Source organism: Accumulibacter sp. (assembly GCF_023806625.1).
Classification (GTDB): domain Bacteria; phylum Pseudomonadota; class Gammaproteobacteria; order Burkholderiales; family Rhodocyclaceae; genus Accumulibacter.
Genome location: NZ_JAMTDX010000093.1, coordinates 1 through 57377, shown reverse-complemented (window position 1 = coordinate 57377; position 57377 = coordinate 1). Strand labels below are relative to the sequence as shown.

The window sequence follows — 57377 nt, the reverse complement described above, 5'->3', positions numbered from 1 at the left end:
GAACGGCGCAGCAAGTATCTGCACTTCGTCAGCCGTTTTCGCGCACCGTGCATCTCGTCACACTGGGAGTTCATTCTGCGCCCGCTGGTCCTCCATCATTCCGACGAATCGGGTCCGGTCCGCTACCGCCAGATCGAATATCACCGCATGCCCTTGCTCGCCTATCTGGCGATGGACGATCCACACTCATTGACGCGTGGCGACTTTGCCCGGCTGGTTCTGGTGACCGGCCCCGGAAAGAAGGGTTCGCTGCCCTACTCCGACGAGCACCTTCAAGGCTTCGAGAGCCGTTACTGCTTCGATCGCTTCTGGCACCCGCAGGCCGAGCAGCCGGGAACCCGCCTGATGTCCTGCGGCCATGCCTTCGTGATGGTCGGCAGCGCGCACGACAGTTATTTCTGCGACCTCGAGAAGGGCTTGCTCGGCCAGTTCCGCCATCAGTTCTTCCTGCTCGCGCTGATTCCGCACTTCCACAAGGCCGCGCTGCTGATGCTCTCCGACCGCCTGGTCACGGCACTCAATCGCCTCGAAATCGGCAGCGCCGAGTCGGTCAAGCAGTTCAAGCGGGCGATCCGCCAGATCCTCGAAGTCTTCCTGCGCTTCAGCCATCGCTACTGGTTCCACGAGATTTCCGACCAGACCCAGGCCAGAGCGCTGTTCAGCATGACCCGCGACCACCTCGGTACCGAGCGCCTCTACTCCGAACTGCGCGAGGAGATCCAGGACATGAGCCAGTACCTCGACAGCGACAGCCTGCGCCGGCAAGCCAATACCGTCGTCCGGCTGACCGTGGTGACCACCGCCGGTCTGGTCGCGACGATCACCACTGGTTTTCTCGGGATGAACCTGATCGACGCGGCGAGCGCGCCGCTGTCCGAGCGGATCGTCTTGTTCACCCTCGTCGCGATTCCCTCTCTGTTGCTCACCGGTTTCGCGGTCGCCAAATCCAAGCCGCTTTCCGACTTTCTCGAGGCGCTCTCCGACGAGCGACTGTCGAACCGGGACAAGCTCGCGGCACTCGTTCCGGTGTGGCGGAAGAAGCGGCCGAAAGGAGCTGCCGGCCAAAGCACCCGTGATGGCTGACCAGCCCGCCGGGCCAGCCACCGATCGTCGTCGCCGAGCAAGCACGGGCCGAGACCTGACGAAGGCCACCAGGCCGGGCATCGGCCGATGACAGATCGATGACCCCGCACCTCGACCAGCGTCGAGCGCGCGGCCGATCGTGCCTCTCTCGGGAAGACAACGGAAGCGTGCGCCCGCACATCGGACTCCGGCAACGCTCACCTGGACGCGACGCTCGCGCGAGGCGCGAGGCCACGCAGCTTGCGGCGTTCGTGGTCGCGGGCAAGGCAGGATGTGACCGCGGGCTCCAGGCAGTGTAGATTCTCGCCTGAGCCTTCGCTGCGTTTCGAGGAACTCGAACCCGTGCGCATCCATTCCCTGACGGTCGAGCAGGCGCTGCAGAGCCTGAACAGCTCGTCGCGCGGCCTGCGCGGCGAGGAGGCGGCTCGCCGTCTCGCCGAATTCGGAGCCAACGACCTCGAGGAGATCGAGCGTCCCCACCTGCTCCTGCGCTTCGCCCAGGAATTCACGCACTTCTTCGCGATCATCCTGTGGATCGGCGCCGCGCTGTCGTTCCTTGCCGAGCATTTCGACCCGGGCCAGGGAATGGCGCGCCTCGGGGTAGCGATCGTCGGTGTGATCGTGATCAACGGCGTCTTCTCCTTCTGGCAGGAATACAAGGCCGAGCGCGCGGTCGCGGCGCTGCGTCAGCTGCTGCCCCAAAGGGTGAAGGCGCTGCGCAACGGCGAAGTGGCCGGAATCCTTGCCCGCGAGCTGGTCCCCGGCGACGTCGTCCTGCTCGACGAGGGCGACTTCGTCCCGGCCGACTGCCGGCTAATCGAGGTCCTCGGACTGCGCGTCAATCTGTCGACGGTCACCGGTGAATCGCTGGCCAAGGCGCGCGGTGTCGCGCCGAGCAGCGAGGAGTCACCCCTTCAGGCGCGCAACGTCGTTCTCGCCGGAACGACGGTCGTCTCGGGTCAGGCGCGCGCCGTCGTCTACGCGACCGGCATGCGCACCGAGTTCGGACGCATCGCCCACCTGACGCAGACGGCCGGTGAGACCGCTTCGCCATTGCAACGCGAGATCGCCCGGCTCTCGCGAATCGTCGCCTTTCTGGCAACCGGCACCGGCATCGCGCTGTTCTTCGTCGGGCAGGCGATCGGCCTGCCGACCTGGGAGAATCTGCTCTTCGCGATCGGCATCATCGTCGCCAACGTCCCCGAGGGCCTGCTGCCAACAGTGACGCTCTCGCTGGCCATGGCCACGCAGCGGATGGCCCGACGCAACGCGCTCGTCCGCCACCTCCCAGCGGTCGAGGCGCTGGGTTCGACGACGGTGATCTGCAGCGACAAGACCGGGACACTGACCCAGAACCGGATGTCGGTTCATCGGCTGTGGGTGGCAGATGTGTTTGTCGCCCGCGACGAATTGGCCAGACACCCGGATCTGGCCAGCGCTCACCACCACCTGTTCGTCAACGCGGCGCTGTGCCACAACCTCAAGGAAGTCGAGCAGGAGGGGCAGCGGCAGCTGCACGGCGACCCGATGGAAATGGCTCTCGCCGAAACTGGCCGGCAGATGATCGGAAACGTCGAGCACTTCAGGGTCATCGACGAGATCCCCTTCGACACCGACCGCAAGCGCATGTCGGTGCTTTGCTCGACCCCCGACGGACCGATGCTCTACTGCAAGGGCGCGCTCGAGACGGTTCTCGGCACCTGCTCGTTCCTCGACTCCGCAGCCGGGGTCGTGCCGATCGATCCGGCCGCCTGCGGTCGACTGCTCGCCGCGCAGGACGAAATGGCCGGCGCAGGCCTGCGCGTGCTCGCCTTCGCCCACCGCAGGATGGGCGGCGACGCCCCGGGCGCCGAGGAGCAGATGATTCTCGCCGGACTGATCGGGCTCGAAGATCCGCCGCGGCCGCAGGTCCCGGAGGCGATCGCCCGCTGCTCCGAAGCGGGAATCCGGATCATCATGGTCACCGGCGACCACCCGCGCACCGGGCTGGCCATCGCCCGGCAGATCGGACTGATCCGCAGCGAGCTGCCGGTGGTCATCGTCGGCGAACAGTTGCGCCTGATGTCCCCGACCCAGCTGCAACTGGCCCTCGACGCACCCGAGGTGCTCTTCGCTCGCGTCGCGGCGGAACAGAAGATGCGCATCGTCGAGGCGCTGAAAAACAAGGGCGAGATCGTCGCGGTGACCGGCGACGGCGTCAACGACGCGCCGGCGCTCAAGGCGGCCGACATCGGCATCGCCATGGGCATCGCCGGAACCGACGTGGCCAAGGCGGCCGCCGACCTGATCCTGCTCGACGACAACTTCGCGAGCATCGTCGCGGCAATCGAGGAAGGCCGGGCGGTATTCGAGAACATCCGCAAGTTCCTGACCTACATCCTGGCCTCGAACATCCCTGAGCTCGTTCCCTATCTCGCCTACGTCCTGCTGCGCATTCCCCTGCCGCTGACGATCATTCAGATCCTCGCCGTCGACCTCGGGACCGACATGCTCCCGGCGCTGGCGCTCGGCGCCGAGAAACCCGACCCGGCGGTGATGAAGCGCCCCCCGCGTGCGCGCCACGAACGGCTGCTCTCCTGGGGTCTGCTGGCTCGTGCCTACCTCTTCCTCGGTTTGCTCGAAGCCGCCGGATCGATGGCTGCGTTCTTTGTCGTGCTCGGTGGCGGCGGCTGGGTTTACGGTGAAGCGCTCGATCGCTCCGCCCCGCTGTACCTCGAGGCGACCACCGCCTGCCTGGGGACGATCGTCGTCATGCAGATGATCAATGTGTTCCTATGCCGTCACCTGCAGCGATCTTCGCTGACCGGCGGGGCAGCCGCGAATCGCTTCCTGCTCCTCGGCGTCGCCGCCGAACTGGCAGTGATCCTGCTGATCGTCTACACTCCAGCCGGTAACTGGCTCTTCGGCACGGCGCCGCTGGCTACCGCGAGCTGGGTCTTCGCGTTCGGCTGCGCCGTGCTCATGGGCTCACTCGAGGAGCTGCGCAAGGCGGCCGTACGCACGAATGCCCGGATCTGACCGATGCCCGCCGAGTTGCCCCCACTGATCGCCAGCCTTCTCGATCCGGCACGCTATCCCGATCCCGCGGAACGTGTCGAACTCGTCGAAACGCACGCCTCGTGGCTGCTGCTCGCCGGCGATTACGCGTACAAGGTCAAGAAGCCCCTGACCCTTCCCTTCCTCGACTACGGCACGCTCGACAAGCGGCGCGCGTGTTGCGAAGCCGAGCTCCAGCTGAACCGGCGGTTCGCGGCCGACCTGTATCTCGGCGTCGTGCCGATCACCGGCCAGGCCGACGACCCAAGGATCGGCGGCAGCGGCCCGGCGATCGAGTTCGCAGTGCGCATGCGCCGCTTCGTCGAAGCCGGACGCGCCGACCGGCTCTGCGCCCGCCGTCAACTGCGCCGGGAGCAGGTCTCGCAGCTCGCCCAGACGATCGCCGATTTCCACGAGCAGGCCCGGCAGGCGCCCATCGGCAGCCCGTGGGGCGACCCCGGCCAAGTGCTCGCCCCGGTCAGCGAGAACTTCGACGAACTTCGCGATTTGCTGGCCGAGCCGGACGAGCAGCGTCGCCTGGCGCGCCTCGACGAGTGGACAAACGCCGAATCCGGACGCCTTCAGGCGGTCTTCGCCGAGCGCAAGGCGACCGGTCGAATCCGCGAGTGCCACGGCGACCTCCATCTCGGCAACATCGTCCTCGTCGACGGACGATTCATGCTGTTCGACTGCATCGAGTTCAACGAGGCGCTGCGCTGGATCGACGTGGCCAGCGAAATCGCCTTCACCTACGTTGACCTGCTCGACCATGATCAGCCGGGCTTCGCTTGCTGGCTGCTCAACGAATGGCTGGCCAGCAGCGGCGACTATCCCGCGGCCCGGGTCCTGCGCTTCTACGCGGTCTACCGCGCCCTCGTCCGCGCGAAGGTCGCCGCGATCCGCTCGACCCAGCGCGCGGACGATGCCGCCATCGCCCGCCAATACCTTGCCTTGGCTGAACGACTCGTTGCCCCGCCCTCCCCGCAACTGATCATCACCCATGGCGTTGCCGGTTGCGGCAAGAGCCGCGCCTCGCGCCGGCTGCTGCTCACCGACCAGGCAGCAGCGACGATTCGCCTGCGTTCCGACGTCGAGCGCAAACGTCTGTTTGGCCTGAGCGCCGCCTCGGGAAGCGGGTCGCCGATCAACGGCGGGATCTATGCTCCCGAAGCCAGCGAGCTGACCTACCGGCGCCTGCGCGGGCTCGCCGCCGAACTCCTCGACGCAAAGTGGTCGGTGATCGTAGACGCCGCCTTTCTCGAAAGATCGCGGCGCGACGATTTCCGGGCCCTGGCCAGCGAGACCGGGGTTGCCTTCCGGATCGTCGCCCCGCAGGCGACGCGGGCCCAGCTCAGGGCCCGCGTCCAGGGCCGGCTGGCCCGACGAAGGGACGCCTCGGAGGCGACCCTCGCGGTTCTCGAGCGACAACTGGCGCATGTCGAACGCCTTTCGGCCGATGAGCGCAGCTGCCTGATCGACCCATCCCGCCCGCCCGACGTGCCCAGGGGCGAATGAACCGCACGGCGTCGCACAGCGTCCGCCATCGTCGCCATTGGCCGCTGTCGGGAAATTTTACAGCGGCGACACCAGAGGCATTGCGTTGCCCATTCAATAGTCTGATTTAATGTCTGTCATCGATTCTCGGAGGAGATGGCAGAATTCTTGCTTTGGGAGTCTCGGGGTCCATCCGGTGGCGCGCAACCGACGGCCCTTTTCAGCGCCGCCGCGTGCGGGCTCAGATCGACTTCAGCATCCGCATCTCGCGTACAATGCCGCGGATCGCGTCTCGTCAGCACAGGGGCAGCGCCATGAACATCCTCAACAACTGGAAAATGCTCGAACTCGTCACCCGGGACAATGAGGTTCTGGTGTGCATCGAGGGCCGGGTGTACGGCAACAATCCACGCTTTCCGTCGTCTTCACACATCCGGACATCGCCGGTGACCGGCTACAGCCTGGATTCGAACTCGATGGTCGTGATCACCCGACGTGGCTCGGAGTATCTGCTCGGCAAGCCCGACCCCTCGGAGACCTTCGCCCAGCAACGCCTGATGCGCCGCCTCTCGCGCCTCAATCAGTCGGGCGCAGCCCGCTTCAACGAACTCGAGTCCCAGTTGACCGGCTTCGGCGAGGAACGCGGTCACGAAACCGCCAGACATCACGATTAGGGCAACGCCCAGCCCCCCGAGCCGTGCGCGGTTCGTCACCGAGATCACCAGAAAAAGCGACGGGGGCCGAAGCCCCCGTCGATAGCCATTCTGTTTATCGGAAGGCTATGTCCTCAGCAGGCCTCAAGCGGCCAGTGCGAAACGCTCATCGTTGGCGTTTATTGATTTGCGCGGATTACGTCCGTCGCCTCTCGGGTCGCCTGCTTGCCTTGCTTCACCCTGTCGAAGCCAGTACACCCCCGTAGTGGTGGAGGTGGCGGGAATCGAACCCGCGTCCAGAATGCCTCCGGTTCGCCGGGATTACGACCATGTTCAGTATTATGGGGCCAGAAGCGGACGAGTTCAAGACCCTGCAGACCGCCCGGCTCGGTCAGACCTGCATGTTCATCACGTCGTGATAGGCCGAGACCAACTTGTTGCGGACCTGGATCATCTCCTGGAAAGAGAGGTTGGCCTTCTGCAGGGCGATCATTACCTCGTGCAGGTTCTCACCCGAGTTGCCGGCGGCAAAACTTGCCGCCAGCGCTTCCGCCTGTTCCTGCGTCTGGCTGACGCGGTCGATCGACGTCTGCAGAACCTGAGCGAAGTCGACCGCCGTTCCGGGGACGGCCGAACCCTCGGGTGAACGGTTGGCGGCTGCCGTGGAGGTCGCCCGCAAGACGTTGAGCATCTGGTCAATACCCTTGGTTTCCACCTGATTCCCTCCGCTGTCGCACAGAGTCCAAGCAAGAAGCGTACCTTGATGCGCCCAGGCAGCGCCGCTCGCTCACCCTTTCAGAAAACCCTCGATCCGGTACTGCCGAAGCTTGTGGCGCAGCGTTCGCTCGGGCATTCCAAGGCGCTGGCCGGCGAGTTTGCGCGAGCCGCCGACCGCAGCGAGCGTCTCCAGTATGTGCTCGCGCTCGACTTCGCGCAACTCGTCACTCTGCCCGGCTCTCGGCGTCCGGCGGCCGGCCACGGACAGTGAACCGGGCGATGGCGCGGGCTCGCTGGCCACACCCGAATGGCTGCTGCCGGCGAGTTGCAGGTCAGCGGCCTCGACGAGTTCTCCGGCAGCGAGGATGACCGCCCTCTGGATGACGTTCTCGAGTTCGCGCACGTTGCCCGGCCACGGGTGAGCCTCGAGGGCGGATTCGGCTGCGGCGGAGAAACGCAGACCCGGCCGGCCGCCGCGGCTGCCGTGGGCGACCAGGAAATGGCGGGCGAGCGGAACGACGTCGCGAACGCGCTGCCGCAAGGCCGGGATCGGCAACGGGAAGACGTTGAGCCGATAATAGAGGTCTTCGCGGAACGCTCCCCTGGCGACGGCGTCGGACATGTCGCGGTTGGTCGTCGCGATGACCCGGATGTCGAGGACGATCGGCTTGCGCCCGCCGACCCTCTCGACTTCGCGCTCCTGGAGGACACGCAGCAGCTTGGCCTGCAGCGCCGGCTGCATTTCGGTGATCTCGTCGAGCAGCAGGGTACCGCCCTGCGCCTGCTCGAACTTGCCTGGCTGCGCATTCTGTGCGCCGCTGAAGGCACCCTTCTCGTGGCCAAACAGGGTAGCTTCAAGGAGGCTCTCGGGGATCGCCGCACAGTTGATGGCCACGAAAGGTCCACCGCGTCGCGCCGAGTGCTGGTGGATGTACCGCGCGACGACCTCCTTGCCGACACCGCTCTCGCCGGTCAGCAGGACCGTCGCGTCGGTCTGCGCGACCCGGGCGGCGAGTGCGAAGAGATGCATGCTCACCGGGTCGGTGGCGATCACCCCGTCGCTGGTGACCGTCCCCGGAAGCCGGTAGCGCAGGACGTGAGCGAGCAGCACCTGCGCGTCGAAGGGCTTGAGCAGAAAGTCGCAGGCACCCGCGCGCATCGCCTCGACGGCGCGATCGACGTCGGCGAAGGCGGTCATCAGGACGACCGGCAGGAAAGCGAAGCGCTGGCGAATCTCCTTGAGCAGCGCGATCCCGTCGACCGGCAGCATGCGCACGTCACTGACCACCAGTGAGACATCGCGCGCGGCGAGCAGGCGCAACGCCTCCTCGGCGCCGGCTGCACCGAGCACCGCGTGGCCCGCCAGTTCGAGCGTATCGCAGAGCGCCTCGCGCAGCGCCGGGTCGTCCTCGACCACCAGAATCGGCATTCCACCGCCCATATCGCGTCCGGACTTCAGTCTTCGTCTCCCGCCGCTGCCTCCAAAGGCAGAAGCATCAGGAATTCCGCGCCTTCGCCCGGAGCCGAGCGCAGGCTCAGGCTCCCGCCGTGGGCTCGTGCAACGCCGAGGGCGATCGCCAGTCCGAGCCCGGTTCCCTGACCGCGGGTGGTGAAGAAGGGTTCGAAGACACGCTCCTGGACCTCGACCGGAATCCCTGAACCGGTATCCGAAACGCTGATCCGCAGACTGTCTCCGGCCACTTCCGCACCGAGAACCACGCGCGCGCCTGGCGAGCACGCCTGCAGGGCGTTTTCGAGCAGACTGACCAGAGCTCCGGCGAGGGCCTTGCGGTTGCCGACGACGACGACTTCTCGCGCCAGACAGGCGACCTCGAAAGCCACGCTGCCTGACGCGAACAGCGGCTGCACGGCGTGCACGGCGTCACCGAGCAGTTGCCGGACCGAGATCGTATCACGGCCCATGCTGCCGCCGCGCGCGAAGAGCAGTACGTCCTGGATCAAGCGCTCGAGCCGCCTGAGTTGCGCGCTGGTCCGCTCGGCGAAGCGCCTGCGCGCGGCATCGGGCAAGTCGTCCTGTCCGAGGTTGGCGCTGTACAGCAGCGCCGTGGCCAGCGGTGTGCGCAACTGGTGAGCGAGCGAAGCGGCCATCTCGCCCATCGCAGCCAGACGCTGGTTGCGCTCCAGGTCGGCCTTCAGGCGATGCGCCGCGGTGACGTCGTGGAGGAGCAGGATCCGGCCTCCGGCCGAATCCAGCGGGCTCTCGACGACTGCGAGGCGCCGCTCGCCGAGGCACCACTCGCCGGGTGTCCCGGCCTGAACGAGTCGCGCCGCGGCGAGAACGGGCCAGTCCTCGCCGATGATCGCTTCGCCGAACATCTCGCGCGCGGCCGGGTTGGCCTCGCTGACCCGCGCCGCGCAGTCGACCACGACGACTCCGGCCGGCAACGCATTGAGCAGCAGCGCGAGACGTTCGGACAGCGCCTGCTTCTCTTCGTACTGGCGACGCAGTTCGCCGTTGGCCACGGCGAGTTCGGCAGTCAGCGACTCGACGCGCCCCTGGAGTTCCTGGTACGCCTGTGTCAGCGCCTCGGAAACCTGGTTGAACACGTCGAAGGCGCGCTGCAGTTCCTGCGCCCGAGCGTCCTGACCCGTTAACCGGTCAAGTTCGGTCATCGAATGGCAAGTCCCATACACTAACCGCTACAATATCGGCGTAATTATCGGTCTTTTCTCTTCCTCCCTGCCTGCCTGATCGCAGGACCATCGACGTCTCACGGAGCATGGCCGCAGTCGGAACCGAGGGCACTGCAAACCCCACCGGCGGCAAGCTGGTCGATCGCGCTCGCGAGGCCTTCGCGCGCCTGAGCAACCGCCAGAAGGTCGTCCTGATGGTCTCGCTGGCCGTGGTGATCGCCCTGCTCGTCGCCGCCGCGACGCTGCTCCGCCAGGGCGAGTACAGGATTCTCTTCTCGAACGTCTCGGAACGCGACGGCGGTGCGATCATCGCCGCGCTCGAGCAGATGAACGTTCCCTACCGGTTCACCGAATCGGGCAATGCGATCCTCGTTCCCTCGAGCCGGGTCCACGACGTGCGCTTGCGCCTGGCCTCGCAGGGGCTGCCGAGGGGCGGAGCGGTCGGCTTCGAGCTGATGGAGGGCCAGAAGTTTGGCATCAGCCAGTTTGCCGAACAGGTCAATTACCAGCGCGGTCTCGAAGGCGAACTGTCACGCACGATCCAGTCGATCGCCGCCGTCCAGTCTGCACGAGTCCATCTCGCGATACCCAAGCCGACGGTCTTCATGCGCGAGGAACTCAAGCCGTCGGCGTCGGTGATGCTCAACCTGTACGCCGGAAGGGCGCTCGATGCGGCGCAGATCGCCGGAATCCAGAACCTCGTCGCGGCGAGCGTGCCGCAACTCTCGCCGTCGAGCGTCACGGTCCTCGACCAGAGCGGAACGCTCCTCTCGCAAATGAAGAGCCGCCTGCTCGAGGCCGGGCTCGATCCGACGCAGGTCAAGTACGTCCACGAGGTCGAGGCGGCGATCATCAAGCGCGTCGAGGACATCCTCGCGCCGATCGTCGGACCGGGAAACGCACGTGTCCAGATCGCCGCGGACATCGACTTCTCACAGACCGAGCAAACGGCCGAAACGCATCGCCCGAACGCGACGCCTCCGGAAATCACCATCCGCAGCCAGCAGAGCAGCGAGACGGCGACGACCAGCCCGACTGCCCAGGGAGTGCCGGGAGCGCTGAGCAACCAGCCGCCGGTCCCGGCGACCGCCCCGCTGACTCAGCCGCCGGCGGCCGGCGCGGGAACGGGCGGTACGGCGACCCCGCCGCTGCCTGGGCAGATCAACGCCGCCGGCGTCCAGGCGCCGATCGCGAGCATCGCACAACCGCTCAGTACGACGAAGAATTCGACGATCAACTACGAGGTCGACAGGACGATCCGCCACGTCCGACAGGCGGTCGGCACGATCCGGCGACTCTCCGGCGCCGTGGTGATCAACCAGCGCAAGGACGTCGGCAAGGACGGCAAGCCGGTGAGCAAGCCGCTGCCCGACGGCGAACTCAAGCAGATCAGCGACCTGGTCAAGGAAGCCATGGGTTTCAGCAAGGAGCGAGGCGACAGCATCTCGGTGGCCAACGCCCCGTTCACGGCCACCGAAAAGGAAGAAGGAATTCCGCCATGGCGAGACCCCGAGACGCTCGCCGTGGGCCGCGATCTCGTCAAGTACGGGACGATTGCCGCGATCATCGCCTACCTGCTGCTCGGTGTCGTCCGGCCACTGGTCAGGACGATGCTCGAGCGCCCTGCCGGCGCCGAGACGGCGCCAGGTGGACGCATCGATCTGGTCGCCGGCGAGGAGGCCGAAGAGGAAGTCGGCGAACGCGCTCCGACGGCCAGCGAGATCCTCGAACGCAAGCTCGCCGAGGCGCGGGCACTCGCTCAGCGGGACCCGCAGGCTGTGGCGAACATCATCAGGCAATGGACCGGCGCCAATGCCAGCTGACGACGGCATCGAGAAGAGCGCCATCCTGCTCATCGCGCTCGGCGAGGACTACGCGGCTGAAGTCCTCCGCCACCTCGGCCCACGCGAGGTGCAGCGGCTCGGTCAGGCGATGGCCACACTGAAGTCGGTCCCCCGCGCGCGGGTCGAGGAAGTGCTCGCCGAGTTCCACAAGTCGGCCGAGGAATCGGCCGCAGTCCATGTCGACACCGACAGCTACGTCCGTTCGGTGCTCACCAAGGCGCTTGGCGACGACAAGGCATCGAACCTGATCTCGCGCATTCTCCAGCCCGGAGACACCAAGGGGATCGAGGGTCTGAAGTGGATGGACGCGCCGACCGTCGCCGACCTGATCCGCAACGAGCACCCGCAGATCATCGCCACGATCCTCGTCCATCTCGCCCATGATCATGCCAGCGACATCCTCAATCATTTCCCCGAGCGCCTGCGCAACGACGTGATCCTGCGTGTGGCCACCCTCGAGGGCATCCAGCCCGAGGCGCTTCAGGAACTCAACGACGTGATGGTCCGGCTGCTCTCGACAGCCGGAGGGATGAAGAAATCGGCGATGGGCGGCGTGCGCACGGTCGCCGAAATCCTCAACTTCATGGGCAGCGCCAACGAAGCCGCGGTTCTCGAGTCGATCCGCGAATACGACCCCGACCTCGCACAGAAGATCCTCGACGAGATGTTCGTTTTCGAGAATCTCCTCGATCTCGAGGACCGAGCGATCCAGTTGCTGCTGCGCGAGATTCAGTCGGAGTCGCTGATCCTGGCGATGAAGGGGGCCAGCGAAGCGCTGCGCGACAAGATTTTCCGGAACATGTCGCAGCGGGCCTCCGAAATGCTCCGCGAGGACCTCGAATCGCGCGGCCCGGTGCGCGTCTCGGAGGTCGAAGCCGAACAGAAGGAGATCCTCAAGATCGTCCGCCGTCTCGCCGACGAAGGGCAGATCGTCCTCGGCGGCGCGGGCGGTGAGGAAATGGTCTGAGAGGGATGAGCAACTGGATTCCCAAGGAGAAGCTGACCGCGTACCAGCGCTGGGAGATCGCGGCTTTCGACGAACGCCGGGAGGAAGACACACCTGCGGCGGAGAGCCCGGCCGGCACGGTCCCCGAGGCCCCGCGGGAGCCCGCGCCCGAGCCCGAAAGCACGGCAGCCGAGCCGGCAGTTGTCATGCCCACCGCCGAGGAGCTCGAACGGGTCTATCAGGAAGCGCATGTTTCGGGCTACGCCGCCGGGCACGAAGAGGGACTCAGGGCCGTGCAGGCGGTCAGCGAGCGATTCGCCACGCTGACCGAGGGTCTGTCGCGCGGGCTCGCCGAAATCGAGCAGCAGGTTGCCGAGCAACTGTTGACGCTGGCCATCGAGATCGCCAGTCAGGTCGTCCGCCAGAGCCTGCGCATTCGTCCCGAACTGCTCTTGCCGGTCGTCCGTGAAGCGCTGACCACGCTCCACCTGCACCACGGTCAGCCGCTGCTCTTCGTGAACCCCGACGACGCCGCCCTGGTGCGCAGTCACCTTGGTGAACAGCTCGCGCACAGCAGCTGGCGAATCGTCGAAGATCGCTCGCTGACCGCTGGCGGATGCCGGCTGCAGCTCGGCGCCAGCGAGGTCGATGCGACTCTCGAGACGCGCTGGCGCCGGGTCATCGAAGCCATCGGCGTCAACCAGGAGTGGCTCGACGAACGCATGGGAAGGCCCACGAGAAGTGGCTGAGACGACGCCGAACCCCCATCTGAACGCTTGGCGCGTCTTCCTCGACGGCTGTCGGCAGGCCAGCAGCCAGGTCAGCTCGCTGCTCCCCAGCGGCCATCTGACGCGGATCAACGGCCTGGTCATGGAAGCGGCGGGACTCAAGCTGCCCCTCGGAAGCTCGTGCCGGATCATCCCCCCTGGCGGCTCACCGATCGAAGCCGAGGTCGTCGGCTTCCACGGCGAAAGGCTCTTCCTGATGCCCTCCGAGGACGTCTATGGTCTCTCGCCCGGATCTCGCGTCGTCGCCCTCGAGACACCCGCCCGGCCACCACGGATAGGCTCGCCGCCGCCGGCACGGCGCCGGTCGATCGACCGGGCCAAGCTCGTCCCGGTTGGCAACTCTCTGCTCGGCCGAGTTCTGGACGGCGCCGGGCGGCCGCTCGACCGGCTCGGTCCGCTGCGCGCGAGCGCTCTGCGGCCGCTGCAGAGCCGGCCGGTGAATCCGATGTCCAGGGCACCAATCGTCGAGGTTCTCGACGTCGGGGTCCGAGCGATCAACGCCCTGCTCTGCGTCGGCCGTGGACAACGCATGGGCCTCTTCGCCGGATCAGGCGTCGGCAAGAGCGTCCTGCTCGGGATGATGGCCCGCTACACGTCGGCTGAGGTGATCGTCGTCGGCCTGATCGGCGAGCGCGGGCGCGAGGTCAAGGAATTCATCGAGCAGATTCTCGGCGAGGAAGGTCTTCGCCGCTCGATCGTCGTTGCCGCGCCGGCCGACGTGAGCCCGTTGATGCGCCTGCAAGGGGCCGCCTACGCGACCTGCGTCGCCGAGTACTTTCGTGATCAGGGGCGTCAGGTGCTGCTGATCATGGATTCGCTGACCCGCTACGCGATGGCCCAGAGGGAAATCGCTCTGGCCATCGGCGAGCCACCGGTCACCCGGGGTTACCCGCCTTCGGTCTTCGCGCGCCTGCCGCAGCTCGTCGAGCGAGCCGGCAACGGACCCGAGGGCGGTGGGTCGATCACCGCTTTCTACACGGTGCTCGCCGAGGGCGACGATCAGCAGGACCCGATCGCCGATTCGGCCAGGGCGATCCTCGACGGCCACGTGGTCCTCTCGCGAATGCTCGCCGACGCCGGCCACTATCCAGCGATCGACATCGAGCAGTCGATTTCGCGCGCGATGGTCAATCTGGTCAGCCCGGCGCACCTCGACCACATCCGGCGCTTCCGCAATCTGTTCTCGCGCTACCAGCGCTCACGCGACCTGATCAGCGTCGGCGCCTACGTCGCAGGATCCGACGCGCAGCTCGACCAGGCGATCGCCAGTTATCCGCGCTTCGAGGCCTTCCTGCAGCAGGGTCTCGGACAACGCGCCGGGTTCGCAGACAGCGTCGCCCAGCTGACCAGTGCGCTCGGCATCCCGCCTGAGCGGTCGTGAACGAGCCCTGGCCGACCAGTACAGCCATCGCCGGCGTTGCCCTCCGGACGGGACACCCGCGATGACCCGACCGTTCTCGCTGCAAACCGTTCTCGACCTGATGCAGCAACGCAACGACGAGGCGACACAGCGACTCGCCCGGCTGATCGCTGCCGAGATGGACGCAAGGAAGCAGCTCGAACTGCTCCACGACTACCGCCACGAATACTCGGAGCGCTTCCGCCAGGCTGCCAGCAACGGCCTGAGCCTGCCCGAGTGGCGAAACTACGAGGACTTCCTCTCCCGACTCGACGAAGCGGTCAGCCATCAGCTGCAGGCACTGCGCGCAAGGCAAAGCCAGACTGCAGAGGGTCAGGCAGCATGGCAGGAGCAGAGGGTCAGGCTGCAGGCCTTCGCCACGCTCGCCCAGCGCCATCAGGCGGCTGAAGCACGAAGTGACCTGCGCAGGGAACAGAAGACGCAGGACGAGTTCGCCGCCCGACATCACGACCGCCCGGACGAGCCCTGATTCGTTCATGGCACGCCGTTTGCTTGCCAACGACGTGCCGACGGGTCCAAAGACGCCTGCCTGCCTCCGGATCCGGATTCGCGCCTGCCCCAGCTGATCGGCAGCGAACCGGAGCTGCCGACCGCCTTTCAGAAAAGGACCTGCTGATGGCCATCGTCGTCGTATCGAGCCCGCCTGGCGCCCCGCAGGTGCGGCCAGCCGCAGAGCTGCCGGTCAGGGGCGGAGGCGAAGCCTCGTCGCCGATCGACGGGCAGGACTTCGCGACGATCCTCAGCAGGGTGCCGGCGGCCACCGATTGCGCCCTGCCCGAGCCGCCGAGAGGCAAAGGCGACGAGCAGACCGGCGACAACGCCCCACCCGGGGCAGTCGGAGACCCGTTTGCGGCGCTGCTCGGCGCACCGCTGGCCGCGCCGCCGATCGCCCCGACCATTGCCCGCAGCGACGATGCGGTACCGATGACCCCTGAAGACAAGTCAGCGACCAAGCCGATCGCTCTTTCACTGAGGTCGGCAAACGACGAAGCGCTCGTGCGTCGCCCGGACTCTGATGGCGCGGCGCAGTCTGCCTCCGCGGAGTTGCCGGCATTGGCCAGGCCGGCAAGATTTGCCGTTGCCGAGACGATCGCCGCAGCCAGTGGCCCCGCCGCCGAGCGGGATGGCGACTTGGCCGCAGCGCCCAACAGGCCGGGCACGCCGCTGCAGGCGGCGCTGCCGCTCGCCGCCCCGACGTCGCCACCAGGTCACGCGACCAGCGCGACGATCCCCACCGCGGTCGGCGCACCGGCCTGGGCCGGTGAATTCGCCGACCGTGTGTTGTGGTTCGTCAGGAACGACAGGGAGTTCGCCCGCCTCTCGCTGACCCCACCCGAACTCGGCAGGATCGACATCCGGCTGGACATCGACAAGGATACCGCCAGCGCATCTTTTGTCTCCACGAGCCCCGAAGTCAGGAGCGCCATCGAAGCCGCGGTCCCACGGCTGCGCGAAATGTTCGCCAGTGCGGGAATAGACCTCGGCCAGGTGGCGGTTGGCAGCGAAGCTTTCTCTCAATCGTCGCAATCCGGACGGCAGGCCGACCCGCCGCCCCGACCATTTGCCGATAACGCTATACTTGGCAGCATGCCCGGCGACGAGCCGGGAGTCCGGCCGATGAACCTGCGCAGTGGCTCCGGACTGGTCGACATTTTCGCCTGACGGAAGCCGCAGAGATTGCCCGAGTGACCGGTTCAGCGGCGACCGTCGCCGACCAAAGATTCAGGGAGATCGAAACTGAATGGCCAAGGATGCAAAGCCCTCAGCCAACGGCAGTGAAGCCGCACCGGCGAGAAACAGCAAGAAGCTGATCATCGTTTCGTTGGTCGTGGCGGTTCTTGCTCTCGGTGCGCTCAGCGCCTTCCTGCTCTTCAGGCACGCACCCGAGGCTGACGAGGAAGACGGCGAAGTCGCCGTCGAAAAGACCAGACCCGCTAAGAAGAAGAAAGCCGACAAGGGGGCGCCGCCGATCTACGTCGCACTCGACGCCTTCACGGTCAACCTCGTGCCGGAAGGCGGCGATCGTTTCCTGCAACTGATCCTGTCGGTCGAGGTCGAGGACTCGCAGATCGGTGATCAGCTGAAGCTGTACATGCCCAAGCTGCGCAACGACCTGACGCTGCTGCTGTCGAGCAAGAAGCCGTCGGAACTGGTGACCAAGGAAGGCAAGGAACAGCTGGCACGGGAAATCCTCGAGCAGATGAACGGTGTTCTCGACCCGGGAAGCAAGGCCAAGAAGCGCGACGGCCCGATTCGGGAGGTACTGTTCACTTCGTTCATCATCCAGTGATTGCCGATGAGCGCTGATTTCCTTTCCCAGGAGGAGGTCGACGCTCTCCTCAGGGGTGTCAGCGGCGAAGCGGAAGAGCCCGAATCGACCGAAGAGGCGACAGAAGGTCCACGGGCTTACAACCTGGGAACCCAGGAACGGATCGTCCGCGGACGGATGCCGACGCTCGAACTGGTCAACGAGCGCTTCGCCCGCTACCTGCGCATCGGGTTGTTCAATTACATGCATCGCAGCGCCGAGATCTCGGTCGGCTCGATCCTCGTCCAGAAGTACAGCGAGTTCACGCGCAACCTCGTCGTCCCGACCAACCTCAACCTGGTCACCGCAAAGCCGTTGCGTGGCACCGCGCTGTTCGTCTTCGACCCGAGCCTGGTCTTCCTGGTCGTCGACAACATGTTCGGCGGCGATGGGCGCTTCCACACCCGTGTCGAAGGCCGGGACTTCACTCCGACCGAGCAGCGAATCATTCAGGGCCTGCTGTCGGTCGTCTTCGCCGAGTATGCGCGATCGTGGAAACCGGTCTACGAACTCGCCTTCGAGTATGTCCGTTCGGAAATGAATTCGCAGTTCGCGAACATCGCGACGCCCTCCGAGATCGTCGTGTCGACGACCTTCTCGATCGAGTTCGGTGGATCGGGCGCCGACATGCACATCTGCTTCCCCTACTCGATGATCGAGCCGATTCGCGATCTGCTGTACAGCGCGATGCAGAGCGACCAGGTGACCACCGACCGTCGCTGGATCGCCACGCTGCGCAAACAACTCAAGAACGCCGAAGTCGAGATCACCGCGCGGCTGGCGACGACGACGGTCAGCCTCCGACAGATCCTGGCGATGAAAGTCGGAGACGTGGTCCCGCTCGACATTCCGGAAACGATCGTCGCCTACGTCGATGACGTGCCGCTGATGGAATGCCGGTACGGCCAGCAGGGCGGGCAATACGCGCTGAAGATCGAACGTTTCACGCATTCCGAAGACTCGGGATCGCCGCTGGGAGAGGCCCATGACTGACAAGACGGATGATTTTGCCGCTCCGCCGGGCGGCGGCAACAGCTTCGAGGACGACTGGGCGGCAGCGATGACCGAACAGGCGATAGCCGAAAGTGCCGCATCCGGCGGCGCCCGGCGGGCCGAGATCTTTCCGAGTTTCGACGAGCCAGGCACCCGACCCTCGCTGATCAGCGAGCTGGACATGATCCTCGACATCCCGGTGCAGATCAGCGTCGAACTCGGGCGAACGCGGATCACGATCAAGAACCTTCTGCAGCTCGCCCACGGTTCGGTCGTCGAGCTCGACGCGCTGGCCGGCGAACCGCTGAGCGTGTTCGTCAATGGCACGCTGATCGCGCAGGGCGAAGTCGTCGTGGTCAATGACAAGTTCGGAATCCGCCTGACGGACATCGTCACGCCTTCGGAGAGAGCCCGCAAGATCGGTCACTGAGCGAGTCGTCAGGAGATCGTCGCGTACGGGACGGGGCGCCCGGCGCGACTGCCCGCGGGGTTTGACCTTGTCCCGGCTTGCTTTATGATGGCGATCAGCCGACGATTCTCGCCAAAACCCGTGACCCGACCCGTACAGATCCTTCGCCACATCGCTGGCCACGCCGGCACGATGCTGGCTTCTCTTCTGCCAGCCAGCGCGCTCGCCCAGGCCAGCGCCGAACCGCTGGTCCCGGCGATGGCGATCATGCAGACCGTACTGGCGCTGCTCGCGGTGGTTGGCGTCCTCCTCCTGGCCGCACACGTCCTGCGTCGGCTGAATCGCGGCCACGGGTTTGGCAGCAGCGGTCCGCTGCGTGTCGTCGGCGGCGCGATGATCGGCCCGCGCGAGCGCATCATCCTCGTCGAGGTGGGCGACACCTGGATCGTCGTCGGTCTCGTCCCGAGCCAGATCCGCTGCCTGCACACGCTGCCGAAAGGCGAAACGAAGGCCCCCGGCAATGGCGAGAAGCACTTCGCACAGTGGCTGAAGCAGCTCACCGAGCGCAGGAATGAAGACGGCTAGGATCCTCGGCCTGCTCTTCGTCGTCGATCTGTTCTGGCCACTGGCCGCCTGGGCACAAGCTGGAGGTCTTCCGCTAGTCACCAGCACGCCAGGTGCTGGCGGGAGCCAGACTTACGCGCTGTCGATCCAGACGCTGCTGACCCTGACCGCGCTGACCTTCCTGCCCGCAGCGCTGCTGATGATGACCAGTTTCACGCGAATCATCATCGTGCTCTCGCTGCTCCGCCACGCCCTTGGCACGCAAACCTCGCCGCCCAACCAGGTGCTGATCGGCCTCGCCCTGTTCCTGACGCTCTTCGTCATGTCGCCGGTCCTCGACACGATCTACCGCGACGCGTACCTGCCACTCTCCGAGGAACGGATCGGCTACGTCGAAGCTTTCGAGCGCGGCGCCGTACCCCTGCGCAAATTCATGCTCAAGCAGACGCGCGAGGCGGATCTGGCGCTCTTCGCCCGGATGACCCGGGCACCGCAGTTCGCCTCCACCGAGGACATCCCGATGCGCCTGCTCGTCCCCGCCTTCGTGACCAGCGAGCTGAAGACGGCCTTCCAGATCGGCTTCGTGGTCTTCATCCCCTTCCTGATCGTGGACATGGTCGTTGCCAGCGTGCTGATGTCGATGGGCATGATGATGATGTCGCCGGTTATGGTCGCCCTGCCGTTCAAGCTGATGCTCTTCGTCCTCGTCGACGGCTGGCATCTGGTCGTCGGCTCGCTCGTCGAGAGCTTTGCGCAGTGACCCCCGAAGCGGCGATGGAGGTCGGCCGGCAGGCTGTCGAGATGACCCTCCTGCTTTCGGCACCGTTGTTGCTCGCGGCGCTGGTCATCGGTCTGGTGGTGAGCATCTTCCAGGCGGCGACCCAGATCAACGAACAGACCCTGTCGTTCATCCCGAAGCTCGTCGGGATGTTCCTGACGCTGATTCTCGCCGGACCGTGGATGCTCCAGCTGATGATCGACTACGTCCGGCGTCTGTTCGAGAGCATTCCCCAGCTGATCGGCTGAACGATGATCAAGAGGTCGCGGCGAACAGACAGGGATGTGCGGTGCGACCGGATGACTCAGACTGCCAACCGGCCGAGTTCCCGGTCCGCGCACGAGTTCTGAGCACGCCTTGATCAGCCTGACCTCTACCCAGATCAACGCCTGGGTCGCCGCCTTCTTCTTTCCGCTGACCCGCGTACTCGGCGTGCTCGCCGCGGCACCGCCGTTCAACAACCCGGCGCTGAGCGTGCGCGTGCGGCTGGCGCTCGGCCTGGCGGTGACGCTCGGAATCGCCCCAATCCTGCCGCCGACCCCGTCGGTCGATCCCGGGTCGGGAGCCGGTCTGCTGCTTCTCGCCGAACAACTGCTCATCGGTCTGGCGATGGGCCTGGCGATGCGGCTGGTGTTCACTGCCGTCGACATGGCCGGAAACCTGATCAGCCTGCAGATGGGCCTCGGCTTTGCCACCACCTACGACCCGCAGAGTGCGGGGCAGACGGTGGTCGTATCGGAATTCATGGGACTGATCGCGCTGCTCGCCTTTCTGGCCATCGACGGCCATCTGATGGTCCTGGCGACGCTGGTGCACAGCTTCACGGTCCTGCCTGTCGGCGGCACGGCACTCGCCGCCGACACCTGGAAGGCCGTAGCCGATTCCGCGGCGATCATCTTCTCATCGGGCCTGCTGCTCGCGCTGCCGATCGTCGTCGCGCTGCTGATCACCAACCTTGCACTGGCCATCCTGAGTCGCGCCGCGCCGCAACTCAATCTGATCGTCATCGGCTTTCCGCTGACCATCGCGGTCGGCTTCGCCGCCCTGCTGCTCGGCCTCGCGCATCTCGGCGTGCCGCTGCACAGGCTCTTCGAGAAGGGTCTCGAGGCAATGCTCGGCCCCTTTGCCAACCCGGGAGGCTAGCGCCCGCCGCCGGGTTCGACGCTGACCAGCTGGATGATTCCCTCGGCAAAGCGATGGGTGAACGGCGTCGAAGACTCGATCCCTTCTGTATACTCGGCGATCCGGTACCCGGCGAAGCCCCGCTCGCGCTGCAACTGGAGGGCACGGCGGCGGAGGATCAGGCCCGACTCCCCATCGCCTCCAGTACGAAAGCTCTTCGCGCGCATCGATAGCCGATAGGTCTGCGGATCGAGGATGCTCTCCTCGATCGTCCAGTTCGGCGCCAACGGGTCATGGATCACGTAGACGGCGACAGCGGCCGCGGCGGCCGCGCCGAGATACGCGGTCGGTCCGGCGTACTGGCTGATCCCGTAGGCCAGCGCACCGGCCAGAGCCAGCGCCCGCGGCGGATCGAGGCTGAGCGTCGGATTCGGCGACTGCGTGTAGACCGACCCCGCAGGGCTATCCGGTGTGCCCGACGGAGCTCGCCAGTCGACGCCGATGCAGGCGCTGAGCGCCAGGACCAGGCCGAAAGCCACAGGCACGCGCATCCACGCCACCCGATCAGATGTACTGGAACAGGCTCAGACCGCTGACCGCGACGAAGGACTTCTGCGCCGCTTCAAGGCCGGCCTGCTGTCGGGTGAACTCCGAAATCGCCTGTGCGTAGTCGAGATCCTGGGTGCTCGAAAGGAGTTGCTGGTAAGCAACGTCCAGATTGGCCGAGTCGCTGGCCAGGGCGTCGAGTTCGGAAAGTCGTGCACCGACCGCGGACTGGACCTGGCTGACGTTGCTCAGCGCCGCGTCCAGATCGCCAAGCAGACCCTGCAGGCGCGAGGAAAACGCGCTTCGGTCGCTGCCTGAAGCAAGCGGCGTGCGCAGCAACCCGATCAGGTCCTGTAGAGTCTGGAACATGCTTCGCTGGCCACTCGGCCGGATCTTGAAGCTGTCGCCGGACGCCGGCGACCCGGTGATCACCACCTGTGCACCAAAATCCACGCTCGTCGGCGCCGCTGGCGGTTGGCCGACGGTGAGCAGTGAAATCGCCTGACCGGAGGCATAGGGAAGCACTGCGCTCACCGGCCGCGGACTCAGCGGTGCAGCCGGTGGAGCCGGGGTCGACGCATCGAAGATCTGGTAACTGGTGACGCCACTGCTGACCGAAAAGCGGATCTCGAGCTGATGGTTGTCGCTCCCCTGCCACGGGAAATCGACGTTCAGCGCTTTCTGCCAACGCTGGCGATCGACAACCGATCCGGCGTCGATCGCCGCCGTGCCCTGGTTGGGAAGCGCAGAGGGCTGCCCGCCGGCTTCGCTGACGAACGTTCCGTTTCCTTCGCGGATGTTCATGAACAGGTCGCTGCCGGCGACGCTGACCGGCATCTGCTGCGTGGCGCTGACCTGCAGCAGCCGCTCGCCGTCGTCGCCGGAGTAGGCAACCGGCGGATTGCCCGCAGCTGCGGTCGCAGCGGCCAACGCGAACGGCGCGGTCGAGCCCTGGTAGCCCGAGAACAGGTAGTCTCCCTGGGCGCTGCGGCTGTTGGCGATACCCAGCAACTGCGCGAAGCGCTCCTCGACTTCGCTGGCCATCGCCTGACGGTCGCTGTCCGTCAGGACCGTGTTCCCGGCCTGAACCGTGCGTGCGCGCACACCCTGGAGAAGCTCGGTCAGCGCATCGAGCTGGCCGTCGACCAGCCCCAGCCGGTCGCTGGCGTCGCCCTGGTTGCGCGCGTACTGAGCGGCCACGTCGCGCGCCTGGCTGACGCCCAGAGCCTTGGCCGAAGCCAGCGGATCGTCGGACGGGGTGAGCAGCCGGCGCCCGCTGGCCAACTGGTTCTGAACCCGCAGCAGCTGGCTCTGGTTACGCTCCATCCCGAGCAGGGCCGACGCGTGAATCTGGGCGGTACTGATGCGCATGAACTCTCCTCAACGAGGGTCGATCACCTGGCCGCAGGGGCGATCGGCGGCTCGCCGACCGATCTCAGCCACCGGCAAGCTGCAGGATCGTGTCGAACAGGCTGGCGCCGATGGCCATCGCCTTCGCCGAAGCCTGATAGGCCTGCTGATAACGGAGCAGATTTGCCGCCTCCTCGTCGAGGTTGACCCCGGAGAGCGCCTCGCGACTGCTCCGCGCCTGATCGAGTATCGTCTGCTGGGCATCGCTGGCGACCTGCAGGTTGCGCGCCCGGCTGCCGACCTGACTGACCAGATTGGCATACGCGTCAGCCAGCGAGTCCGTTCCGCCGCCCATCGTCGCCTGCGTCTGGAGCTGGGCGATGGCCAGCGCGTTCCGCCCGTCGGCGGTTGCCCCACTGTTGAGGAGGATCGAAAAAGTGTCGCCGTTGTTCGGCAACCCGCTGATCACGAAGCTGAAACCGCTCGGTGGCGAAGTGGCTACCGAGCCGACGAGGGTGATCCGCGCGCCGCTGGTATAGGCGACGGTGTCGGCCGGCGTAGCGATCGTCACCGGCGTAGCGCCATCGACCGACACCTGTGCGCCGACCGGAAAATTGCTTAGCAGCCCTGAATTGAAAACGAGCGAGACCGGCAGCGTCGTCACCGCGGCCGGGTAGCCCGCCTCGGCCTGACCGGCCGAGATCGTCGCGCTGCCGGTGTTCGAGCTCGCAGCGGCGGTGCGCAGAGGTCCGGCCGCGGCGACCAGGCGAGGATCGGCAACGAGCGTCGGGTTGACGGCGATGTCGCGAGCCGCATGACGCACCGGCTGGATCAGGTAACTCGTCCCGGCGGTCAGGGGCGCCGTAGCCGACAGCGTGAAGCCCTGCGGATCACTCGCCAACAGGCCATTGACTGCCACCAGATTGACACCCGACCACTGCCGGTTGTCCGCCAATCGAGTCAGCGTGGCGCCGGTCGCGTCGACACTCAGCCGGTAGTCGCTGGCCTGCAGGTCGGTCCGGTAGTTGCCGCTGTACGGTGGGGGTTGGATCAGCGTCGCACTGACCGTCGGACTCCCTGCGGGATTCTGTGTGCTGGCGGTGACCACCGGCCCGGCGAGCGTGAACAGCCCGGGAGCAAAAGCCGACGGCGAGCCCGAGATCTGCGACTGGCCGAGGAGATCCTGGCCGAGCTCGCTCTGGGCATTGACCACCAGAGCCAGCGAGGCGGCGTTTCGCCCGAGCTCGTTGATCGCCGGATCGAGCGCCTCGCTGCGAAAGGCGAGCAGGCCACCCAGTGATCCCCCCTTGATCAGCGACTCGGGCATCTCCTGGACTCCGGCCGCTGTCGACAGGCCGACACTCAGTCGACCGGGATCACTCGACGAGGGCGTGGCTGCAATGGCCATCGCCTGCGATCCGACGACGAGCTGCTGGCCGCTACCGAAGAAAACATTGACCGTGCCGTCGGCGTTGCTCGTCGCGCGCGTCCTGACCAGCTTGTTCAGTTCGAGCAACAACTGATCGCGAGTGTCGCGCAGATCGTTCGCCGGCTGGCCCGTCGACGCTTCGGCCAGTGCAATCTCCTGATTCACCGAGGCAACCTGGCCAGCGTAGCCGTTGATCTCCGCGACGCTGGCCCTGATCTCGTCATCGACCTGGCCGGCGATCTGGTCGAGCTGACCGGCCAGCGACTGATAGCGTGCGCTCAGCGAGCGTGCGTTGGCGACCATCACCTGCCTGGCGGCCAGCTGCGCTGGATTGGCAGCCACCTGCTGCACGCTGGCGAAGAAGTTCTGCAGAGCCGGAGCGAGACCGGTCGCCGGATCGGCCAGCAGGTTGTCGATCCGGCTGATCTGTGCATGATAGCTGTCCAGTTCGCTGGCGCTGCTCTGCGACTGCTGGACCTGCTCGGTCAGGAAACGGCTATAGACTCTCTCGACGGTCACCACCTCGGTCCCGCGACCGATGAAGCCGGACCCCGTCCGGGCCGCGTCGCTGGCCGTCTGAACGATCCGCTGCCGGGCAAACCCGGGCGTGTTGACGTTCGCGATGTTGTGTTCGGTCGTCTGCAGACCCGCCTGCGCAGCTCGCAGACCGCTGAGACCGACGCCGAGTATTCCTGAACCCATGAATTCATTCCCATCTTGGCCGGCCACATCCGGACCCGAATTCCCGAGCCCAGCGGCCCCGCCCTACGGGCGGTGATCCCTCGCCTGTTGGTCGGTAAACGACCGGCGAGCCTGAATGTTTAGCGCTGCGTCAAGCGGACGGCAAAGCCAGCCTAGGCGACGAGGGCCTGGCGCAGGCTCGTGCTGTCAATGATACGCGCCAGTTTCGCTGCGTACATCGGGTCGGTCGCATACCCTGCCTGCTGCAGCGCGCGCGCGAACTGTGCGCCATCCTGCTGGCCAACGACCCCGGCGAAGCGGGGGTTGCCGGTCATCAGCCGCGCGTAGTCGCGAAACGCCTCGGCGTACGACTCGTAGGCGCGAAAACGCGCACGGCCAGACTGCCAGACGCCGTTGGCGAATTCCGTCGTGTTCACTTCGACGCAGGGCCCGGTCCAACTGCGCCCGGCCTTGACGCCGAAAAGGTTGAAGCTCGGCGAACCGTCGGCCCGGCGGATCTCGCGCCTGCCCCAGCCGCTCTCGAGCGCCGACTGGGCGACCAGAAAGTGCGCCGGAATTCCGGTCATCGCCGCCGCTTCGACGGCGTGCGGCCAGACGCGGTCGACAAACTCGCGTGTCGTCGCTGGTCGGTCTGCGGCAGTCGGCTGACCGGGAGCCATCGGGCGCTGCGCATTTCCGGCCGCCGGCCCGATCGCCGGCCGGGCGGGCTGCGCAGGGGGCGGAGCGACGAGCGGAGCTCCGCCAGCGACAGCGGCGAGGTCGGCGCTGCCACGGCCTGCCTGTCGCGCCAGCTGCCTCTCGATCAGCGCGGAAAAGCCGATCGGGGTCCGTGAAGCCAGATCCTGAGCAAGTTGCTGATCGCCGATCTCGGCGAAGAAGCGGCTCTGCTCGCCGTCAAGCAGGCTGCTTGCCGGGGTCGCCTGACGCATGCTCCTGAGCATCAGCTGGATGAGCAGACCCTCGAACTGGCGGGCTGTCTGCCTGATCCCCGACTGCGGGTCATTGCGCAGCCGAAGGCGCAGGTCGGCAGCCGCCGCCGGATCGACGGCGAGGCGCTGCAGTCCGGAATCGCCAGCCCTCATCGCCATGACTGCGCGCAGCCTGCCGGATGGCCCTCGGTCACCACCCTTGCCGCTCCGTCCGACATCCGCTCCTCCTCCTTCGCCATCCGGGGAAACCCGGCGCTGCGTCTGCGCACCGCGCGCCGCGCGCCGCCGAACCACTCGCCGCAGCAGGCGAGCCCCCGATCAGATGATCTCGAGGTCGGCGCGCAGGGCGCCGGCCGCCTTCATCGACTGCAGGACGGACATCAGGTCCTGCGGTCCTGCACCCAGGGAATTGATCGCCTTGACGACGTCGGAGAGCCTGACACCCGCCTTCAACGGGATCAGTGTTCCTCCACCCTGTTTGACGTCGATTTCGCTCTGCGTCGTGGTCACCGTCTGCCCGCCGGACAGCGGTGGCGGCTGGCTGACCTTCTGCTCGGTGCTGACGACGACCGAGAGGCTGCCATGGGCCACCGCGCACGACTCGATGGTCACCGTCTGATTCATCACCACCGAACCCGTACGCGAGTTGATGATCACCTTGGCCACGGTCTTCGCCGGGCGGACGTCGAGGTTCTCGATTCGACCGAGAAACGCAACCCGGCTGTTCGGATCATCGGGAGCTGCGACCCGCACCACCCGCCCGTCGACTGCCTGCGCCGTGCCGGGGCCGAGTTCGCGGTTGATCGCCTCGACGACGCGCTGCGTGGTCTCGAAATCGGTATGGCCCATCTCGTAATGAACGAAGGGACCCTGGCCGAGCGCCGTCGGCACCTCACGTTCGACCGTTGCGCCACCGACTATTCGACCGGCGAGCTGGTGGTTGACCACGACCCGCGCACCCGGAGCGGCTGCTCCCGCGCCGGGGACCAGCAGATTGCCCTGGGCCTGGGCGTAGATCTGCCCGTCCGCACCCTTCAGCGGGGTCATCACCAGGGTTCCTCCGCGCAGACTCCTGGCGTTGCCCATCGACGATACGGTGACGTCGATCTGCTGGCCGATCCTGGCGAACGGCGGCAGATTGGCGGTGACCATCACCGACGCGACGTTCTTCAGCTGAAACGACTGGGCCGTGGCCAGCGGCAGCGTCGTACCGAGCTGCGCGAGCATGTTGATGATGCTCTGCGTGGTGAACGGAGTCTGGGTCGTCTGGTCTCCGGTGCCGTCGAGGCCAACAACCAGCCCGTAACCGACGAGCTGATTGTTGCGCACGCCCTGTACCGAGGCGAGATCCTTGATCCGGTCGGCAAGCGCTGCGCTGCACGACAGAATGCCCGCCAGCGCCACGAGAATCGCTGCTGCGCGTCGTCGGCAGCCGGACCATGCACGAAGGGTTGCGTCCATCACCGATCCCTCTCAGTAGGGTAGGAAGCTCAGGAAGAACCTCGCCAGCCAGCCGATGACCTGAGCTTCGCTGATCGCCCCGCTCTCTTTGTACTCGATTCGTGCGTCGGCAATCTGTGACGAGGCGATCGTGTTCGCCGCATTCACGAAATAGGGATTGACCACGCCCGAGAGACGGATGTACTCCTGTCCCTGACCGATGGCCACCTGCTTCTCGCCGGAAACGAGGAGGTTGCCGTTGGCCAGGACTTCGATGACCGTGACGGTGATCGTTCCCGTGAACACGTTGTTCGCCGCTGCCTCGCCCTTGCCGGTGGCCGCATTGCTGCTGCTTCCCTTGAGCTCGAACAGCGACTTGCCGGGCAGGTTGACGTTCGGCCCGGAAGACGCGCTGACGCTTCCGGTCTTCGACAAGGTGTTGTTCGACTTGGTCGTCGCCGAGGTGTTCTCGGTGATCGTCACGGTGATCGTGTCACCGACATAGCGGGCGCGCCGGTCCTCGAACAGCGTCCGCGACGTCCCCGGCTGGTAGATACTGCCGGTCGCCGCGAGACCGGCGGACAGCGAGTCCGGGCGCGACGGCGGTCGGGCGCTCATCGGCTGGTGGACGTTGGTCGGCGGAACGGTCGTGCACCCGCAGGCGAGACCGAGCAGCGTGGCGGCGACGACCATCGACAGGAACCGCTGAACCATCGCCCGCTCCTACAGTTGCGTCAGCCGGCCGAGCATCTGGTCGGAAGTCGAGATCACTTTCGAGTTCAGCTCGTAGGCGCGCTGCGTCTGGATCATCAGGACGAGCTCCTGAGCGACATTGACGTTCGAGGCCTCGACGTAGTTCTGCACGACGACGCCGGCACCGTTGTTTCCGGGCGTGTTGGCGCTCGGCGCGCCGCTCGACGCCGTCTCGAGATAGAGGTTCTCGCCGATGCTCTGCAGGCCGCCGTTGTTGATGAAGGTGGCCACCTGGATCGTGCCGATCTGCACCGCGGCCGCTGAATTCGGCTGGGTGATGCTGACGACGCCGTCGTTACCGACAGTCACCGTCAGCGCGTTCTGCGGAATGATGATCGCCGGCTGCAGCGGATAGCCGTTGGCGGTCACGATCTGCCCCTGATTATCCTTCTGGAACGAGCCATCGCGCGTGTAGGCCGTCGTCCCATCGGGCAGCAGCACCTGGAAGAAGCCGGCGCCATCGATCGCCATGTCGAGGCTGTTGCCCGTCTGCTGCAGTGATCCCTGCGTGAAGATCCGGCCGGTCGACACCGGGATCGTCCCCAGGCCGATCTGCAATCCGTCGGGGATCTGCGTCGTCTGCGACGACTGGGCTCCCGGCTGGCGCAGAGTCTGGTAGAGCAGATCGGCGAAGATGCCCCTGGCCTGCTTGAAGCCATTGGTGCTGACGTTGGCCAGGTTGTTGGCAATGATGTCGATCTGCACCTGCTGGGCATTCAGGCCCGTGCTGGCAGTCCATAACGAACGGATCATGGGCGTCCCATCAACGACTGATCGTGAGCAACTGGGCAGCTGCGCGGGCGTTGGCGTCGGCCGTCTGCAGCATCCTGACCTGCACCTCGAACTGGCGCGCGAGGCTGATCATCCGGATCATCGCATCGACGGGGTTGACGTTGCTCCCCTCGAGCGCCTCGGGCGCCAGCCTGACCGTCTCGTCGGCCGGCGCCTCGATGCCGCTGCGCGTCCGGAAGAGCCCGTCGTCGCCGCGCACCAGGTCGGAATCGGGCGGGTTGACCAGCTTGATCCGGCCAACGACGTTCACGCTGTTCAGCGAGCCAGCTCCGTTTCGCGGAATCGCCGAGACCGTGCCGTCCGGCGCGATCGCCACGTTGTTGTCCGGTGGCAGGGTGATCGGCCCGCCTTCGCCGATCACCATCAACCCGGAACTCGTCCGCAGCAAACCGTTGGCGTCGGTCCGCAGGTTTCCCGCACGCGTATAGGCCTCTCGCGAATCGGCGCCCTGGACGGCGATCCAGCCCGGCCCCTCGACGGCCACGTCGAGCGGCCGCCCGGTACTGGTCACGGGCCCCTGATCGAACACGTCGGCGACCGACGCGTCGACGGTGAAGGCGCGCGCCGGCTGCCCGGAACCGAGCACGGGCACCGCGCGAAAACGGTGCTCCATGGCCCGATAGCCGATCGTCGCCGCATTGGCGAGGTTCTGGGCGACGCCTGCCTGCTGGAGAAAGGCCTGCTTGGCGCCGCTCATCGCCGTATAGATCAGGCGGTCCATTGCTGACTCGCTACCCCTGTTCGGTGCCGCCAGGTCTAGCGCAGGTTGATCAGCGTCTGCATGATCTGATCCTGCGTCTTGATCGTCTGGGCGTTCGCCTGATAGTTGCGCTGGGCAGTGATCATCGCCACCAGTTCGGCGGTCAGGTCGACGTTCGAGTCTTCGACTGCCGCCGACTGGACGACCCCGCGACTGCCCGAGGCTGGCGTGCCGACCAGTTCCGGTCCTGAAGCCGATGTCGCAGTCCACTGATTGTTGCCGATGTTCAACAGGCCGTTTGGATCGGCGAAGCTGGCAAGCACGATCTGCGCCAGGCTCCTCGTCTGACCGTTGCTGTACCGACCCTGGACAATGCCGTCCTTGGCCACGCCGACCCCGACCAGGTTGCCGGCGGCAAAGCCGCCCTGGGTGAGACTTTCGACCGTCGACTGACTGCCGTACTGGGTCGTTCCCGAAAAGTCGATGGTCCCCGGCGACCAGGGCGTCGTCGCGCCACTGACCAGGTTCCACGAAGGAAGTGAGTGCACCGCGGCAGCGGGCGTCAGCGCTCCCGAGGTGTTGAAGATCAGATTGCCGCCAGGAACGGTCTGCGGGTTTGCGCCGTCGAGCGTCGCGTGGACGGTCCATTGACCGCCGCCGGGCGGCGCCGGCGGATTGAGCACATAGAAGGTGGTCAGATTGTGTGCGACGCCGAGCGAATCATAGACGGTCAGCGCCGTCGAGAAGTTGTAGCTCGCCGGATTGGTATAGTCGAAGGGCTGGACCGTCGGCACCGTCTCCCGGGCGTCGAGGTTGAGTTGCGCAGCGACGTCGCCGGCCAGCGGATCGCTGGTCGCCCGCGGCGGGATCTGCGTCGCGGAGACCTGCAGATCGACCGGACTCGATGGCGAAATTTGGCCGTTCGTCCCGGCCACGTAGCCGGTCAGCCGCTGGCTCTGGTCGTTGACCACGTAACCGTTCTTGTCGATGTGGAACTGTCCGTTGCGCGTGTAGCTGATCGCCCCGTCGCTGCTCATCCGGAAGAAACCTCCCCCGTTGATCGCCAGGTCGAGCGGATTGTCGGTGGTCGTCAGGTTGCCCTGGGTGAACTGCTGCTGGATCGACGACACGGCGACGCCGATACCGACCTGTGAGGCACCGACGATGCCGAGCGAGGCCGCATAGAGATCCGAAAAGATCGGCGTCGCACTCTTGAACCCGACGGTGCTCGCGTTGGCCACGTTGTTGCCGATGACGTCGAGCGCCGTCGAGGCAGCGTCAAGGCCGCTCAATCCCTGTTGAAAACTCATCGCCGTCCCGCTCCTAAAGAATCTGCTGAACCTTGTCGAAGCCAACCCTGCCCAGCGCTCCGAGGTCCAGCTCGAAGCCGCCTTTGCTCCTGACTACCCCACCGACCGTGCCAGGCTGCAGCGTCTGGGCATCGACTCTCTGACCGTCGCGGAGCGCGGCCACCGCAAAGCTGTAGGTCCCCGGCGGCGCCGCCGACCCCGAGTCGGTCATCCCGTCCCAGATGAAGCTGAAGCTGCCGGCATTACACGGACCGAGAGTCCGGCTCTGCACGACCCGTCCGGACGGGTCGACGATCTGGATCGCGACGCTGTCGGCGGCTTCGCCGAGACTGACCCCCGCCAGCGCCGTGCCGCGGCTCAGCGTGAGATGTGAGCCCGGGACCAACACTTGCCTGCCAATCAGCGCCGCAGCCTGTGCCGCCTGGTCATCGTGGTAACTGTTGAGCAGGGTCTCGAGCGTCGTATTGAGCTTCTCGACACCGGCAACCGTGCTGATCTGCGACAGCTGGCTGGTCACCGCGGCATTGTCGAGCGGATTGAGCGGATCCTGATTCTTCAGCTGGGTGACCAGGAGCTTCAGGAATCGGTCCTGGACTTCCTCGCTCGCCGGCGTCGCTTCCGTCGCGGTATTGGTGGTCCGACTGCCGAGCGCGGCGAAGGCGCTGCCGACCACACTTCCAAGTTGCAGGGGCGTCATCCCGTTCTCCTCAGGTTGCGGTTTCTCACTGGCCCAGGGTCAGCGTCTTGAGCAGCAGCTGCCTGGCCGTGTTCATCACCTCAACGTTGTTCTGGTACGAGCGCGCCGCCGAAATCATGTTGGTCATCTCCTCGACGACGTTTACGTTTGGCATGGCCACGTACCCCCTGTCGTCGGCGGCCGGGTTCCTCGGATCGTAGACCAGGCGGGCGGGACTGCCGTCCTCGACCAACTGGCTGACACGCACACCGAGCGCCGCGGGACTGCCGATCGGCGTGGCGGAAAAGACGACCTGCCGGGCGCGATACGGCCTGCCGTCCGAACTGACCACGCTCTCGGCGTTGGCCAGATTGCTGGCCACCGCGTTGAGCCTGATCGACTGCGCGGTCAGCGCGCTTCCCGCGACCCGAAACGCCGAGAAGATGCTCACCGCTACTGTGCCTGCAGCGCCGCCTGCAGCGTTCTGATCTGCTGAGTCAGAAAACTGATCCCGGCTTCGTAGTGGAACGAGTTCTCGGCGAGTTGGGCGCTTTCGACGTCCATCTCGACCGTGCTGCCGTCGGCGCTCGGCTGAACGGGCTGGCGGTAGAGCAGGCGCGGCGAGCCCGCGTCCTGGTGGCCGGGCAGGTGGCGCGGCGAACTGACCGTCATGGCCAGGGATCCCTGCCCGTCAGCCACCAGAGCGTCGCGCAGAGCGCTCGCGAAGTCGAAGTCCTTCGCCTTGTAGTGCGGTGTGTCGGCGTTGGCGATGTTGCTCGCCAGTACCTGCTGGCGATGCGCACGCAGGCCGAGAGCTTGCTGCTGGACGAACAGGGCTCGGTCGACTTTGCTGAGCACGGGATTCTCTTTGGAAGTTGGGCCTGCGATGGACAGAGCAAGTGCCGTGCCAGCCGCCGTTCCCTGTTCAGGAGGCGCTTGGTCAGCGTCCGATGCCCTTCGCGGACCGACCCTTGCCGGCATGACGGCAAATATTGCCGGTCCGGCACGGCACGGCGGACGATGGCGCTACGCCGGCCAAGCGAAATCGGGCACAATGACGCGATGTCGATGACCACGCTCGCCCGTCTTCAGTCCGCCGGGTGCCTGCGCCTGTGCGCGCTGCTGGCCGCCCTGGTGGCGTCGCCGCTTGGCGCCCAGACATCACTGTCTGCCGCGCTGGACAGCTTCCTGCGCGTGCAGACGCAGGGACTCCCCGGCAAAGTCTCGTACGGCGTCGGACAGCTCGAGCAGCCGGCACAGCTCGCCGCGTGTACCGCGCTCGAGCCCTTCCTGCCGCAGGGTTCGAGACTCTGGGGCAACACGACGGTCGGCATCCGCTGCCTCGCCCCGACGACGTGGACGATCTACGTGCCGGTTCAGGTCAGGATCCACGGCAGCTACGTGGTCGCCGCCCAGCAGCTCGTTCCGGGTCAGCCGATTGGCGCAGCCGATGTGATGGTCAAGAACGGCGACCTCGGCGCGCTGCCAGCGAACGTGGTGACCGACACCGCACAGGCGCTCGGCAAGACGCCGAGAAACGGCGTCGCGGCCGGTCAACCGTTGCGCAACGATCTGCTGATTGCGCCATGGGCCGTCCAGCAGGGGCAGAACGTCAGGCTGCTCACCACGGGTGCGGGGTTTACCGTGAGCAACGAAGGCAAGGCTCTGAACAACGCCAGCGAGGGACAGATCGCCCAGGTGCGCACGGCCAGTGGCCAGGTCGTCAGCGGTGTCGCGCGCCAGGGCGGAGTGGTCGAGGTCAGCCAATAGCGCCCGAGTCGCCCGGCGACTCGCCAACCCCCCGCTGCCGCTTGCCGGAGAGGGGTCGGGGTTGGCGGAATGGTGTTAAAGTTCGCCAGCCGACGGCCGATAAAGGAATCGACGACAAGCGCTCGGAGGGCAGGCCAGTGAAGATCGACAGTACCCATACCGTTGCCACGACGGTCAGCGAAACGCGTGGCCGCACCAGCGTCAGCCAGCCCGGTGGGAGCGCGGCAGCCGAAGTCCACCTGAGCGAGCTCGCCGCCCAACTTCAGTCCACCGGCGAAGCATCGACCTTCGACGAGGCGCGGGTTGCCGAGATCACCCGGGCGATCTCCGAGGGACATTTCACGATCAACGCGACGGCGATCGCCGACCGGCTGATCGCTTCAGCCAGCGAGCTGGTCGCCTCGCGCAGACCCGACTGATGCCCGAGCCGCCCGACCTGCTGCACACCGTCGAGGCGGAAGTCGCCGCCGTGCAGCGATTCGTCGGGCTTCTCGAGCGCGAACAGGCGATGCTCGTCGATGGGGCCGTCGATGATCTCCTCGATCTCGTCGACGAAAAGAACGCGCTGGCCGGCGAACTGGCTGCGCTCGCCGACCGCCACGGCCGGCTGCTGACCGCCGAAGGGCTCAGCGCCGACCGTTCCGGAGTCGCCGCGTGGTTCACAGCTCACCCCGGTGAATCCCGGGTTCGTACGGCCTGGTCGCAACTCGTACCGCTGGCCAGGCAGGCCCGCGAGCTGAACCACCTGAATGGCGAGCTGATCCGGGTGCGCCTGCAGCACAATGCCGGCGCTCTCGCCGCGCTCCTCGGAGCGAGCATCCCGGGCCTCTACGGCCGGGACGGACAGAACCTGCCGCAGGTTCCGGACGGCCAGCGGATCAGCGACAGCGTCTGAGTGCCGTGGCCGCCAGCGCGGCTGGATCGACACGACCAGCGGAATACGCGCCAGCCCGGATCGACGGCGGCAAGCGACCGGGTGGCGCCGCCGGCGTGTTCAGCGGCTGGCCGGGGTCGCTGGCGAGGCGGCGCCAGCAGAGCCGCTTTCTCTTCCGGTGACCTGGCCCTGCAGATTCAGCTCGGTTCCCTTTTCCGGGATCTCGGAGTCGATGAGTATCGTCACGCGCCGATTGCGCGCCCGTCCGTCGGCGAGGAGGTTGGGTTCGACCGGGCGGGTATCCGCGTAGCCGATCGCCGTCAGGCGGTCGGCGGCGACGCCCGCGTCGGCGAAGAGGCGCAGGACGGTCGTCGCGCGCACGGCTGACAGCTCCCAGTTCGACGGAAACTGCGCATTGCGAATCGGCACATTGTCGGTATGCCCTTCGATGGTGATCGGGAACTCGGAGGCGACGAGCACTTCGGCGACCGACTGCATGGCCTTCGCCGACGCCGGGTTGAGGACCGCCTGCCCCGGAGAGAACAGTATGCTGTCGTTGATTTCGATGCTCACGCCACGACTGGTTTCGAGCACGCGGACCTTGCCCTGCTCGACGAGCGGTGCCATCACCTCGAGGATCTCTTTGGCGACGTCGCGCATCTTGTCGCGCTGCCGCTGCCGGACGGCCTCGTGTGTTCGGCTCGCCAGGGTCGCCCGTGGCGACGCGGGCGGCGGCGTCGGCACGACGATCGGTGTCTGCCCGGCGCTGTTGACCGGTACGTTGCGGAAAGCGCTGATCATCGAGTTGCTGAGGATCCGGTACTTGCCCTCATTGACCGAGGAAAGCGCGTACATGACCACGAAGAAGGCGAACAGCAGAGTGATGAAGTCGGCGTACGAAACCAGCCAGCGGTCGTGGTTCTCGCGATCTTCTTCGATCTTTCGCCGGGCCATCGCTCAACGGCCATCAAAGAGGACCGGGCAGGCGTGGAGCAACGTAGGGCCCACCGGCTAGCCCGGGACGTAGCCGCGAAGCCGGCTCTCGATGATCCGCGGATTGTCGCCGTTGGCAATCCCGACCAGACCGTCGACGATCATTTCGCGCTGCACGATCAGTCGGCTGATGTGCGTCTTGAGCTTGTTGGCTATCGGGAGATAGACCAGGTTGGCCAGCCCGACCCCGTAGATCGTGGCCACGAAGGCCACCGCGATCCCGGCACCGAGTTTCGAGGGGTCCGACAGATTCTCCATGACCTGGATCAGCCCCATGACTGCGCCGAGAATCCCGATCGTCGGCGAGTACCCGCCCGCCGCTTCCCAGATTCTCGCCGACATCTTCATCTCCTGCTCGAAGGTGTCGATCTCCACCTCGAGCACCTCGCGCAAGCGCTCAGGCTCGGCACCGTCGACGAGCAGCTGCAGGCCTTTGCGGGTGAACTCATCCTTCAGTTCGCTGACCATCGCGTCGAGTGCAAGCAGGCCCTCGCGCCGCGACACCTGGCTCCAGCGCGACACCTGCTGGATCATCTGCGGGTAATTGACCAGCGGCGGGTACCAGATCCATCGAGCCATGCGCAGGCCGCGCACGAAAGCGATGTAAGGGCTCTGCAGCATCACCGCACCGAGAGTCCCGCCGATGACGATGAGCATCGCCGTCGGCTGGAGCAGCGAGCCGAGATGCCCGCCCTCGAGAATCTGGCCACCACCGATCGCCAGCAGACCGATCAGCAGGCCGATCACGCTCGTCCTATCCACGACGCCCGCCCGCCTTGCGGGTCACCGCCTCGCCGCTGAACAACCGCGCACGCAGGCGCATCACCGCCTGACTGTGCAGTTGGCAGACGCGCGACTCGGTGACTCCGAGGACCGCGCCGATCTCGCGCAGGTTCAGATCCTGCTCGTAGTAGAGCGCCATCGTCAGTCGTTCGCGCTCCGGGAGCTGTTCGATGGCCCTTACCAGAACCTGGCGGAGGTTTTCGTCCTCGACCAGCTGCGACGGATCGGCGGCTTCGTCGACGAGATGCCGCTCGAGGAAGTCGTCGCCGCCTTCGGCGACCAGATCCTCGAGGTAGACGAGCTGGTGTCCGCGAGCCTCGTGGAGCATCTTCTGATAATCGGCGAGCGTCATGTCGAGCGCCTCGGCGAGTTCGGCTTCGCTGGGTGCGCGACCATTCGCCTGTTCGAGCTCGGCGATGGCCGTCTCGATTCGCCGGCAGCTGCGCCGCAGGCTGCGCGGCAGCCAGTCGTTTTCCCGGAGACCGTCGAGCATCGCGCCACGCACGCGCTGCGCGGCGTATACCTCGAACTGCGCACCGAGGCCCGATTCGAACCGGCCAATCGCGTCGAGCAAACCGATCATCCCGTTCTGGATGAGGTCGTCGACCTGGACGCTGGCCGGCAGCCGAGCCATCAGGTGGCAGGCGATGCGCTTCACCAGTGGAGCGAAACGCTGGATCAGCTGATCCCTGTTGAGCTGACCAGCGGCGTTGTACATGGACTGGGGACCGGCTTTCAGGCGTAGATGGCAGCGGGGTCGCTACGCTGGCTCAAGTGTAGCAGCAACTGCACGAAGTTACCGAGCCTCGCCGGACCATCACGACCAGCCGGCCAGCTCAGCAGCTCACCGACCAGTCGTCGGTACGCGCTGGCTGCCGGGGCATCGGGAAACAGCGCCGATACCGGCTGACAGAGTCGTGCGGCCTGGTCCAGGCGCTCGTCGAAGGGCACGTAGCCGGCGTAATCGAGCCGGGCCAGTCGCCGACTGCCGGTCAGACCAGCCATCCGGTCGTGGATCGCCCTCGCCGCCCCCGGCGAACGCGCCTGGTTCACGAGGATCCGGAAATCCTTCCGCGCATAGCCGAGACTGACCTTCTTGATCAGCGCGTAGGCGTCGGTGATCGCCGCCGGGTCGGGGGTCACGACGACGACCGTGTCGTCGGCGGCGAGCCCGAGCGGCGAGAAGGCCAACGGATGGTCGAGCGAAGTATCGACGAGGATGACCTCGACGGGCGGTTCGATTTCGCCAAGGCAGTCGACGAGCACCCGCTGCTCGAGCTCGCTGAGTCGCGACAGCCTGCGCACCAGCCTGGCCGCAGGAAGGACGCGAATTCCTGGCGCGACGCGCAGCATCACCTCGGCAAGCGATCGTTCGCCGTGCACCACCTGCAACAGATCGCCTTCGAGCGGCGCGCCGTAGAAGGCCGGCACGCCGGCTTCAGCGTTCTCGTCGAAAACGACGACTTCCCTGCCCTGCCCGGCGAGGATCGTCGCCAGGTTGATCACCGACAGACTTTTCCCGACACCGGCACAGCCCGAAGCGAAGCTGACGATGCGCAGTTGCGGCGTGCCGAAAAGGCGGCGCAGGCCTGCCGCCTGATCGCCGTACAGTTCAGCCACGCTGGCCTCCGGCCGTCAGACCGCCGGTCGCCGAACTGGCCATCACCAGACCGGGCTCGATCCCGCCGAGGCGGTGCGGCGAGCCCTCGGGCAGGTCCCTGAACGCGCGGTGCAGCAGGTAGGCACGATTCGGCAGGTGAAGGTCTTCGGGGACACGCTGGCCATTCGAGACGTAATGCAGTCGCAGACGCTGCCGGACGATCACGTCGAGCGACGAGGCCAGGCTCGCCGCCTCGTCGACCTTGGTCAGGATGCCGCCAGCAAGGCCGAGCCCGCTGTAGGCCCTGACCACGTCGTCGAGCGTGTCGCCACGGCTCGTCGCGGGAAGCAGCAGCAGACAGTTCACCCGTCTGTCCTGGAACATCGCCATCTGCTCGCCGACCAGCCGGTCGCGCTGGCCCATGCCAATGGTGTCGATCAGGACCATGTGGGTGTGCTGCAGGTCATCGAGCGTCGCCTGCAGGTCGCGGGAATCGCGCGCCAGGTGAACCGGGACGCCGAGAATCCGGCCATAGATGCGCAGTTGCTCGTGCGCCCCGATACGGTAGCCATCGGTGGTCACCAGGGCGAGCTTGCGAGCCCCGTGGCGCAAGACGCAACGCGCGGCAAGCTTCGCCGTCGTCGTCGTCTTGCCGACGCCCGTCGGACCGACCAGCGCGTAAACGCCGCCCTGGTCGACGATGTCGGTCTCGCTGTCGATCGTCGACAGGCCACGTTCGACGCCGCCCTTCGCCCAGGCCAGCGCCTGTCCCGTATCGAGGTCGCCCGGCAGATCGGCGAGGAGTTCGCGAGCCAGTTGCGGCGAAAAGCCGGCGTCGAGCATGTGCCGCAGAACGGCGGTTCTCACCGGGTCGGTGCGCGCCACTTCACCCCAGGCAAAGCCGGCCAGCTGCTGTTCGACGAGACGGCGGAGCGTGCGGATTTCCTCGAGTACCGCCGCCGGAACCACGGCGGCCTCCTGCTGAGGGCTCGTCGCGACCCCATGGACCGGAAGATCGAGTCTCGGCTGCACCGGCACGGCCAGCGGTGCCGGCGTCCGTGGCGCCGGTGCGACGCTGCCTCGCTGGACCTCCTCGGAGAGCGGGCGTTCGGCCGGCCTGGCGCCGCCGACCGCCGGCTTCGCCGGCATGGCCTCGCGCACCGGCGCAGGTCCCCGATCACCGCTGCGCGGAGCTTCGCGTTCTGCCGCGGGAACGATCAGCTCCATGTCCCGGGCCGCGACCGCCATGATCTCGACTCCGCCGGGAATGCCGCGATTGGAGAGAATGATGGCATCCGGCCCAAGGGTTTCCTTGACCTTGCGCAGGGCGTCGCGCGCTGTCCCGGCGATGAATTTCCTGACGTTCATGGTCGCTGTCCGATAACTGAGGTGACCTTGATGATCCGCTCTTCAGGCACTTCGCCGTGCGCCAGGACCCTGAGCTGGACAATGCTGCGCCGAAGGAAACGGGAGAGCAGCGGGCGCAGGGTTGCCGGAACCAGAAGCACCGCCGGCAGGCCAGCCTCCTCCTGACGTTGTGCCGCGGCAACGGCTTCACGAATCAGCGTGTCGGCCAGTCCGGGTTCGATCGCCGCGCTGTCGCCGGCGCCGGCCACGGCCTGCAGCAGCAACCGTTCGAGCTGCGGATCGAGCGACATCACCTGCATTTCGGCCCCCGCAGGGTATAGCGCCTGGACGATCGACCGCCCGAGAGCGATACGCACCTGCGCAGTCAGCACCTCCGGGTCCTGAACTCGCGGGGCGTGGTCGGCGAGCGTCTCGATCACCGTACGCATGTCGCGCAGATGAACGCCCTCGTCGAGCAGGTTGCGCAGCACTTTCTGGACGGCGCCGAGCGGCAGCGCCTTGGGCACCAGTTCCTCGACGAGCTTGGGCATGTCCTTGGCAAGGTGGTCGAGCAGGGCCTGCGTCTCCTGCCGGCCGAGCAGCTCGGCCGAGTGCGAGAGGATCAGGTGGTTGAGGTGCGTCGCGATCACCGTGCTCGGGTCGACGACCGTGTACCCGTAGGCCTGAGCCTGTTCGCGGAGCAGCGGATCGATCCACAGCGCCGGCAGCCCGAACGCCGGATCCCGCGTCGCAGTTCCGGGCACGTCTCCGGCCACACGCCCGGGGTTGATCGCCAGCAGATTGCCGGGGAACACCTCGCCCTCGCCGATCTGGACACCTTTGAGGAAGATCCGATAGGCGTTCGGCTTCAGCTCGAGGTTGTCGCGGATATGGATCGGCGAGACGAGGAAACCGACGTCCTGCGCGAACTTCTTGCGGATCCCGCGGATGCGGCGCAGCAATTCGCCATCCTGAGCCTTGTCGACCAGCGGGATCAGCCGGTAGCCGACTTCGAGGCCGAGCACGTCCAGCGCAACGACGTCGGCCCAGCTGGCTTCCTGCACTTCCCGCGCCGTCGGAGGAACGGCTGCCACGGCCACCGGCGCGGCCGCCTGCTGCCGCCTCTGCATCTGCCACGCAGTGTAGCCGAGCCCGCCAGCGAGCAGCAGGAAAACGAAGTTGGGCATGCCGGGGATCAGGCCGAGTACGCCGACGATCCCGGCAGTGAGGAAGAGCAGCCGCGGATTGCCGAACAGCTGGGCAAGGAACTGCTGCGAGACGTCCTGCTGGTCGCCGACGCGCGTCACGACCATGCCCGCGGCGATCGAGATGATCAGCGCCGGGATCTGCGCCACCAGACCGTCGCCGATGGTCAGCAGCGTATAGCTTCTTGCCGCCGTGGCCAGGTCCAGATTGTGTTGCAGGACGCCGACGAACAGGCCGCCGACGATGTTGATCAGCATGATCAGGATTCCGGCGATCGCGTCACCGCGAACGAACTTGGACGCACCGTCCATCGAACCGAAGAAATCCGCCTCCTCGGCGATCGTCGCCCGGCGTTTGCGCGCCTCGTCTTCGCCGATCAGGCCGGCGTTGAGGTCGGCGTCGATGGCCATCTGCTTGCCGGGCATCGCGTCGAGCGTGAAGCGCGCGGCCACTTCGGCCACCCGCCCCGCGCCCTTGGTGATGACCACGAAATTGATCACCACCAGGATCGTGAATACGACCAGTCCCACCGCGTAGTTGCCGCCGACCAGGAAATGACCGAAAGCGTCGATCACCTGGCCCGCCGCCGCGGGGCCGGTGTGCCCTTCGAGCAGCACGACGCGGGTGGACGCGACATTGAGCGACAGGCGGAGCAGCGTGGTCACCAGCAGCACTGTCGGAAAGACCGAAAAATCGAGCGGCTTCATCACGCTCATCGCGACCAGCATGACGATGACCGAAATGGCGATGTTGAAGGTGAAGAACAGATCCAGCGCAAACGGCGGCAGCGGCAGCACCATCATCGCCAGAATCAGCAGGATCAGCACCGGGCCGGCGAGCTGTCGCTGGCCGAAACGGACCAGGAAGTCCTGCAGGGCGATACTCGCGCTAGCCATTGGCCGCCTCCGGATCGAGCCCGTCGGGAACAGTGATCGCGCCTGGCGCAACCGGCTGGCCGACGCCGGTCTCGCGCCAGCGGCTCAGCTGGTAGATGTACGCGAGCACCTCGGCGACCGCCGCGTAGAGCACCGAAGGAATGTCCTCGTCGAGTTCGACGTGCCGGTAGAGGGCCCGGGCGAGCGCCGGCGCCTCGACCAGCGGAACACCGTGGTCGGCGGCCAGTTGGCGGATGCGCAGGGCGATTTCGCCGATCCCCTTGGCCAGCACTCGCGGCGCCGCCATCCCGCTGCGATAGGCCAGGGCGACTGCATAGTGGCCCGGGTTGGTCACCACGACGTCGGCCGACGGCACCGCGGCCATCATCCGCCTGCGCGCCGCCTCTCGCTGCAGTTGACGGATGCGTCCCTTGATCTCGGGGTTGCCTTCGAGTTCCCTGCTCTCCTGCCTGACCTCCTGGCGACTCATCTTCAGCTGCTCGTGGTACTGCCAGATCTGGAACGGCACATCGACCGCGACGATCAGCAGCATCGCCGAGACGATGATCAGAAAGGTGACGCTCAGCAGTTGCCCCGAGTTTGCCAGGCCTGCCGCGACGGACTGCCCGAACATGGCCAGCAGATCGCCGCGCTCGGTCCACAGGACCCAGGCGGCGACGCCACCAAGCAGCACGGCCTTGGCCACCGCCTTGACCAGTTCAGCCAGGGCCGTCCACGAGAAGAGGCGCGCCAGCCCCTTCAGCGGGTCCAGACGACCGAGGTCGGCAGCCAGTGCCGCCGGCGAAAAATTCCAGCTCCCGACCAGAAAGGGCGAGAGGAGCGCGGCAGCCAGCAGGGCGGCGAGCAGCGGCGCGAAGATGAACAACGACTCGACGGCCACCTCGAAGAGGCGAACGACGATCAGCGATGGTTCGCCGGCCAGGCGTGAATCGACGATCAAGGCCCGCCGGAAGAGCGCCGAGAGCCGCTCGACGATCGACGGTCCGAGCAGCGCACAGACGCCCGCGCCAGTGATCAGCACGAGAAACGCGCCGACCTCGCGCGAACGCGGCACCTGGCCCTGTTCGCGTGCCTGTTCGAGGCGTCTGGCCGACGCCGCTTCGGTTCGTTCGAGATCGCTTTCCTCGGCCATGTCCAGGTTCCGGTCAAGTCCAGGCTATTATAAAAATTTCTTCGTTAAAATAAAGCAGTATCGGCGTTTATTTAGATCCGTTCTCGAACAGTTGCACGGGCACAACATTTGCTGCAGACGGGTGAACGAAAGCGGGGGCCGCAGCCCCCGTCAGTTCGGCACGAGCGACTCGGCGAGGCTAGGCGAACAGTTCGACCCTCGGCTGAGTGCTGCGCTGTTCGCGATCGGCGTGCGTCGCCAGGTCGGCGAGAAGTTCCTTCATGTCGAGGATGAGTACGATCTGGCCGTTCGAGAGCGTCGTCACTCCGGCGACGCCGCGCGGACGGAAGTCGTCGAGCGCCTTGATCACCGCGTCGTCGCGACCGGCGAAGTTGTCGACCGCGAGGATGAAGCTGCGCTCGGCGGTCTGCATCAGCACCCCGTACTCGGGTTCCCGCGCCTGCGGCCAGCCGAGCAGATGTGCGAGCGCGATCACCGGCAGGATCTCGCCGCGGACGACGAGAGTGTCCCGGCCGCCGACTTCCTGCATCTTCGACTGGTCGATCGGCAGAATCTCGCGGACCATCGACAGTGGCAGCGCGAACGGCTGATCGCCCAGAACGACGAGCAGGACGGGCAGAATCGCCAGGGTCAGCGGCAGCGAGATGACGAAGACCGAGCCCTTGCCAAGATCCGAGCGAATCTCGATCGACCCGTTGAGCTTCTGGATGTTCGTCTTGACGACGTCCATGCCGACGCCCCGGCCCGAGATCGACGAAGCCTGCGACATCGTCGAGAAGCCGGGCAGGAAGATCAGGTTCAGGCTCTGCCGCTCGTCGAGCGTGTTCGCCTCTTCCTCGCTGATGATCTTCTTCTCGACCGCCTTGGCGCGGATCCGTTCGGGACTTATGCCGCGCCCGTCATCGGCGATCATCAGCACGATGTGGTCACCTTCCTGGCGCGCTTCGAGGCGGACGACGCTCTTCGCCGGCTTGCCCGCCGCGCGGCGCTCGTCCGGTGACTCGACGCCATGGTCGACGGCGTTGCGGATCAGGTGGATCAGCGGATCGGCGAGGTCCTCGATCATCGTCTTGTCGACTTCGGTCTCCTCGCCGACGAGCGCCAGTTCGACGTCCTTGCCGAGCTGCCTGGCGAGATCGCGGGCAATCCTCGGATACTTCTGGAAGAGGCGCCCGATCGGCTGCATGCGCGTCTTCATCACCGAATTCTGCAGGTCGGAAACCAGCAGATCCAGTTGGCTGACCGCCTGATCGAGCGCCTGAAGCGTCTCGCTGTCGGTTCGGCCGGCGATGATCTCTGCGCGCAGGCTGGTCAGCCGGTTCTTGGTCAGCCCGATTTCACCGGACAGGTTGAGCACCTGATCGAGGCGGGCGGTGTCGACGCGTATCGTCGTCTCGCGCGCGGCCGCCCTCTCGTCGGCACGTCGGCCCGCCGGAACGCCGCTCATCGCCGCGCCGGGCCGGTCGGAAGCGCGCCGTCCTTCGGGCGGGAAATGCGGCTGCAGCTGGCCAGGATCGGCAGCGACCGGCGCTGCGACCGGCGCCACAGGGGCCTGCTCCGGCGCCGCTCGCGCCGGAGGCTCGGACGTCCGGCCGGTCAGCGCCTGGTGCAACGCCTGCCAGTCCGGCCCGCTCTCTGGCGCCAGGGGCGCCGGCCCCGCACCGGACTGCGCGGCCTTTGCTGCCGCACCAACCGTCGGGACAGCGGCCACCGGCTGGGCGGCGTCGCCGCCGGCCAACGCCGAACGCAGCGCGGCCATCAGATCGGCGGCCGCCGGAGCCGGCTGCCGTTGCTGCCCGATTTCGGCGAACATGCTGCGGATGCCCTGGGTTGCGGCGAGGATGGTATCCATCAGCGCCGGAGTCAGGGTCATCTCGACGTTCCTCAGCCGGTCGAAGACGTTCTCGGTCAGGTGGCAGAGCGCGACGAGTTCGCGCGCGTCGAGGAAGCCGGCGCCCCCCTTGATCGTATGGAAGCCGCGAAAGATGTCGTTGAGCAGTCGCCGATCGGCCGGGCTCCTCTCGAGGTCGACGAGCTTGTTGTCGACGTCCGACAGGAGGTCGCCAGCCTCCTGAAGGAAATCCTGGAGCAGGTCCTCCATCCCGGGAAAGTCGCTCATCGCGCGTCTCCTAGAAACCCAGGCTGCCGAGAAGCTCGTCGACCTGCTGCTGCGTGGCGACGACGTCGTTACGCCCTTCGGCGTTGATCACCGGCCCGTTGAGCAGACTGATCAGCGAATCCGTCCTGCGCTCGCCGGGCAGTGTTTCGATGAGCACGCCCATCAGCTGCGCCTCGAGGTCCTGCGCGACCTGGATGATCTTCTTGATCACCTGGCCGGTCAGGTCCTGGAAGTCCTGCGCCATGACGATCTCGAGCAACTGCGCCTTGGTCGCGCTGGTCTTCGCGGGCAGACCCTGCTTGAGATAGGCCCGAGTCTCCTCGGCCAGCCGTCTGAACTCTTCGACGCCGATCTGGTTGGCGAAGAGCGCGTCCCAACGCACAGCCAGCGCCGCCGACGCCGCTTCGAGCTCGTCGAGCAGGGGACTGGCGATGTCCGCGGCGTTGAGGACGCGGCACGCCGCCTGTTCGGTCAGGCTGGCGACGTAGTTCAACCGGTCGCGGGTGTCGGGGATCGCCGCCACCGTGCTCTCGAGCAGCTCGTGGTAACCCAGCTGGCCGAGCGTGTCGTGGAGCTGGCGGGCCATCTGGCCGACGCGCCGGAACACCCGATCCTGTCCATCCCATTGCTCACCGGCTGGCGGCTCTGCTCCTGCCGGGTGGTCTGCCGCCGCGCGCGACGCGTCGGCGGCGGCAGAGACCGAATCGAACAGCGCCTGCAGCGCGTCGCTATCGGCGCTCTCGTCGATCGCTTCGTCGAACGGCCGCGACGACGGCCGGGGGCGCGCATCCGGCTGCGCAGTTTCCGCGCCGGCCACGGCGCTTGCGGCGTGGCCGCCTGCGACCTGGGCAGCGATGCTGTCGAACAGATCTTCGAGTTCCTTGCTGTCGCCGGACATGTTCGCCTCGCTCATCTCAGCCACCCATCCGTTCGAATATCTTCTGCAGCTTCTCGGCGAGCGTGGCGGCGGTGAACGGCTTGACGATGTAGCCGCTGGCTCCGGCCTGCGCCGCCGCGATGATGTTCTCCTTCTTGGCCTCGGCGGTGATCATCAGCACCGGCAGATGCTTGAGCGCCGGCGAACTGCGAATCGCCTGGAGCAGCTGCAGGCCATCCAGGTTCGGCATGTTCCAGTCGGTGACCACGAAGTCGATCCCCCCGCCCTGCAGCTTCTGCAGGGCGACCGCGCCGTCCTCGGCCTCGTCGACGTTCGCGTAACCCAGCTCCTTGAGGAGATTCCGGACGATCCTGCGCATCGTCGAAAAATCGTCCACCACCAGAATCCGCATCTTCGGATCAGCCATTCGTTGCTCCTGTGTGCCTTCCCTTTTCCCCGCAGGCGGTCAATGAACCCGCTGCGCGACCAGCGTGTGGCCGACTCGCGCACGGCTCACCCATCGATCGGAGACGTTCCGTCATTCGCCCCCCGACCCCGCGATCCCGGCCTGCTCGCGACGATTGCCTGGCGACGTCTCAGCGCTCGAGCAGCGGACGCAGCGTGTCGGCGAGCACCCCGGCATCGAACTTGGCCACGTAGGCATCGACCCCGACCGCCTTGCCCATCGCATGGTTGGCCTGCGACGACAGGGAGGAGTGCATGACCACCGGGATTCCTCCGAATCGGGCGTCGCCCTTGACGTGCCTGGTCAGCACGTAGCCGTCCATCTCGGGCATCTCGGCGTCGACCAGGATGAGCCCGATCTCGTCACGCAGATCCCGGCCGGTCTGCGCCGCATGCGCCGCAATCCCCTGCAGCCTGGTCCACGCCTCGGCGCCGTTCGTCGCATGCTTGTGGCGAACCCCGAGCCGGTCGAGCACCTCGCCGATCTTCCGGCGCGCGACCAGCGAGTCATCGACGAAGAAGACATTCACCTCGCGCTCGGCCTTGACCGGCTCGATGTCGACGATCACCGCCTCGCCAAAGGCGTTGGCAAGGATCTGTTCGACGTCGAGGATCGACACCAGCTTGCCGTCGTCGAGCTGGGTGACCGCGGTAATCAGCCCATGGTTCGACGACAACACGTTTTCGGGCGCGCGCACCTTCTCCCAGTCCACGCGCACGATCCGGTCGACTTCATGGACAAGAAAGCCGAGCGTGCGCTTCGAGTACTCGGCCACCATCATCGTCCGCCCGTAACCTTCCGGTTGCTGCCGGTAGCCGAGGAAGGTGATCAGCGACAGGACGGGGATCACGTTGCCACGCAGCGAGATCAGCCCCTCGACCCCGCGCGGCATGTTCGGCGTCCGCGTGATGTGCGGCGTGCGCCCGACCTCGCGCACCTTGAAGACGTTGATCCCGAAAGTCTCGCGAGTGCCCAGCGAGAAGAGCAGGATCTCCATCCGGTTGGACCCGGCCAGCTGCGTCCGTGCGTCGACCCCTTCGAGAACGCTCTCCCTTTGCGCCAGATCCATCGCCCCGCTCCCGCCCGATCGTCCGCTCAACTCGCCGGCAACGCCGCGACCGACCCCTGCAGCCGGCGCGCCAGCGTCTCCGACAGACGCTGCGGCTCGAACTTCGGCACATACTCGTCGACGCCGACCGACCTGCCGAGCTGCTGATTGGACATGCCCGAGAGCGACGAGTGCATGACCACCGGAACGCCGGCGAAGCGCGGATCGGACTTGATCCTCCTGGTCAACATGTAGCCGTCCATTTCGGGCATCTCGATGTCCGTGAGCACCAGACTGACCAGTTCGCTGATCCGGCGGCCTGAAGTCTGCGCATAGGCCGCAACTCTCTGGAGTTCATCCCAGGCCTCGAGACCATTGACCGCGGCCAGGTACCGGACCCCCATCGCTTCGAGCGTTCGCTGGATCTGCCGGCGCGCGACGGCCGAGTCGTCGGCGAAGACGACCGTCAGTTCCGGGTTGTCCAGGGGCTTGATATTACGATAAACGATCTCGTCATCGTAGGCCGTCGTCTCCGAGAGGATCTTTTCGACGTCCATGATCATCACCAGCCTGCCGTCCGCCAGCTCGGTGACCGCGGTCACCAGCCCACCGAGCTCGGCCTGGAGCATCATCGGCGGAACACGCATCTGGCTCCAGTCGAGGCGCAGAATCGTGTCCACCGCCTCGACGAGGAAGCCCTGTGTGTGGCCGGCGTACTCGGTGACGATCATGATCGAGCGCGGCGTGGTCGCCGCCACCCGCGCATAGCGGGCGAGATCGACGACCGGAACGAGCATGCCGCGAAGGCTGACCATTCCCTCGACGCAGTCGGGCATCTCCGGCGCGGCGGTGATCGCCGGCGTGCGCATGACTTCGCGAACCTTGAAGACGTTAATCCCGAAGGTCTCGCGTCTTCCGGTCCGCGAATCGGTGCCCAGCGAGAAAAGGAGAATCTCGAGCTTGTTGGTCCCGGCGAGCCGGGTTCGCGCATCGACGTCTTTCAGCAGATCCGACATGTCACTCTTCTTCCTCGCAGAACGGGGCAGAGCCCACCTCCCTGGAGATCGTCGATCCGGCGTAGCGTGTCCGGTCTCGCGCCAGCGCATCCAGGCACGCCGGCCCGATCATGACTCCGTCCGGTAGCCGATCCGGAAACCTCCCCAGTGCCGGCCATTGACGTAGATCGGCGCCGAGATGTCGTGCAGCACCTCGCCCGTGTCACGACGGTAGGTCTGCAGCAGGAAGGGCTGCTCGTGGCTGGCGCAACGCTTGCCGACCGGATCGTCGAAGATCCGTTTCGTCCGGTTGTTCACGAAATCGACCTTCTCGTCACCGGTCAGCGGCTGCGAGAACTTGCGGTTGTGCGTCGGCGCGTAGCCGTTGCGGTCGACGCAGACCGCGTAGATGAGCCAGCGGTGCTGCTCGAGCAGATTCTCCTGCAACGGCCCGACGCTCCGGTCTGTGAACTCGTCGAAACGGGTCCTGAACTTCTGCGGGCGTGTATTCGGGATCGGCTGGTAGCGGTCGTCGAACAGGTCGTCGCCGGCGATCCGGCCGGCGGCGATCGCCTTCTCGAAGAGTTCGCCGACCGTCTGCGCCGCCTGACGGATGATCGCCGGCATGCGCGCATGGGTCGCCACCGCTTCTTCGCCGGCCCGACCGAGACGGAAGACGTTGCCGACCTCGTTGAGATTCTCGGCCAGGCACTCGACGTGGTCGGCGGCGAGCAGCGCCTCGGCGGCGATCGCGTTGTTCGCCTCGGCCATCTCCCTGATCCGGCTGACGTGCTCGGCGATGTTCTGACCGGTGCGCGTCTGCTGAGCGACCGCAGCGGCGATCGCATCGACCTTTTCCATCGTCCCGCGGGCGCCGCGGTTGATCCGTTCGAGCGACTCGGCGGCCTGTCGGGCCAGCTCTGCGCCCTTGCGCGCCTGCCCGCTGCCCGCCTCGATGCTGGCGATCGCGCTCTGCGTCTCTTCCTGAATCGCCGCGATCATCTGGCTGATCTCGCCGGTCGCCTGGGAGGTCCGCTCGGCGAGTTTGCGCACCTCGTCGGCGACGACCGCGAAGCCGCGTCCCTGGTCACCGGCTCGAGCCGCCTCGATCGCCGCGTTGAGCGCCAGCAGGTTGGTCTGGTCGGCGATCTCGCGAATCGTCTGCACGATGCCGCTGATCGCCCGCGAGCGATCGCCGAGAGCGACCACGACGCGCGCCGATTGAGTCACCGAAGCGGCGATCTGTTCCATCTCCGCAGAGGCGCTGCCGACGATGCCCATCCCTTCGGCCGACAGAGCGTTCGCTGCCTCGGAAATCGACGCCGTCTCACTCGCGTTGCTGCTCACCCGGGCCATGTTCTCGGTCAGTTCGCCCATCTCGCCGGCGGTGGCCAGCGCCGCGTCGCGTTGCTGGTTCGAACCCGAGACGACGCGGTTGGCCTCGCTGATCAGTTCCTTCGACGCCGTGCCGACCTCGAGCGAATTGAACAGCACCTTGCCGACGATCGTTGCAAAACTGCCGATCAGCCGGTTGAACTCGCCGGCCACCTCGGCGATCTCGTCCTTTCCCTCGGCCACCGCCCGGCGAGTCAGATCGCCGTCGGCATACATGCTGCCGATCGTCTCGCGAAGCCGCTTCAGCCGGCTGACCAGCGTGGTCTCGAAGAAGACGTCGACCGACAGCGCGACGACTGCGATCAGCAGCGCCGCCACTGGCCAGGCATACGCGCCGGTCGCCAAGCGGCCGCTGACCACGAGTGCCGCGAGCAGCGCGGCGAGTCCCTGCACGAGCACCGCAGCACGGACCTTCCAGGCGATTCCGCTCATCCTTCACTCCTCCTCTTGCTCATCCCTTTCTCCCTCGCACATGTACGGCAGCGTTCGCCAGCGCCTTTAGCGCCACGAACTGTCGACCGATGCCGGCGGCGACACTGGCCAGCATCTTCCTCGCAGCGGACCGGGCGCTACGAACCGAGCGGTTCATAGATCGCCACCGGCACGGCACGGCCGCGCACCGCGACGCAGTCGAGCGGCCGGCAGGGATACCCGCCGAGCGCGTCGCGCGTCGCCTCGCCGATGATCATCGCCACCCCGTACTCCTTGGACAATCCCTGGAACCGTGAAGCCAGGTTGACGGCATCGCCGAGCACCGTGTATGAGCGCCGGTGGCGTGAGCCGAGGTCACCGACGACCATCGTCCCGGTGTTGATGCCGATGCCGATCTGCAGGGCTGGCCAGCCACGCGCCGCAAATCGCCGATTGACGCCGGCCAGAGCGGCGAGCATCTCACGACCCGCATCGACCGCGTGACGGGCATGCTGCTCGTCGGCCACCGGCGCTCCCCAGAAGGCGACGATCTCGTCGCCGATATATTTGTCGAGCGTACCACGGTGCCTGCGGATGACCTCGGTCATCACCGAAAAATAGTCGTTCATCATCCTCGCCAGTTCGTCCGCGGGCATCGACTCGGCCAGCGTCGTGAAGCCCCGCAGGTCGGCGAAAAGGACCGTCAGTTCGGCGTTTCGCCCGTCCATGCTGTAGTTCGCCGGATCGCGGCTCATCTCGTCGACGAGCTCGGGTGGTACGTACTGCCCGAAAAGCGCGGCCAGATGTCTCCTGGCGCGCAGTTCCATGAACGACCCGAAGAAGAGATGCACGACGAGCAGCATCCCGGCGAGCACGAGCACCGCGGCCATCGGCAGCGCCAGGCGTGCGTAGGCCCAGGCGAGCAGGCTGGCAACCGTGAACAGCAGCATCAGCAGCAGCGTCACGGCGACCGACCACGGTGGAGAAAGCCGCGGCAGACCCCCGAGCAGGCCGATTCCGACGAGCAGCAGACAGCCGGCCTCGATCACCGGAGTGTACGAGGGGCGGTGCACGAGACGCTCGTCGAGCAGCCCGGAAAGCAGATTCGCGTGCGCCTCGACTCCCGGAAACGCCTCCCCGACGGGAGTGACCCGCTGATCGAGCAGACCCGGTGCCGTCGTTCCGAGCAGCACGACCCGCCCCTGCAGGCTGCCTGCCGCGAGACGTCCGGTAAGCACGTCGGCCGCCGAATGATACGGGAAGCTTCCTCGGCCGCCGCGAAACGGCAACAACGCGGCGCCCTCCCCGTCGGTCGGGATGCGCAGCGAGCCCCGTGGCGAGATCAGGCGGATCTCCGCCAGCGCTGCGCCTGACGCCGATCCGCCAGCGCAGCGCAGATCGACTGCGGAGCTGCCGATCAGCAACTGCGCGACGACCAGCGAGAGGGCCCCGTATACTCGGCCGTCGATTGCCGCCACGAGCAACGCGCGGCGGGTGACGCCGTCGGGATCGACCGGCGCGCTGAGGAACCCGGAAGCCGTCGCCGCCCGCTGCAGGATCGGCAGACTGCTGCCGTAGCCCGTCCACTGGGTCAACCGCGCGGCCGGATCGGCGACGTCCGCCCCGGTGACCAACGGCGCCGGCAGTTCGCCGACGCGCACGGCGGCCTCACCGGATGACAGATGGAATCCGAGAACCACCGGATGACGGCGCAGCACGGCCGCCAGACGACCGTCGTAGTCGAGCGCCGGGCGCAGTTCTTCGAGCGCCTTCCGGAAATCCGCGTTCGCGTGCAGCGGACCGCGAGCCAGCGCCGCGAGCGAAGCGAGCCCGGAGCTCTCGTCGGCTTCGGCGAGAATCATGTCGATGCCGAGCAACAGCGCGCCCTGCTCGGAGAAGATGCGCTCGACCAGATCGGCCAGCCGCGCCCTGCTCCAGGGCCAGCGACCGAGCTCGGCGAGCGAGCGTTCGTCGATGTCGACGATCACGATGCGCTCATCGACCGGCTCGCGCGCGAAGACGCGCACCCGCGCATCGTGGAAGAACGCGTCGAGCCGATTCAGCGGATCGATCTCCAGATGGCGCAGGGCATGCGCGATGAACACGCCGAGCAGCGCGATGCCGATGGCCAGTCGTGGATCGAGGGCGATCGCCCGATAGCCGCGGCCGGCTCGCCGCTCAGCGGAGCTTGATCTCGACACGACGATTGCGCGGCTCGGCGACTTCGTCGGCAGTGATCACCACCGGCTGGCGCTCCCCGCGCCCGACGACGCTGATCGCCTCGCGCGCGACTCCGGCGGCGACGAGCAGGTCGCGGACCACGGCGGCCCGCTGCAGCGACAGGCGATCGTTGAAATCGGCGCTACCGACGCGGTCGGTGTGACCGATGACCACTGCTTCCCCGGCCGGCAGCGCCAGCAATTCGCTGCGCACTCGCGGCAGCAGCGCGCGGGATTCGGCGGTCAGGGCGTTCGTTCCAAACTCGAAATGGAGGACGAGAACCCTGGGCCGTGCCGGTTGCATGTCGAGCAGTCGGCCATAGGCTTCACGGACCATCTGCGCGCTCGTCGTCACCGGTTTCAGCTGCCCTCCGGCGACGTCGACCCCGCTGTAGGCTTCGGAGAGCACGATCTCCGCGGAGCCGGTGGCCACCGCCAGTGAACCCACGCGACCACTCTGGCCAGGCAGCAGGACGACATGGTCGGTCAGCCGGGCGCAGGCGCCGAGACACGACCCGACGAGGCACAGGACGATCGCCGAACGACTCATTCACCGCCTCCCCGTGCCTCGACGATGAATTCGGTTCCGCGAACGCCGAGCACGACGGTCGGCGTCCTGAAGCGAACGTTGTCCGGAGCCTGACGGGCGATCAGACCGGTGACCACGCTGAGTGTCCCCTTGAGCAGGGTCGCCATCAGACTGCCTTCGTGAGTCGTCGGATTGAAGCGGAAATCGCTGATCAGCAGCGTGCTGCGCGGACCGGCGGTGAGCAGCGTGTCGTCGGCGAGAGTGATGCCGACCGAGCCGTCGTCCCCCGTCCGCACCCGGTCGCCGACATGGACCGCGGTGCCGACCAGTGCGGCCCACAGCTGTCCCGAGCGTTCGACGGTCACCTCGCCGGCGCTGCGCTTGACGAGGCCAGCGACCGGCGTCACTTCGCCGGCGAACCCGACTCCGCAAAGGACCAGCATTGACAGGGCAACCAGGGGTCTGCGCATGGACAACCTCGACTATCGCCCCTCCGGCATGCCGCTCATCAGCACCCCCTGGCTTCTACCGGCCTCCCTGCCGGCGCCAGACTTCCCCGGGACCGCCGAGAACGCTCGCATTTAACCGCATTCCCCGTTCGACGGCAATTCATCGCCAGAGAAACCCTGCTCCCACGCCAGTGGCCTTCCTTGAATTTTGCCGATCGGTTGTTCATAGTGCGCGCCTCGAATCTTGAGATCAGGGAAGCTCCAGCCATGCTTCAGCAGAACCCGACACCGGTCGCCGAGAGAATCGCCCGCAGGATTGCCGACGAAGTCGGTTGCCAGCCGCGGCAGGTGGTCGCCACCGCCACCCTGCTCGACCACGGCGCCACCGTCCCGTTCGTCGCCCGCTACCGGAAGGAAGTCACCGGCGGACTCGACGACACCCAGTTGCGTCTCGTCGACGAGAGACTCGCCTACCTGCGCGAACTCGAAGCGCGCCGGGCGAGCATCCTGGCGACGATTGGCGAGCAGGGCAAGCTGACGCCCGAACTGGCCGCCGCAATCGAAGCAGCCGAAACCAGGCAGCGTCTCGAAGACCTCTACCTGCCGTACAAGCCGAAGCGACGCAGCAAGGCGGAGATCGCCCGCGAAGCCGGGCTCGCGCCGCTCGCCGCCGCACTGCTCGCCGACCCGACACTTTCTCCGGAAAGCACGGCAGAAGCGTATATCAACGCCGACGCCGGCTTCCCCGACCTGCGCAGCTGCCTCGCAGGAGCACGGCAGATCCTCATCGAGCAGTTCGCCGAAGACGCCGGGCTGCTCGGCGAACTGCGCGCCCACCTCGAGCAACACGGCATTCTGCAATCGTCGGTCGTCGCCGGGAAAGAGAGCGAAGGCTCAACCTTCCGGGACTACTTTGCCTACCGCGAAGCGATCATGGCGATTCCCTCGCACCGTGCGCTGGCCCTCTTCCGCGGGCGCAACGAGGGAGTCCTCGAGCTCGCGCTGGTCCTCGACAGCGAGGCCGACGGATCGCCGCCAGTTCCACACCCCTGCGAGGCGCGGATCGCCGCGCGTTTCGCCATCCGCGACCAGGCCCGCCCGGCCGACCGCTGGCTCGCCGAAACGGTGCGCTGGGCGTGGCGGATCAAGCTCTCGGACCACCTCGAACACGAACTGCTGAACGCGCTCCGCGAGCGCGCCGAAGCCGAAGCGATCCGTGTCTTCGGCGCCAACCTGCACGACCTGCTGCTCGCCGCCCCGGCCGGCCCGCGCCCGACGATGGGGCTGGACCCCGGCCTGCGCACCGGCGTCAAGGTCGCCGTCGTCGACGCCACCGGCAAGCTTCTCGAATGCGCGACGGTCTATCCGCACGAGCCCCGCCGCGACCGCGTCGGCGCCCTGCGTACGCTCGCCGAACTCGCCCGCCGACACGGCGTCGAATTGATCAGCATCGGCAACGGCACGGCCTCGCGCGAAACCGATCGCCTGGTCGGCGAGCTGATCCGCGAGCACGCCGATCTTCGCCTGCGCAGCGTCGTCGTCTCCGAGGCCGGCGCGTCGGTCTACTCGGCATCCGAGTACGCCGCCCGCGAGTTCCCGAACCTCGACGTCAGCCTGCGCGGCGCCGTGTCGATCGCCCGGCGGCTGCAGGACCCGCTGGCCGAACTCGTCAAGATCGACCCGAAGTCGATCGGTGTCGGCCAGTACCAGCACGACGTCGGTCAGACGAAACTGGCCAGGACGCTCGACGCGGTCGTCGAGGACTGCGTCAATGCCGTTGGCGTCGACGTCAATACCGCTTCGGTTCCGCTGCTGACCCGAGTCTCAGGGCTGAGCCCGTCGCTCGCCACGAGCATCGTCGCGCATCGCGACGAGCACGGCGCCTTCCGCAACCGGCAAGCGCTGCGCGCCGTGCCGCGACTCGGTGACAAGACCTTCGAGCTCGCCGCCGGCTTCCTGCGCATCAACGGCGGCGACGATCCGCTCGACCGGTCGGCCGTGCACCCCGAAGCCTACCCGCTCGTCGAGCGCATCCTCGCCGACGCCGGCAAAAGCATCAACGAGCTGATCGGCGACTCACGGAAGCTGCGCTCGCTCGCCCCGGCAAAGTACGTCGACGAGCGCTTCGGCCTGCCGACGGTCGTGGATATCCTCGGCGAACTCGAGAAACCCGGGCGCGACCCGCGGCCCGAATTCCGGACTGCGGCGTTCAGGGAAGGCATCGAGGACATCCGCGACCTGCAGCCCGGGATGATCCTCGAAGGCGTGGTGACCAACGTCGCCAACTTCGGAGCCTTCGTCGATATCGGTGTGCACCACGACGGGCTGGTGCACATCTCGGCCCTCGCCGATCGCTTCGTCAGGGATCCGCGATCGGTCGTCAAGGCCGGCGATCTGGTCAAGGTCAAGGTCGTCGAGGTCGACCAGGCCAGGAAGCGGATCGCGCTGACCATGCGCCTCGCCGACGAACTGCCGGCGCCGACCAAAGCAACGCCAGACGGCGCCCCGAGCAGGACGCGGCAGCGGTCGGCACGCCCGGCCGAACCGCCCGGAGCGATGGCCAGCGCCTTCGCCCGCGCCAGACGCTGAAAGGTCGCCCGCCGGTTCGCGAGTCCACCCGCCCCGCGTGGCGATCGGATAGCATTCGCTCCACGCCCCCCCACCGACGCACACCCCAAGCCAGAAGAGCGATGAACGGAACGACCGGAAAGAGCGGCCGCCGCCCGGCGGCGCCACGCAAGAGCAGCGAAACGCGCCTGTCGCGGCTGCGCAAGCCCGCCGAACTGGCCGTCGACGAATGGCAGCGCGCGTTGCGCAAACAGTTCGGGCGCGAACAGCGCTTCGTCGTCGAGAACCTCGGCGAAGACCCGGTCTTCTCCGAGTTCGCCGTCTACAATCCGGAGAGCCGGAGTCGCTATCGCGTGCTGATCCGCGGCGCCAACGCCGGCGAGAACCACTGCTCGTGCCCCGACTTCGCGACCAACGACCTCGGCACCTGCAAGCACGTCGAGTTCCTCCTCGCCCAGATCGGCAGTCGGCCTGGGGGCCGGCGCGCCCTCGAAGCCGGCTTCTCGGGGGCGTTCAGCGAACTGTTCCTCGACCATGCCGGGCGGCGCCGCATCCGCCTGCGTCCAGGCCGCGAGTTCCCGGAGGACGTGCGTGAATCGGCAAGCCGTCTGTTCGTAACCGTTCACTCCCTCTCCCCGCCAATTGGCCACCAGCCCCCGCGGCCGTGCCTGCGGACGAACGACGGAGTTCGTGACCGCTGTGCGCCGCTGCGCATGCCGTCGTGGGCGATCCGACAATCCGTACCATCGTTTTTTCTCATAAGCTTACCGATGTAAGCTGAGAAGCCACATGCGGTTTCGTGGGGACTGGGCGTGAGTTGTATTAGACTGAGCGCCGTTGACCGCAGCCCAGCCCGTCTTGCCATGCATCTGACCGACCACGATCTTCGCCAACTCGACCGCGATAGCCTGTCGCGGCTTGGGGAAGAAGCGGTGCGGCGGTTGGCGGAGCGCCTGCTGGCCGATCTCAAGGAGGCGCGGGACCGATTGAACCAGGACTCGCGCAACAGTTCGCGTCCGCCCGGAAGCGATTCGGTCTATCGCCAATCCCGTGGGGCTTCAGAGCGTGATCCGCCGACGGACACGGCGCCTGACGAGCCGCCGAAGCCGCCGGTCGACGAAGCCGAAGAGACGGCTGAGGCGGGCGATCACGGCGCCCCGGTGGCCAAGGAGACTTCTGGCGCTGCGGCCCCAGGGGTGCGTCGCCCGGGTCGGCAGCCGGGCGCGCCCGGGTTTGGTCGAACCCAGAAGCTGACGGTCAACGCGGTGCTCGATCATTGGCCGGAGCGATGCGCGACCTGTGACGAGCCCTTCGCAGCCAAGCCGGTGGGCCAAGCCTACGGGGGCTACGACGAAATCGAAGTGCTGCCGGCCGATCCGGATGCCCCAGGCCTGCGGCTGTGGGTGACGCAGCACCGGTTCTGGGAAGCCCTGTGCGGGTGCGGCCACTGTAGCCGCCATCAGCCGCCGCGTGCGGTGGTCCTGCCCGAGTGGCAAGGCGCACGGGTGGATGCCCAGCAGATGCTCGGGCCGCGCCTGGCCGGGCTGATCGTCATGCTCTGCCTGCGCTATCGGCTCTCGCGCGCGAAGGTTCAAGAACTCCTCTGCGAGGTGCTCGGACTGCAACTGTCCGCCGGACTCGTCGACCAGACCATACGGCAAAGCGCCGGCCAGGTCGCGCCGGTCGAAGACCTGCTGCTGGAGGAGATCGAGCGCGCCGGCCTGCTCCACCTGGACGAGACGCCGTGGCGAGAAAGCGGCCTGTTGCTGTGGCTGTGGGTGTTCAACGCCGTGACGACGGTGGTGTATTTCATCGGCGCACGCAGCGCCGAGATCTTCGTCAATGCTCTTCAGGGCGGCTTTGCTGGCTGCCTGATGAGCGATGGTTACGCAGTTTACCGTTCGGTCCTCAACCGCATTCGCTGCCTGGCGCATCTCCTGCGCAAGGCCCGCGGACTCGCCGAGGCCACTTGCCGGCACACCAGTCAGGTCGGGCAGCAACTCCTCGACCTGATGGGTGGCCTGATGCAGGCGATCCAGGCCGCCCGCGATGGTCCTTCCGACGACTTGGCCGAGCGACAGGCGCCCGCCCTGGCCCAACTCAAGGCCGTGTGCGAACGCCACCAAAACAGTCCCTTCGTCAAACTCGGCGAATTCTGCCGCGAGGTGCTCAACGATTGGGAAGCGATCATCCGGCCGCTACTCGACCCCAGCCTGCCGCTCACCAACAATGCGGCCGAACGTCTGTTGCGCCACTGGGTCAT

54 protein-coding genes, 1 other RNA gene and 1 pseudogene (1 of these 56 running past the window's edge) are annotated in these 57377 nt (G+C 66.7%); 24 read left to right on the top strand and 32 right to left on the bottom strand.

The window, feature by feature from the left end; genetic code table 11:
- From NFW05_RS14765 to NFW05_RS14750, 4 genes are all read left to right on the top strand, one after another.
- Positions 1-1083 carry the 3' portion of a CorA family divalent cation transporter gene (locus NFW05_RS14765; RefSeq protein WP_295308486.1) on the top strand. 597 nt of this gene lie to the left of the window's left edge, so 1083 of the gene's 1680 nt are visible here — the last part of the coding sequence; its start codon lies beyond the left edge, outside the window; the stop codon is at positions 1081-1083.
- A gap of 342 nt (positions 1084-1425) precedes the next feature.
- Positions 1426-4101 carry a cation-transporting P-type ATPase gene (locus tag NFW05_RS14760; RefSeq protein WP_295308483.1) on the top strand — a complete coding sequence of 892 codons (2676 nt, stop codon included), beginning with the start codon at positions 1426-1428 and terminating at the stop codon, positions 4099-4101.
- Between the two features lie 3 nt (positions 4102-4104).
- A complete protein-coding gene (locus NFW05_RS14755) occupies positions 4105-5634 on the top strand; it encodes a bifunctional aminoglycoside phosphotransferase/ATP-binding protein (protein ID WP_295308480.1) in 1530 nt (509 codons plus the stop codon).
- Positions 5635-5927: 293 nt separating this feature from the next.
- Entirely contained in the window at positions 5928-6287 is a 360-nt protein-coding gene (locus tag NFW05_RS14750) for a hypothetical protein (RefSeq protein WP_295308477.1), read from the top strand.
- Positions 6288-6342: 55 nt separating this feature from the next.
- Here the strand turns inward: NFW05_RS14750 and ssrA are convergent.
- The 4 genes from ssrA to NFW05_RS14730 all read right to left on the bottom strand — a co-directional run bounded on the left by ssrA (position 6343) and on the right by NFW05_RS14730 (position 9617).
- Positions 6343-6646, bottom strand: a transfer-messenger RNA (tmRNA) gene (ssrA, locus tag NFW05_RS14745).
- An 11-nt stretch (positions 6647-6657) separates the two neighbouring features.
- A complete protein-coding gene (fliE, locus tag NFW05_RS14740; RefSeq protein WP_295308474.1) occupies positions 6658-6981 on the bottom strand; it encodes a flagellar hook-basal body complex protein FliE in 324 nt (107 codons plus the stop codon).
- A 72-nt stretch (positions 6982-7053) separates the two neighbouring features.
- Positions 7054-8424, bottom strand: coding sequence for a sigma-54 dependent transcriptional regulator (locus tag NFW05_RS14735; protein ID WP_295308471.1), 1371 nt, complete (start codon positions 8422-8424; stop codon positions 7054-7056).
- 14 nt (positions 8425-8438) lie between these two features.
- Entirely contained in the window at positions 8439-9617 is a 1179-nt protein-coding gene (locus tag NFW05_RS14730; RefSeq protein ID WP_295308468.1) for an ATP-binding protein, read from the bottom strand.
- A gap of 107 nt (positions 9618-9724) precedes the next feature.
- Between NFW05_RS14730 and fliF the strand changes: the two genes are divergently transcribed.
- The 13 genes from fliF to fliR all read left to right on the top strand — a co-directional run bounded on the left by fliF (position 9725) and on the right by fliR (position 20831).
- Positions 9725-11461, top strand: a complete 1737-nt coding sequence (gene fliF, locus NFW05_RS14725; RefSeq protein ID WP_295308465.1) for a flagellar basal-body MS-ring/collar protein FliF — start codon at positions 9725-9727, stop codon at positions 11459-11461.
- Positions 11451-12449 carry a flagellar motor switch protein FliG gene (fliG, locus tag NFW05_RS14720; protein ID WP_295308462.1) on the top strand — a complete coding sequence of 333 codons (999 nt, stop codon included), beginning with the start codon at positions 11451-11453 and terminating at the stop codon, positions 12447-12449. The genes fliF and fliG overlap by 11 nt, the downstream gene beginning before the upstream one ends.
- 5 nt (positions 12450-12454) lie before the next feature.
- Positions 12455-13177: a flagellar assembly protein FliH gene (locus NFW05_RS14715; RefSeq protein ID WP_295308459.1), complete on the top strand. Its 723-nt coding sequence runs from the start codon at positions 12455-12457 to the stop codon at positions 13175-13177.
- A gap of 19 nt (positions 13178-13196) precedes the next feature.
- Positions 13197-14597: a flagellar protein export ATPase FliI gene (fliI, locus tag NFW05_RS14710; RefSeq protein WP_295308555.1), complete on the top strand. Its 1401-nt coding sequence runs from the start codon at positions 13197-13199 to the stop codon at positions 14595-14597.
- A gap of 61 nt (positions 14598-14658) precedes the next feature.
- Positions 14659-15105, top strand: a complete 447-nt coding sequence (gene fliJ / locus NFW05_RS14705) for a flagellar export protein FliJ (RefSeq protein WP_295308456.1) — start codon at positions 14659-14661, stop codon at positions 15103-15105.
- 146 nt (positions 15106-15251) lie between these two features.
- Complete coding sequence (locus NFW05_RS14700; RefSeq protein WP_295308453.1) at positions 15252-16298, top strand: flagellar hook-length control protein FliK; 1047 nt, start codon at positions 15252-15254, stop codon at positions 16296-16298.
- A gap of 79 nt (positions 16299-16377) precedes the next feature.
- Positions 16378-16926, top strand: coding sequence for a flagellar basal body-associated FliL family protein (locus NFW05_RS14695; protein ID WP_295308450.1), 549 nt, complete (start codon positions 16378-16380; stop codon positions 16924-16926).
- Positions 16927-16932: 6 nt separating this feature from the next.
- Complete coding sequence (gene fliM / locus NFW05_RS14690) at positions 16933-17937, top strand: flagellar motor switch protein FliM (RefSeq protein WP_295308447.1); 1005 nt, start codon at positions 16933-16935, stop codon at positions 17935-17937.
- A complete protein-coding gene (fliN, locus tag NFW05_RS14685) occupies positions 17930-18367 on the top strand; it encodes a flagellar motor switch protein FliN (protein ID WP_295308444.1) in 438 nt (145 codons plus the stop codon). Before fliM ends, fliN begins: the two co-directional genes overlap by 8 nt.
- 120 nt (positions 18368-18487) lie before the next feature.
- Positions 18488-18931 (top strand): flagellar biosynthetic protein FliO, encoded by a 444-nt coding sequence (gene fliO, locus NFW05_RS14680; protein WP_295308441.1) that lies wholly within the window; start codon positions 18488-18490, stop codon positions 18929-18931.
- Entirely contained in the window at positions 18918-19670 is a 753-nt protein-coding gene (fliP, locus tag NFW05_RS14675; RefSeq protein WP_295308438.1) for a flagellar type III secretion system pore protein FliP, read from the top strand. The genes fliO and fliP overlap by 14 nt, the downstream gene beginning before the upstream one ends.
- Positions 19667-19936: a flagellar biosynthesis protein FliQ gene (fliQ, locus tag NFW05_RS14670; RefSeq protein WP_295308435.1), complete on the top strand. Its 270-nt coding sequence runs from the start codon at positions 19667-19669 to the stop codon at positions 19934-19936. The genes fliP and fliQ overlap by 4 nt, the downstream gene beginning before the upstream one ends.
- A gap of 109 nt (positions 19937-20045) precedes the next feature.
- The gene (fliR, locus tag NFW05_RS14665) at positions 20046-20831 is read left to right on the top strand and encodes a flagellar biosynthetic protein FliR (protein WP_295308432.1); all 786 of its coding nucleotides are present in this window, start codon (positions 20046-20048) and stop codon (positions 20829-20831) included.
- Here the strand turns inward: fliR and NFW05_RS14660 are convergent.
- From NFW05_RS14660 to flgB, 12 genes are all read right to left on the bottom strand, one after another.
- On the bottom strand, positions 20828-21361 hold the full coding sequence (locus NFW05_RS14660; RefSeq protein ID WP_295308429.1) for a hypothetical protein: 534 nt from the start codon (positions 21359-21361) through the stop codon (positions 20828-20830). The genes fliR and NFW05_RS14660 overlap by 4 nt on opposite strands.
- 13 nt (positions 21362-21374) lie before the next feature.
- Positions 21375-22727, bottom strand: a complete 1353-nt coding sequence (flgL, locus tag NFW05_RS14655) for a flagellar hook-associated protein FlgL (protein WP_295308427.1) — start codon at positions 22725-22727, stop codon at positions 21375-21377.
- 64 nt (positions 22728-22791) lie between these two features.
- Entirely contained in the window at positions 22792-24837 is a 2046-nt protein-coding gene (gene flgK, locus NFW05_RS14650) for a flagellar hook-associated protein FlgK (protein ID WP_295308424.1), read from the bottom strand.
- A gap of 152 nt (positions 24838-24989) precedes the next feature.
- Complete coding sequence (gene flgJ, locus NFW05_RS14645) at positions 24990-25919, bottom strand: flagellar assembly peptidoglycan hydrolase FlgJ (RefSeq protein ID WP_295308421.1); 930 nt, start codon at positions 25917-25919, stop codon at positions 24990-24992.
- Positions 25920-26084: 165 nt separating this feature from the next.
- A complete protein-coding gene (locus tag NFW05_RS14640) occupies positions 26085-27227 on the bottom strand; it encodes a flagellar basal body P-ring protein FlgI (protein ID WP_295308419.1) in 1143 nt (380 codons plus the stop codon).
- A gap of 12 nt (positions 27228-27239) precedes the next feature.
- Positions 27240-27920: a flagellar basal body L-ring protein FlgH gene (locus NFW05_RS14635; RefSeq protein ID WP_295308417.1), complete on the bottom strand. Its 681-nt coding sequence runs from the start codon at positions 27918-27920 to the stop codon at positions 27240-27242.
- Positions 27921-27929: 9 nt separating this feature from the next.
- Positions 27930-28712 carry a flagellar basal-body rod protein FlgG gene (gene flgG / locus NFW05_RS14630; protein ID WP_295308415.1) on the bottom strand — a complete coding sequence of 261 codons (783 nt, stop codon included), beginning with the start codon at positions 28710-28712 and terminating at the stop codon, positions 27930-27932.
- Positions 28713-28722: 10 nt separating this feature from the next.
- Positions 28723-29472 carry a flagellar basal body rod protein FlgF gene (locus NFW05_RS14625; RefSeq protein ID WP_295308413.1) on the bottom strand — a complete coding sequence of 250 codons (750 nt, stop codon included), beginning with the start codon at positions 29470-29472 and terminating at the stop codon, positions 28723-28725.
- A gap of 35 nt (positions 29473-29507) precedes the next feature.
- Complete coding sequence (gene flgE / locus NFW05_RS14620; protein WP_295308411.1) at positions 29508-30761, bottom strand: flagellar hook protein FlgE; 1254 nt, start codon at positions 30759-30761, stop codon at positions 29508-29510.
- A gap of 13 nt (positions 30762-30774) precedes the next feature.
- The gene (locus tag NFW05_RS14615) at positions 30775-31458 is read right to left on the bottom strand and encodes a flagellar hook assembly protein FlgD (protein ID WP_295308409.1); all 684 of its coding nucleotides are present in this window, start codon (positions 31456-31458) and stop codon (positions 30775-30777) included.
- 25 nt (positions 31459-31483) lie between these two features.
- The gene (gene flgC / locus NFW05_RS14610; RefSeq protein ID WP_295308407.1) at positions 31484-31888 is read right to left on the bottom strand and encodes a flagellar basal body rod protein FlgC; all 405 of its coding nucleotides are present in this window, start codon (positions 31886-31888) and stop codon (positions 31484-31486) included.
- A gap of 2 nt (positions 31889-31890) precedes the next feature.
- Positions 31891-32295 (bottom strand): flagellar basal body rod protein FlgB, encoded by a 405-nt coding sequence (flgB, locus tag NFW05_RS14605; protein WP_295308406.1) that lies wholly within the window; start codon positions 32293-32295, stop codon positions 31891-31893.
- 204 nt (positions 32296-32499) lie between these two features.
- On the opposite strand from flgB, the gene flgA reads away from it, so the two are divergent.
- The 3 genes from flgA to NFW05_RS14590 all read left to right on the top strand — a co-directional run bounded on the left by flgA (position 32500) and on the right by NFW05_RS14590 (position 34102).
- Entirely contained in the window at positions 32500-33207 is a 708-nt protein-coding gene (gene flgA / locus NFW05_RS14600; RefSeq protein WP_295308404.1) for a flagellar basal body P-ring formation chaperone FlgA, read from the top strand.
- Positions 33208-33344: 137 nt separating this feature from the next.
- Entirely contained in the window at positions 33345-33626 is a 282-nt protein-coding gene (gene flgM / locus NFW05_RS14595) for a flagellar biosynthesis anti-sigma factor FlgM (protein ID WP_295308401.1), read from the top strand.
- Positions 33626-34102 (top strand): flagella synthesis protein FlgN, encoded by a 477-nt coding sequence (locus NFW05_RS14590; RefSeq protein ID WP_295308399.1) that lies wholly within the window; start codon positions 33626-33628, stop codon positions 34100-34102. Before flgM ends, NFW05_RS14590 begins: the two co-directional genes overlap by 1 nt.
- A 99-nt stretch (positions 34103-34201) precedes the next feature.
- Here NFW05_RS14590 and motD read toward each other — a convergent pair whose 3' ends face one another.
- The 16 genes from motD to NFW05_RS14510 all read right to left on the bottom strand — a co-directional run bounded on the left by motD (position 34202) and on the right by NFW05_RS14510 (position 52567).
- Positions 34202-35035 carry a flagellar motor protein MotD gene (motD, locus tag NFW05_RS14585; RefSeq protein WP_295308397.1) on the bottom strand — a complete coding sequence of 278 codons (834 nt, stop codon included), beginning with the start codon at positions 35033-35035 and terminating at the stop codon, positions 34202-34204.
- Positions 35036-35092: 57 nt separating this feature from the next.
- Positions 35093-35836 (bottom strand): flagellar motor protein, encoded by a 744-nt coding sequence (locus tag NFW05_RS14580; RefSeq protein WP_295308394.1) that lies wholly within the window; start codon positions 35834-35836, stop codon positions 35093-35095.
- The gene (locus NFW05_RS14575) at positions 35829-36575 is read right to left on the bottom strand and encodes an RNA polymerase sigma factor FliA (RefSeq protein ID WP_295308392.1); all 747 of its coding nucleotides are present in this window, start codon (positions 36573-36575) and stop codon (positions 35829-35831) included. The genes NFW05_RS14580 and NFW05_RS14575 overlap by 8 nt, the downstream gene beginning before the upstream one ends.
- Positions 36576-36592: 17 nt before the next feature.
- Positions 36593-37477, bottom strand: a complete 885-nt coding sequence (locus NFW05_RS14570) for an AAA family ATPase (protein ID WP_295308390.1) — start codon at positions 37475-37477, stop codon at positions 36593-36595.
- Complete coding sequence (gene flhF, locus NFW05_RS14565) at positions 37470-38825, bottom strand: flagellar biosynthesis protein FlhF (RefSeq protein ID WP_295308387.1); 1356 nt, start codon at positions 38823-38825, stop codon at positions 37470-37472. The genes NFW05_RS14570 and flhF overlap by 8 nt, the downstream gene beginning before the upstream one ends.
- Positions 38822-40906: a flagellar biosynthesis protein FlhA gene (gene flhA / locus NFW05_RS14560; RefSeq protein WP_295308385.1), complete on the bottom strand. Its 2085-nt coding sequence runs from the start codon at positions 40904-40906 to the stop codon at positions 38822-38824. The genes flhF and flhA overlap by 4 nt, the downstream gene beginning before the upstream one ends.
- A complete protein-coding gene (gene flhB, locus NFW05_RS14555) occupies positions 40899-42038 on the bottom strand; it encodes a flagellar biosynthesis protein FlhB (protein ID WP_295308382.1) in 1140 nt (379 codons plus the stop codon). Before flhB ends, flhA begins: the two co-directional genes overlap by 8 nt.
- A gap of 178 nt (positions 42039-42216) precedes the next feature.
- Entirely contained in the window at positions 42217-44157 is a 1941-nt protein-coding gene (locus NFW05_RS14550) for a chemotaxis protein CheA (protein ID WP_295308377.1), read from the bottom strand.
- A gap of 10 nt (positions 44158-44167) precedes the next feature.
- Complete coding sequence (gene cheZ / locus NFW05_RS14545) at positions 44168-45070, bottom strand: protein phosphatase CheZ (protein ID WP_295308373.1); 903 nt, start codon at positions 45068-45070, stop codon at positions 44168-44170.
- Between the two features lies 1 nt (position 45071).
- Entirely contained in the window at positions 45072-45461 is a 390-nt protein-coding gene (cheY, locus tag NFW05_RS14540) for a chemotaxis response regulator CheY (protein WP_295308370.1), read from the bottom strand.
- A 169-nt stretch (positions 45462-45630) separates the two neighbouring features.
- Positions 45631-46569, bottom strand: a complete 939-nt coding sequence (locus NFW05_RS14535; RefSeq protein WP_295308367.1) for a chemotaxis protein — start codon at positions 46567-46569, stop codon at positions 45631-45633.
- 26 nt (positions 46570-46595) lie between these two features.
- Entirely contained in the window at positions 46596-47564 is a 969-nt protein-coding gene (locus tag NFW05_RS14530) for a chemotaxis protein (protein ID WP_295308364.1), read from the bottom strand.
- 108 nt (positions 47565-47672) lie between these two features.
- On the bottom strand, positions 47673-49370 hold the full coding sequence (locus tag NFW05_RS14525) for a methyl-accepting chemotaxis protein (protein ID WP_295308361.1): 1698 nt from the start codon (positions 49368-49370) through the stop codon (positions 47673-47675).
- Positions 49371-49507: 137 nt separating this feature from the next.
- Complete coding sequence (locus NFW05_RS14520) at positions 49508-51550, bottom strand: CHASE2 domain-containing protein (protein WP_295308358.1); 2043 nt, start codon at positions 51548-51550, stop codon at positions 49508-49510.
- Complete coding sequence (locus tag NFW05_RS14515; protein WP_295308355.1) at positions 51528-52118, bottom strand: OmpA family protein; 591 nt, start codon at positions 52116-52118, stop codon at positions 51528-51530. The genes NFW05_RS14520 and NFW05_RS14515 overlap by 23 nt, the downstream gene beginning before the upstream one ends.
- Positions 52115-52567, bottom strand: coding sequence for a FecR domain-containing protein (locus tag NFW05_RS14510; RefSeq protein ID WP_295308352.1), 453 nt, complete (start codon positions 52565-52567; stop codon positions 52115-52117). Before NFW05_RS14510 ends, NFW05_RS14515 begins: the two co-directional genes overlap by 4 nt.
- 246 nt (positions 52568-52813) lie before the next feature.
- On the opposite strand from NFW05_RS14510, the gene NFW05_RS14505 reads away from it, so the two are divergent.
- The 4 genes and pseudogenes from NFW05_RS14505 to NFW05_RS14495 form a co-directional block, all read left to right on the top strand.
- Positions 52814-55135 carry a Tex family protein gene (locus tag NFW05_RS14505; protein WP_295308349.1) on the top strand — a complete coding sequence of 774 codons (2322 nt, stop codon included), beginning with the start codon at positions 52814-52816 and terminating at the stop codon, positions 55133-55135.
- A 101-nt stretch (positions 55136-55236) separates the two neighbouring features.
- On the top strand, positions 55237-55890 hold the full coding sequence (locus NFW05_RS14500) for an SWIM zinc finger family protein (protein ID WP_295308346.1): 654 nt from the start codon (positions 55237-55239) through the stop codon (positions 55888-55890).
- Positions 55891-55977: 87 nt separating this feature from the next.
- Positions 55978-56145, top strand: a pseudogene (locus NFW05_RS18585) (DUF6444 domain-containing protein); the annotation flags it as partial.
- A gap of 294 nt (positions 56146-56439) precedes the next feature.
- A partial coding sequence (locus NFW05_RS14495; protein WP_295308343.1) for a transposase occupies positions 56440-57377 on the top strand: 938 nt, incomplete at its 3' end.

Excerpts from the sequence above, each read along its gene's own strand:
- NFW05_RS14505 (WP_295308349.1), top strand. The coding sequence starts at position 52,814 with ATGCTTCAGCAGAACCCGACACCGGTCGCCGAGAGAATCGCCCGCAGG.
- flgJ (WP_295308421.1), bottom strand. The coding sequence starts at position 25,919 with ATGAGGGCTGGCGATTCCGGACTGCAGCGCCTCGCCGTCGATCCGGCG.
- cheZ (WP_295308373.1), bottom strand. The coding sequence starts at position 45,070 with ATGAGCGAGGCGAACATGTCCGGCGACAGCAAGGAACTCGAAGATCTG.
- flgA (WP_295308404.1), top strand. The coding sequence starts at position 32,500 with ATGTCGATGACCACGCTCGCCCGTCTTCAGTCCGCCGGGTGCCTGCGC.
- NFW05_RS14660 (WP_295308429.1), bottom strand. The coding sequence starts at position 21,361 with ATGCGCGTGCCTGTGGCTTTCGGCCTGGTCCTGGCGCTCAGCGCCTGC.
- fliN (WP_295308444.1), top strand. The coding sequence starts at position 17,930 with ATGACTGACAAGACGGATGATTTTGCCGCTCCGCCGGGCGGCGGCAAC.
- NFW05_RS14730 (WP_295308468.1), bottom strand. The coding sequence starts at position 9,617 with ATGACCGAACTTGACCGGTTAACGGGTCAGGACGCTCGGGCGCAGGAA.
- NFW05_RS14625 (WP_295308413.1), bottom strand. The coding sequence starts at position 29,472 with ATGGACCGCCTGATCTATACGGCGATGAGCGGCGCCAAGCAGGCCTTT.
- motD (WP_295308397.1), bottom strand. The coding sequence starts at position 35,035 with ATGGCCCGGCGAAAGATCGAAGAAGATCGCGAGAACCACGACCGCTGG.
- NFW05_RS14755 (WP_295308480.1), top strand. The coding sequence starts at position 4,105 with ATGCCCGCCGAGTTGCCCCCACTGATCGCCAGCCTTCTCGATCCGGCA.
- fliF (WP_295308465.1), top strand. The coding sequence starts at position 9,725 with ATGGCCGCAGTCGGAACCGAGGGCACTGCAAACCCCACCGGCGGCAAG.
- fliJ (WP_295308456.1), top strand. The coding sequence starts at position 14,659 with ATGACCCGACCGTTCTCGCTGCAAACCGTTCTCGACCTGATGCAGCAA.
- NFW05_RS14550 (WP_295308377.1), bottom strand. The coding sequence starts at position 44,157 with ATGAGCGACTTTCCCGGGATGGAGGACCTGCTCCAGGATTTCCTTCAG.
- NFW05_RS14515 (WP_295308355.1), bottom strand. The coding sequence starts at position 52,118 with ATGAGTCGTTCGGCGATCGTCCTGTGCCTCGTCGGGTCGTGTCTCGGC.
- NFW05_RS14715 (WP_295308459.1), top strand. The coding sequence starts at position 12,455 with ATGAGCAACTGGATTCCCAAGGAGAAGCTGACCGCGTACCAGCGCTGG.
- flhF (WP_295308387.1), bottom strand. The coding sequence starts at position 38,825 with ATGAACGTCAGGAAATTCATCGCCGGGACAGCGCGCGACGCCCTGCGC.
- flgG (WP_295308415.1), bottom strand. The coding sequence starts at position 28,712 with ATGATCCGTTCGTTATGGACTGCCAGCACGGGCCTGAATGCCCAGCAG.
- NFW05_RS14510 (WP_295308352.1), bottom strand. The coding sequence starts at position 52,567 with ATGCGCAGACCCCTGGTTGCCCTGTCAATGCTGGTCCTTTGCGGAGTC.
- flgE (WP_295308411.1), bottom strand. The coding sequence starts at position 30,761 with ATGAGTTTTCAACAGGGATTGAGCGGCCTTGACGCTGCCTCGACGGCG.
- fliG (WP_295308462.1), top strand. The coding sequence starts at position 11,451 with ATGCCAGCTGACGACGGCATCGAGAAGAGCGCCATCCTGCTCATCGCG.
- NFW05_RS14635 (WP_295308417.1), bottom strand. The coding sequence starts at position 27,920 with ATGGTTCAGCGGTTCCTGTCGATGGTCGTCGCCGCCACGCTGCTCGGT.
- NFW05_RS14590 (WP_295308399.1), top strand. The coding sequence starts at position 33,626 with ATGCCCGAGCCGCCCGACCTGCTGCACACCGTCGAGGCGGAAGTCGCC.
- NFW05_RS14640 (WP_295308419.1), bottom strand. The coding sequence starts at position 27,227 with ATGGACGCAACCCTTCGTGCATGGTCCGGCTGCCGACGACGCGCAGCA.
- flgK (WP_295308424.1), bottom strand. The coding sequence starts at position 24,837 with ATGGGTTCAGGAATACTCGGCGTCGGTCTCAGCGGTCTGCGAGCTGCG.
- NFW05_RS14575 (WP_295308392.1), bottom strand. The coding sequence starts at position 36,575 with ATGTACAACGCCGCTGGTCAGCTCAACAGGGATCAGCTGATCCAGCGT.
- NFW05_RS14615 (WP_295308409.1), bottom strand. The coding sequence starts at position 31,458 with ATGACGCCCCTGCAACTTGGAAGTGTGGTCGGCAGCGCCTTCGCCGCG.
- NFW05_RS14700 (WP_295308453.1), top strand. The coding sequence starts at position 15,252 with ATGGCCATCGTCGTCGTATCGAGCCCGCCTGGCGCCCCGCAGGTGCGG.
- NFW05_RS14735 (WP_295308471.1), bottom strand. The coding sequence starts at position 8,424 with ATGGGCGGTGGAATGCCGATTCTGGTGGTCGAGGACGACCCGGCGCTG.
- NFW05_RS14695 (WP_295308450.1), top strand. The coding sequence starts at position 16,378 with ATGGCCAAGGATGCAAAGCCCTCAGCCAACGGCAGTGAAGCCGCACCG.
- NFW05_RS14500 (WP_295308346.1), top strand. The coding sequence starts at position 55,237 with ATGAACGGAACGACCGGAAAGAGCGGCCGCCGCCCGGCGGCGCCACGC.
- cheY (WP_295308370.1), bottom strand. The coding sequence starts at position 45,461 with ATGGCTGATCCGAAGATGCGGATTCTGGTGGTGGACGATTTTTCGACG.
- NFW05_RS14530 (WP_295308364.1), bottom strand. The coding sequence starts at position 47,564 with ATGTCGGATCTGCTGAAAGACGTCGATGCGCGAACCCGGCTCGCCGGG.
- fliM (WP_295308447.1), top strand. The coding sequence starts at position 16,933 with ATGAGCGCTGATTTCCTTTCCCAGGAGGAGGTCGACGCTCTCCTCAGG.
- NFW05_RS14525 (WP_295308361.1), bottom strand. The coding sequence starts at position 49,370 with ATGAGCGGAATCGCCTGGAAGGTCCGTGCTGCGGTGCTCGTGCAGGGA.
- NFW05_RS14535 (WP_295308367.1), bottom strand. The coding sequence starts at position 46,569 with ATGGATCTGGCGCAAAGGGAGAGCGTTCTCGAAGGGGTCGACGCACGG.
- flhB (WP_295308382.1), bottom strand. The coding sequence starts at position 42,038 with ATGGCCGAGGAAAGCGATCTCGAACGAACCGAAGCGGCGTCGGCCAGA.
- flgL (WP_295308427.1), bottom strand. The coding sequence starts at position 22,727 with ATGCGCATCAGTACCGCCCAGATTCACGCGTCGGCCCTGCTCGGGATG.
- NFW05_RS14750 (WP_295308477.1), top strand. The coding sequence starts at position 5,928 with ATGAACATCCTCAACAACTGGAAAATGCTCGAACTCGTCACCCGGGAC.
- fliP (WP_295308438.1), top strand. The coding sequence starts at position 18,918 with ATGAAGACGGCTAGGATCCTCGGCCTGCTCTTCGTCGTCGATCTGTTC.
- flhA (WP_295308385.1), bottom strand. The coding sequence starts at position 40,906 with ATGGCTAGCGCGAGTATCGCCCTGCAGGACTTCCTGGTCCGTTTCGGC.